The organism is Dietzia sp. NPDC055340 (genome assembly GCF_053645335.1).
On the sequence record NZ_JBSHML010000002.1, the window covers coordinates 172,820 to 230,490 of the forward strand.

Annotated in this window: 50 protein-coding genes, 3 tRNA genes and 1 pseudogene (2 of these 54 running past the window's edge); 20 read left to right on the forward strand and 34 right to left on the reverse strand. The window is 69.9% G+C overall.

Annotated features, from left to right (window positions below):
* Positions 1–551 carry the 5' portion of a Nif3-like dinuclear metal center hexameric protein gene (locus ACWIFB_RS01930; RefSeq protein WP_454057108.1) on the reverse strand. The gene continues 640 nt to the left of window position 1, outside the view, so the window shows 551 of its 1,191 coding nt (coding positions 1–551); its start codon is at positions 549–551; its stop codon lies off the left edge, out of view.
* A gap of 220 nt (positions 552–771) precedes the next feature.
* Between ACWIFB_RS01930 and ACWIFB_RS01935 the strand changes: the two genes are divergently transcribed.
* The 4 genes from ACWIFB_RS01935 (at position 772) to ACWIFB_RS01950 (ending at position 4,190) form a co-directional block, all read left to right on the forward strand.
* Complete coding sequence (locus ACWIFB_RS01935) at positions 772–1,440, forward strand: HAD hydrolase-like protein (protein WP_452099431.1); 669 nt, start codon at positions 772–774, stop codon at positions 1,438–1,440.
* A complete protein-coding gene (locus ACWIFB_RS01940; protein ID WP_452099430.1) occupies positions 1,430–1,903 on the forward strand; it encodes a low molecular weight protein-tyrosine-phosphatase in 474 nt (157 codons plus the stop codon). The genes ACWIFB_RS01935 and ACWIFB_RS01940 overlap by 11 nt, the downstream gene beginning before the upstream one ends.
* Before the next feature lie 30 nt (positions 1,904–1,933).
* On the forward strand, positions 1,934–2,953 hold the full coding sequence (locus ACWIFB_RS01945) for an SURF1 family cytochrome oxidase biogenesis protein (RefSeq protein ID WP_454057109.1): 1,020 nt from the start codon (positions 1,934–1,936) through the stop codon (positions 2,951–2,953).
* Between the two features lie 64 nt (positions 2,954–3,017).
* On the forward strand, positions 3,018–4,190 hold the full coding sequence (locus tag ACWIFB_RS01950; protein ID WP_454057110.1) for an RCC1 domain-containing protein: 1,173 nt from the start codon (positions 3,018–3,020) through the stop codon (positions 4,188–4,190).
* Positions 4,191–4,226: 36 nt separating this feature from the next.
* Here ACWIFB_RS01950 and ACWIFB_RS01955 read toward each other — a convergent pair whose 3' ends face one another.
* The 3 genes from ACWIFB_RS01955 to ACWIFB_RS01965 all read right to left on the reverse strand — a co-directional run bounded on the left by ACWIFB_RS01955 (position 4,227) and on the right by ACWIFB_RS01965 (position 5,797).
* Entirely contained in the window at positions 4,227–5,099 is an 873-nt protein-coding gene (locus ACWIFB_RS01955; RefSeq protein WP_454057111.1) for an MBL fold metallo-hydrolase, read from the reverse strand.
* 46 nt (positions 5,100–5,145) lie between these two features.
* A tRNA-Val gene (locus tag ACWIFB_RS01960) sits at positions 5,146–5,221 on the reverse strand.
* A gap of 141 nt (positions 5,222–5,362) precedes the next feature.
* Positions 5,363–5,797 (reverse strand): DUF3052 domain-containing protein, encoded by a 435-nt coding sequence (locus ACWIFB_RS01965; RefSeq protein WP_452099426.1) that lies wholly within the window; start codon positions 5,795–5,797, stop codon positions 5,363–5,365.
* A 303-nt stretch (positions 5,798–6,100) separates the two neighbouring features.
* Here ACWIFB_RS01965 and aceE point away from each other — a divergent pair, with 303 nt between their 5' ends.
* The 5 genes from aceE to ACWIFB_RS01990 all read left to right on the forward strand — a co-directional run bounded on the left by aceE (position 6,101) and on the right by ACWIFB_RS01990 (position 13,278).
* Positions 6,101–8,896 carry a pyruvate dehydrogenase (acetyl-transferring), homodimeric type gene (aceE, locus tag ACWIFB_RS01970; RefSeq protein WP_454057112.1) on the forward strand — a complete coding sequence of 932 codons (2,796 nt, stop codon included), beginning with the start codon at positions 6,101–6,103 and terminating at the stop codon, positions 8,894–8,896.
* Entirely contained in the window at positions 8,893–10,146 is a 1,254-nt protein-coding gene (locus ACWIFB_RS01975) for a PucR family transcriptional regulator (protein WP_454057113.1), read from the forward strand. The genes aceE and ACWIFB_RS01975 overlap by 4 nt, the downstream gene beginning before the upstream one ends.
* 155 nt (positions 10,147–10,301) lie before the next feature.
* Positions 10,302–11,228 (forward strand): ACP S-malonyltransferase, encoded by a 927-nt coding sequence (locus ACWIFB_RS01980; protein WP_454057114.1) that lies wholly within the window; start codon positions 10,302–10,304, stop codon positions 11,226–11,228.
* 102 nt (positions 11,229–11,330) lie between these two features.
* On the forward strand, positions 11,331–11,582 hold the full coding sequence (acpM, locus tag ACWIFB_RS01985) for a meromycolate extension acyl carrier protein AcpM (RefSeq protein WP_454057115.1): 252 nt from the start codon (positions 11,331–11,333) through the stop codon (positions 11,580–11,582).
* Between the two features lie 259 nt (positions 11,583–11,841).
* Positions 11,842–13,278, forward strand: coding sequence for an acyl-CoA carboxylase subunit beta (locus ACWIFB_RS01990; RefSeq protein WP_452099422.1), 1,437 nt, complete (start codon positions 11,842–11,844; stop codon positions 13,276–13,278).
* Between the two features lie 98 nt (positions 13,279–13,376).
* Here ACWIFB_RS01990 and ACWIFB_RS01995 read toward each other — a convergent pair whose 3' ends face one another.
* The 4 genes from ACWIFB_RS01995 to ACWIFB_RS02010 all read right to left on the reverse strand — a co-directional run bounded on the left by ACWIFB_RS01995 (position 13,377) and on the right by ACWIFB_RS02010 (position 17,555).
* Positions 13,377–13,886 (reverse strand): DUF3145 family protein, encoded by a 510-nt coding sequence (locus ACWIFB_RS01995; RefSeq protein ID WP_452099421.1) that lies wholly within the window; start codon positions 13,884–13,886, stop codon positions 13,377–13,379.
* Between the two features lie 251 nt (positions 13,887–14,137).
* The gene (locus tag ACWIFB_RS02000) at positions 14,138–15,001 is read right to left on the reverse strand and encodes a serine hydrolase domain-containing protein (protein ID WP_454057116.1); all 864 of its coding nucleotides are present in this window, start codon (positions 14,999–15,001) and stop codon (positions 14,138–14,140) included.
* Positions 15,002–15,048: 47 nt separating this feature from the next.
* Positions 15,049–16,629, reverse strand: coding sequence for an ABC transporter permease (locus tag ACWIFB_RS02005; RefSeq protein ID WP_454057117.1), 1,581 nt, complete (start codon positions 16,627–16,629; stop codon positions 15,049–15,051).
* Positions 16,626–17,555: an ABC transporter ATP-binding protein gene (locus tag ACWIFB_RS02010; protein ID WP_454057118.1), complete on the reverse strand. Its 930-nt coding sequence runs from the start codon at positions 17,553–17,555 to the stop codon at positions 16,626–16,628. Before ACWIFB_RS02010 ends, ACWIFB_RS02005 begins: the two co-directional genes overlap by 4 nt.
* Before the next feature lie 80 nt (positions 17,556–17,635).
* Between ACWIFB_RS02010 and ACWIFB_RS02015 the strand changes: the two genes are divergently transcribed.
* Complete coding sequence (locus ACWIFB_RS02015) at positions 17,636–18,730, forward strand: alpha/beta hydrolase (protein WP_454057119.1); 1,095 nt, start codon at positions 17,636–17,638, stop codon at positions 18,728–18,730.
* 43 nt (positions 18,731–18,773) lie between these two features.
* On the opposite strand, the gene ACWIFB_RS02020 is transcribed toward ACWIFB_RS02015, so the two are convergent.
* The 3 genes from ACWIFB_RS02020 to ACWIFB_RS02030 all read right to left on the reverse strand — a co-directional run bounded on the left by ACWIFB_RS02020 (position 18,774) and on the right by ACWIFB_RS02030 (position 21,349).
* A tRNA-Ile gene (locus tag ACWIFB_RS02020) sits at positions 18,774–18,847 on the reverse strand.
* 54 nt (positions 18,848–18,901) lie between these two features.
* Positions 18,902–20,290, reverse strand: coding sequence for a carboxylesterase/lipase family protein (locus ACWIFB_RS02025; protein WP_454057120.1), 1,389 nt, complete (start codon positions 20,288–20,290; stop codon positions 18,902–18,904).
* Positions 20,291–20,362: 72 nt separating this feature from the next.
* On the reverse strand, positions 20,363–21,349 hold the full coding sequence (locus tag ACWIFB_RS02030) for a diaminopimelate dehydrogenase (RefSeq protein ID WP_452099415.1): 987 nt from the start codon (positions 21,347–21,349) through the stop codon (positions 20,363–20,365).
* A gap of 143 nt (positions 21,350–21,492) precedes the next feature.
* Here ACWIFB_RS02030 and ACWIFB_RS02035 point away from each other — a divergent pair, with 143 nt between their 5' ends.
* Complete coding sequence (locus tag ACWIFB_RS02035; RefSeq protein WP_452099414.1) at positions 21,493–21,912, forward strand: nuclear transport factor 2 family protein; 420 nt, start codon at positions 21,493–21,495, stop codon at positions 21,910–21,912.
* A 92-nt stretch (positions 21,913–22,004) separates the two neighbouring features.
* Here the strand turns inward: ACWIFB_RS02035 and ACWIFB_RS02040 are convergent.
* A tRNA-Asn gene (locus tag ACWIFB_RS02040) sits at positions 22,005–22,077 on the reverse strand.
* A gap of 80 nt (positions 22,078–22,157) precedes the next feature.
* Positions 22,158–24,158 carry a DNA primase gene (dnaG, locus tag ACWIFB_RS02045; protein WP_452099413.1) on the reverse strand — a complete coding sequence of 667 codons (2,001 nt, stop codon included), beginning with the start codon at positions 24,156–24,158 and terminating at the stop codon, positions 22,158–22,160.
* 67 nt (positions 24,159–24,225) lie between these two features.
* On the opposite strand from dnaG, the gene ACWIFB_RS02050 reads away from it, so the two are divergent.
* The 3 genes from ACWIFB_RS02050 to ACWIFB_RS02060 all read left to right on the forward strand — a co-directional run bounded on the left by ACWIFB_RS02050 (position 24,226) and on the right by ACWIFB_RS02060 (position 29,890).
* Positions 24,226–26,274, forward strand: a complete 2,049-nt coding sequence (locus ACWIFB_RS02050) for a TPM domain-containing protein (RefSeq protein ID WP_454057121.1) — start codon at positions 24,226–24,228, stop codon at positions 26,272–26,274.
* 2 nt (positions 26,275–26,276) lie between these two features.
* The gene (locus tag ACWIFB_RS02055) at positions 26,277–27,614 is read left to right on the forward strand and encodes a serine hydrolase domain-containing protein (RefSeq protein ID WP_454057122.1); all 1,338 of its coding nucleotides are present in this window, start codon (positions 26,277–26,279) and stop codon (positions 27,612–27,614) included.
* 77 nt (positions 27,615–27,691) lie between these two features.
* Positions 27,692–29,890, forward strand: coding sequence for an FUSC family protein (locus ACWIFB_RS02060; RefSeq protein WP_454057123.1), 2,199 nt, complete (start codon positions 27,692–27,694; stop codon positions 29,888–29,890).
* A gap of 21 nt (positions 29,891–29,911) precedes the next feature.
* On the opposite strand, the gene ACWIFB_RS02065 is transcribed toward ACWIFB_RS02060, so the two are convergent.
* The 3 genes from ACWIFB_RS02065 to ACWIFB_RS02075 are packed head-to-tail and all read right to left on the reverse strand — an operon-like array spanning position 29,912 to position 33,252.
* The gene (locus ACWIFB_RS02065; RefSeq protein ID WP_454057124.1) at positions 29,912–31,174 is read right to left on the reverse strand and encodes a deoxyguanosinetriphosphate triphosphohydrolase; all 1,263 of its coding nucleotides are present in this window, start codon (positions 31,172–31,174) and stop codon (positions 29,912–29,914) included.
* Positions 31,175–31,184: 10 nt separating this feature from the next.
* Positions 31,185–31,802: a YdcF family protein gene (locus ACWIFB_RS02070; RefSeq protein ID WP_452099509.1), complete on the reverse strand. Its 618-nt coding sequence runs from the start codon at positions 31,800–31,802 to the stop codon at positions 31,185–31,187.
* Between the two features lie 55 nt (positions 31,803–31,857).
* The gene (locus ACWIFB_RS02075) at positions 31,858–33,252 is read right to left on the reverse strand and encodes a glycine--tRNA ligase (protein ID WP_454057125.1); all 1,395 of its coding nucleotides are present in this window, start codon (positions 33,250–33,252) and stop codon (positions 31,858–31,860) included.
* 189 nt (positions 33,253–33,441) lie between these two features.
* On the opposite strand from ACWIFB_RS02075, the gene ACWIFB_RS02080 reads away from it, so the two are divergent.
* Together ACWIFB_RS02080 and ACWIFB_RS02085 are read left to right on the forward strand one after the other, a co-directional pair.
* On the forward strand, positions 33,442–33,813 hold the full coding sequence (locus ACWIFB_RS02080; protein WP_454057126.1) for an ArsR/SmtB family transcription factor: 372 nt from the start codon (positions 33,442–33,444) through the stop codon (positions 33,811–33,813).
* Between the two features lie 5 nt (positions 33,814–33,818).
* Positions 33,819–34,232, forward strand: coding sequence for a Fur family transcriptional regulator (locus tag ACWIFB_RS02085; protein ID WP_452099406.1), 414 nt, complete (start codon positions 33,819–33,821; stop codon positions 34,230–34,232).
* Positions 34,233–34,300: 68 nt separating this feature from the next.
* Here ACWIFB_RS02085 and ACWIFB_RS02090 read toward each other — a convergent pair whose 3' ends face one another.
* The 14 genes and pseudogenes from ACWIFB_RS02090 to ACWIFB_RS02155 all read right to left on the reverse strand — a co-directional run bounded on the left by ACWIFB_RS02090 (position 34,301) and on the right by ACWIFB_RS02155 (position 49,630).
* The gene (locus tag ACWIFB_RS02090) at positions 34,301–35,140 is read right to left on the reverse strand and encodes an isoprenyl transferase (RefSeq protein ID WP_454057127.1); all 840 of its coding nucleotides are present in this window, start codon (positions 35,138–35,140) and stop codon (positions 34,301–34,303) included.
* Positions 35,115–35,930, reverse strand: a complete 816-nt coding sequence (gene recO, locus ACWIFB_RS02095) for a DNA repair protein RecO (RefSeq protein WP_454057128.1) — start codon at positions 35,928–35,930, stop codon at positions 35,115–35,117. The genes ACWIFB_RS02090 and recO overlap by 26 nt, the downstream gene beginning before the upstream one ends.
* An 80-nt stretch (positions 35,931–36,010) precedes the next feature.
* Positions 36,011–36,919: a GTPase Era gene (gene era, locus ACWIFB_RS02100; RefSeq protein WP_452099402.1), complete on the reverse strand. Its 909-nt coding sequence runs from the start codon at positions 36,917–36,919 to the stop codon at positions 36,011–36,013.
* Positions 36,916–38,232 carry a hemolysin family protein gene (locus ACWIFB_RS02105; protein ID WP_295651032.1) on the reverse strand — a complete coding sequence of 439 codons (1,317 nt, stop codon included), beginning with the start codon at positions 38,230–38,232 and terminating at the stop codon, positions 36,916–36,918. Before ACWIFB_RS02105 ends, era begins: the two co-directional genes overlap by 4 nt.
* A 3-nt stretch (positions 38,233–38,235) precedes the next feature.
* Positions 38,236–38,718 (reverse strand): rRNA maturation RNase YbeY, encoded by a 483-nt coding sequence (gene ybeY, locus ACWIFB_RS02110; RefSeq protein WP_230929556.1) that lies wholly within the window; start codon positions 38,716–38,718, stop codon positions 38,236–38,238.
* A complete protein-coding gene (locus ACWIFB_RS02115) occupies positions 38,715–39,698 on the reverse strand; it encodes a PhoH family protein (RefSeq protein WP_230929604.1) in 984 nt (327 codons plus the stop codon). The genes ybeY and ACWIFB_RS02115 overlap by 4 nt, the downstream gene beginning before the upstream one ends.
* 65 nt (positions 39,699–39,763) lie before the next feature.
* Entirely contained in the window at positions 39,764–40,576 is an 813-nt protein-coding gene (locus ACWIFB_RS02120; RefSeq protein ID WP_452099401.1) for a 16S rRNA (uracil(1498)-N(3))-methyltransferase, read from the reverse strand.
* A 6-nt stretch (positions 40,577–40,582) separates the two neighbouring features.
* The gene (dnaJ, locus tag ACWIFB_RS02125) at positions 40,583–41,743 is read right to left on the reverse strand and encodes a molecular chaperone DnaJ (RefSeq protein WP_454057129.1); all 1,161 of its coding nucleotides are present in this window, start codon (positions 41,741–41,743) and stop codon (positions 40,583–40,585) included.
* An 83-nt stretch (positions 41,744–41,826) separates the two neighbouring features.
* Entirely contained in the window at positions 41,827–42,867 is a 1,041-nt protein-coding gene (gene hrcA / locus ACWIFB_RS02130) for a heat-inducible transcriptional repressor HrcA (RefSeq protein ID WP_230929559.1), read from the reverse strand.
* A gap of 114 nt (positions 42,868–42,981) precedes the next feature.
* Positions 42,982–44,184, reverse strand: coding sequence for a radical SAM family heme chaperone HemW (gene hemW / locus ACWIFB_RS02135; RefSeq protein WP_454057147.1), 1,203 nt, complete (start codon positions 44,182–44,184; stop codon positions 42,982–42,984).
* A 731-nt stretch (positions 44,185–44,915) separates the two neighbouring features.
* A pseudogene (locus ACWIFB_RS02140) lies at positions 44,916–46,304 on the reverse strand (WS/DGAT/MGAT family O-acyltransferase); the annotation flags it as partial.
* A gap of 144 nt (positions 46,305–46,448) precedes the next feature.
* On the reverse strand, positions 46,449–46,658 hold the full coding sequence (locus tag ACWIFB_RS02145) for a hypothetical protein (protein WP_344989714.1): 210 nt from the start codon (positions 46,656–46,658) through the stop codon (positions 46,449–46,451).
* 9 nt (positions 46,659–46,667) lie between these two features.
* Entirely contained in the window at positions 46,668–48,776 is a 2,109-nt protein-coding gene (locus ACWIFB_RS02150) for a M3 family metallopeptidase (protein ID WP_454057130.1), read from the reverse strand.
* Positions 48,777–48,808: 32 nt separating this feature from the next.
* Complete coding sequence (locus ACWIFB_RS02155) at positions 48,809–49,630, reverse strand: TSUP family transporter (RefSeq protein WP_454057131.1); 822 nt, start codon at positions 49,628–49,630, stop codon at positions 48,809–48,811.
* Positions 49,631–49,656: 26 nt separating this feature from the next.
* On the opposite strand from ACWIFB_RS02155, the gene ACWIFB_RS02160 reads away from it, so the two are divergent.
* Complete coding sequence (locus tag ACWIFB_RS02160; RefSeq protein WP_454057132.1) at positions 49,657–50,169, forward strand: CGNR zinc finger domain-containing protein; 513 nt, start codon at positions 49,657–49,659, stop codon at positions 50,167–50,169.
* 79 nt (positions 50,170–50,248) lie between these two features.
* Here the strand turns inward: ACWIFB_RS02160 and lepA are convergent, their stop codons facing one another.
* Complete coding sequence (gene lepA, locus ACWIFB_RS02165; protein ID WP_452099396.1) at positions 50,249–52,108, reverse strand: translation elongation factor 4; 1,860 nt, start codon at positions 52,106–52,108, stop codon at positions 50,249–50,251.
* 186 nt (positions 52,109–52,294) lie between these two features.
* Here lepA and ACWIFB_RS02170 point away from each other — a divergent pair, with 186 nt between their 5' ends.
* Both ACWIFB_RS02170 and rpsT read left to right on the forward strand, forming a co-directional pair.
* Positions 52,295–52,843, forward strand: coding sequence for a type II toxin-antitoxin system PemK/MazF family toxin (locus ACWIFB_RS02170; protein WP_452099395.1), 549 nt, complete (start codon positions 52,295–52,297; stop codon positions 52,841–52,843).
* A 165-nt stretch (positions 52,844–53,008) separates the two neighbouring features.
* The gene (gene rpsT, locus ACWIFB_RS02175; protein ID WP_230929566.1) at positions 53,009–53,269 is read left to right on the forward strand and encodes a 30S ribosomal protein S20; all 261 of its coding nucleotides are present in this window, start codon (positions 53,009–53,011) and stop codon (positions 53,267–53,269) included.
* 147 nt (positions 53,270–53,416) lie between these two features.
* On the opposite strand, the gene ACWIFB_RS02180 is transcribed toward rpsT, so the two are convergent.
* From ACWIFB_RS02180 to ACWIFB_RS02190, 3 genes are all read right to left on the reverse strand, one after another.
* Positions 53,417–54,166, reverse strand: coding sequence for a hypothetical protein (locus ACWIFB_RS02180; RefSeq protein ID WP_452099394.1), 750 nt, complete (start codon positions 54,164–54,166; stop codon positions 53,417–53,419).
* Between the two features lie 461 nt (positions 54,167–54,627).
* On the reverse strand, positions 54,628–55,605 hold the full coding sequence (holA, locus tag ACWIFB_RS02185) for a DNA polymerase III subunit delta (protein WP_454057133.1): 978 nt from the start codon (positions 55,603–55,605) through the stop codon (positions 54,628–54,630).
* Between the two features lie 129 nt (positions 55,606–55,734).
* Positions 55,735–56,664 (reverse strand): SDR family NAD(P)-dependent oxidoreductase, encoded by a 930-nt coding sequence (locus tag ACWIFB_RS02190; protein ID WP_454057134.1) that lies wholly within the window; start codon positions 56,662–56,664, stop codon positions 55,735–55,737.
* 202 nt (positions 56,665–56,866) lie between these two features.
* Between ACWIFB_RS02190 and ACWIFB_RS02195 the strand changes: the two genes are divergently transcribed.
* Positions 56,867–57,671, forward strand: partial view of a RecQ family ATP-dependent DNA helicase gene (locus tag ACWIFB_RS02195; RefSeq protein WP_454057135.1) — the 5' portion only. Its footprint extends 851 nt past the window's final position; 805 of the gene's 1,656 nt are visible here — the first part of the coding sequence; the start codon lies at positions 56,867–56,869; its stop codon lies off the right edge, out of view.

Below are 57,671 nucleotides of genomic sequence, written 5' to 3' on the forward strand. Positions count from 1 at the left end.
GAGAAGGAACACTCCGCGTAACCACTCATCCGCCCCGCCCCGGCGGCGAACACCGACTGCATCAGCGTGTCGACGTCGCCCTCGGGCACCGTCACGACCCACCGGTCGACCGTTCCGTCACCGCTCGGTGCCAGCGGCCGGCCGGGGGTCAGCCCCAGCACCTCGGCGAGGGCGTCGTTGACACCCGGCCGGGCCGAGTCGGCGTTGGTGTGCGCCGAGAACAGGGCGCACCCACCTGCGATGAGCCGGTGCAGCAACCGCCCCTTGGGGGTATCGGCGGCGACCGAGTGCACACCCTTCATCAGCGGCGGGTGATGGACCAGCAGCAGGTCGGCGTCCTCGGCGAGCGCGTGATCGACGACCTCGTCCGTGGCGTCCACGGCCACCACGACCCGCCTCACCGGCGCCGAGCGATCCCCCGCCACCAGCCCGACCCGATCCCACGACTCGGCGAGTCGGGGCGGGTAGGCCTCCTCGAGAATCGCTATGACCTCGCCGAGGGTCGGGGCCCCGGGGGTCGCCGGCTCGGTTGCTGCAGATCCGGTGGTCACTGTGATTCCCCTATCCGTCCCGCGTCCGCCGCACGCGGACGACACCGCCCACCATCGTGCCCCGCCGCCCCCGCGACTGTCCGCGGCACCGGTGAAGTATGAGGGGGTGGGGGCGATGTTGCCGTCGTCGCTTCTCCCCGTCCCCCGGGCCACTCACCCACGCCACCCGCTCCCCCGGCCGGCCCGGCCCCGCGCCGGCGATCTCTGGGAGGATGGCGGCATGTCCGACCGACCGATCCTGCTCGTCGACCTCGACGGCACCATCACCGACTCCCTCGACGGCATCTCCCGCTCCCTCCAGCACGCCCTCGATGCCGTGGGCGGCCGCTGGGACTCCTCGCGCGACATCCGCTCCATCGCCGGGCCGCCCATGACGGAGACCCTCGCCTCACTCGGTCTGGCCGGCGCCGACCTGGACCGCGCGCTGGCCGCCTACCGCGAGCGCTACGACGAGGTGGGCTGGCAGGAGAACGCCGTGTTCACCGGCATGGACACCCTCCTGAACCGACTCGCCGTGGACGGCTACCGGATGGCCGTGGCGACCAGCAAGGACCAGGACGCCGCGCGGCGGATCCTCGCCCACTTCGACCTGGCCGCGCCGTTCGAGTTCATCGGCGGCGCCGACCTGTCCGTGGGCAGGCTGGCCAAGGCCGACGTGATCGCTCATTCCCTCGATGCGCTCGGGGTCGCGGCCGTGCCCGCTGCCGACGGCGGGACCCGGGGCGCGCTGATGATCGGCGACCGGGAGCACGACGTCGAGGGCGCGGCCCTGTACGGCATCGACACCGCGCTGGTGCGGTGGGGCTACGGGCGGCCTGAGGAGTGGAACGACGCGCGGTGGTCCGCGATCGACACGGCCGACTTGGAGGCGATCATCCGTGAGCAGTGATCGCGTGCGAGTGGTGTTCGTGTGCACCGGCAACATCTGCCGCTCCCCCATGGCCGAGTCCATGGCGCGGCAGGCGTTCGCCGACGCCGGGATCGGCGACCAGGTGGTCGTGTCGAGTGTGGGGACCGGCGGGTGGCACGTCGGTGACGGCATGGACCCGCGGGCGGCCGCCGAGCTCGAGGCGCACGGGTTCGGCAGCGTGCATGCCGCGGCCAAGCTCTCCGGCGCTGATCACGACGCCGACCTGGTGGTGGCACTCGACAGCGGCCACCGCGACCACCTGCTCGCCGAGGACGTGGCCGCCGAGCGGATCCGTCTGCTGCGCTCGTACGATCCGAGCGCCGACGGCACCGACGTCGCCGACCCCTACTACGGCGACCACAGCGGTTTCACCCGCACCCGCCTCCAGATCGCGGCCGCGCTGCCCGGCCTCGTCAGCGAGGTGCGTGGCCTGCTCGGGTAGCCCCGCCGGTCCGACGGATACCCTGGAGGCATGCGGAATCTGCGGCGTTTCCTGACCCCCGGCTGGGTTCTGGGTGTGTTGGCCGTGATCGTGTTCGCCTGGGCGTGCTTCGCGATCCTCGCCCCGTGGCAGCTCGGCAAGAGCGGCGACCTCGACGCGCGCAACGCGCGGCTCGCCGAGTCCGTGGAGGCGGCACCGGCGCCGTTGGCCGAGGTGGTCTCGAGCCCCGGGGACTACGCCGAGCGCGAGTGGCGTCTGGTCACCGTCGCCGGGCGGTGGCAACCGGAGGCGGAGGCGCTGCTGCGGCTGCGCTCGGTCGACGGCGAGCCCGTCTACCAGGTCCTCACCGCGTTCGCCGCCGATGACGGCCGGGAGTTCCTGGTCAACCGCGGCTACATTCCGGTCGGCGAGAACAACACCGTGCCGGAATACGAGGCCGCCCCCGGCGGGAACCTGGAGATCACCGCCCGGCTGCGCGCCGCGGAGGACGGGCAGGCCGAGCCGGTGACCGTGGACGGGCTCCCCGCGGTCCGGATCGTCGACCCCGTCGTCCTCGGTGAGACCCTCGGCCAGCCGGTGGAGACCGTCGGCTACCTGCAGTTGTCCGGCGGCCAGCCCGGCGCGCTCAACCCGGCGCCGATTCCGTCGATCGAGGCCGGCCCCTACCTCTCGTACGGCCTGCAGTGGCTCGCCTTCGGCATCCTCGCGCCCGCGGCGCTCGGCTACTTCGCGTGGTCCGAGGTCAAGGCCCGGCGTCGCGACGCCGAGGAGGCCGCGGTGTCCGACGTGGCGGCGCGAGACGCCGGTGGTGGCGAACCCCGCGATGATTCCGACGACGACACAGTCACCGGCGACACCCCCACCCGCGCGCGTGCCGGGACCGGTACCCCCGGCCCCGGCGCTGACGGGGCCGGCGCTGACGAGGCCGGCGCCGATCCGACCACCAACGTGGCGATAGCCCGGGAGCGGGCGATGCGGGCCCGCTACGGCCAGCGCGACGACGCGGAGAAGCGCCGGGCGCACCGACGCGCGGACCGCCTACGCTCCTGATATCCGGCCGCGCGATTCACCTGAACTCCCCCGCCGTCGCCGTCCATGCGGTGAGATCGCTGATATGACTCGACTGTTGCGCGCCCTGGGCGCCGCGACCTCGCTCGGCATGGCCCTGGCCGGACTGACGTCGTGCACCGCCGCCGACCGTGCCGTCACGACCGCGGATCAGTGCTCGGACTCCTCGGCCGCCCCCACCCCGGACCGGCACGAGCCCGGGCAGGCGATCCTGATGGCACCCGCCGTGCGCAGCTCACTTCCCGTCGGACCCGTTCGGGGCTGGGAGCAGGTCGTCTCCGTCGCCGACGGGCGCACCACCCTTGCGGCCGTGCACACGGACGGCACGGTCTCGGTCGTCGGCGTCGACTACCAGGGATCGCTCGCCGGCACCGGCGGCGGCGCCGGCGAAACCCTCGCCCCGCGGGTCGTGCCCGGGATCTCCGACGCGGTCTCGGTGGCCGCCGTGGGTTCGAGCTTCCTCGTCACGCACCGCGACGGCACGGTGACGGGATGGGGTGATCCCCTGATCGCCGACGGCGGACAACGCGATGACGAGCTCGACGGCATGGCGCCCACCCGGGTCGGCAAGGTCGAGGACATCGTCCACATCGCCGACGGCAGTCTCAACGTCCTCGCGCTGCGCGCCGACGGACGCGTCACCGGGTGGGGCACCAATCTGGTCCGGAGTCTGGGGGAACCGAACGGAACCCGCGTCCGCGACATCAAGGACGTCTCCGGAGCGGTCAGCATCGCCAACCCCGGGGACGTCGCCGTGATCGCCACCGGCGCCGGCGAGGTGTGCGCGTGGGGCAACAACCAGAACGGTCTGCTCGGCGTAGAGCCGCGAGGCGGTGAAACCGCGAGGCCGGTGCGGGTGGGCGACCTCGAGGGTGTGTCACACGTGGCCGGCGGCATAAATTATGCGCTGGCCCTGGATAGGGAAGGCCGGGTCTGGGCCTGGGGGCGCACGGTGTCAGGTGTCCTCGGCGACGGGAACACCGAGAACACCGCGATAGCCACCCCGCGCGAGGTCCCCGGTCTGCCCCCGCTCACGCGGATATTCGCCGCTGACTCCGCCTCGTACGGGATCGACGACGACGGCGGCCTGTGGGCGTGGGGAGGCAGCCGCCGGGAGGGACCGTACGAGAACACCGATCGTCTTCCCTACCTGCTCCCGCTCCCCGGGCCGGCCCAGGAGGTCTCGGGCAACGTGGTGCTGCTGGGACCCTCGTCCTGACCGGGATCCGACTCGGGGTCACCACATGATCCCCGCTCAGGCGAGCCGGAAGTCGCCACCCTCGTCGACGGCGAGACCGCGGGAGACCAGGTCTTCGAGGTGTTTGACGCACACCTCCCGCTCCATGTGGTCGGCGAACAACGGCCGGGGGCCGGGCCGGTAGAGGACACCCTCGCCCACCATCTCGTCGGCCCGCGACCTCCCCGCCCCGAGCAACTCGACTACCCGGGCTTCACGGACATCCATCATCGACGCGTATTTCGCGAGCGCGTCCCGGTACTCGGCTCGGTCGGAGAACGGACCCTTGTGGTGGAACGTCGCGTAGCAACGGGCCTCAACCTGCGCACAGATCGCCACGGTGCGACGCATGTCGCCCAGGCTCGCACTTCGATCGCTGTAGAGGGGGCCGAACGCGGACAGGTCGACGTCCGCGAGGAAGAGAACCCCGTCGGGCTCGATGAGAAAGCCACAGTGCCCCGCCGCGTGGCCGGGCATGGGGATCACCGTCGCCGTCACCCCACCACCGAGGTCGAAGACCTCGTCATCGGTGTAGATCGAGACGTCAGGGATCGGGGCCCAGTCGAAGGCGTCCCGCATCTCCGCCTCCCAGGCACCCCGGGCGAACCCCATCTCGTCGACGAACGCCTCCCAGTCCCTGACTGGGCCTGCGTCCTTCTCGTGGACCACGACCGGGCCCGTGCGGCGACCGGCGCCCACGACATAATCCTCGTGGAAGTGGCTGAGCAGCAGCAGGTCGGCCGCGGTGGGGTCCAGATGGGTGGCCGAGTCGAGCAGGATTACACTCTCGCCCGCCCGGATCTGCAGCGGGTTCCCGTCGGGGTAACGACCCCCCTGCGGTCCGACGAGCTGGTCGACATTCGGTCCCAGTGGGCGTCGCCGGGCATTCATGCGCGCTACCTCCGCTCACGAGGGGACGCACGGACTGCATCTTCCGTGGTGCGCGCGGAGGGAATCGAACCCCCGACCGCTGGTGTGTAAAACCAGAGCTCTAACCGCTGAGCTACGCGCGCGTGATCCGGTGCGTCGAGCGCACCGGTGCAGGTGAGACTAACGCACTCGCCTCGCGGACCGACTGCCGCCCCGCCCCCGGTTCGCCGGGGGCGGCGCTCACATTCGGCCCGGGCGAGAACGCGTTACCGACCCGGGAAGGACTACTTCCGGGGAGCGCTGTTCTTCCGGAGAGTGAGTCGGCTACCGGCCCAGTCGCCGAGGGCGGCCGTCCGGGTCTGCAGCATCCCCGCGGTCTGCGCCGATTCCGCGATGACCGCCGGCTCGACATGCCCGTCCAGCCCCGTCTTGGGGGTGAGGACCCACACGGATCCGTCGTCCGTCAGAGGAGTCACCGCATCCATCAGCCGATCGACGAGGTCGCCGTCACCGTCGCGCCACCAGAGCAGCACAGCGTCGACCACCTCATCGGTGTCTTCCTCCAGCAACTCTGATCCGACGGCGTCCTCGACAGCCTCGCTGATCGACTCGTCACAATCGGAATCCCATCCGACCTCCTGAACGAGCATGCCCTCCGCCAGTTCGAGCTGACCAGAAACCTGGTCCGCTTCGCCCTGCTGGTTCGCCGCGGCGACCACCGTGGTGTTCCTCCCTCTAATCCGGGTTGATGTTTCGGTTCTTCGCTGACTAGGAACAGTACCCGCGCACGGGCGCAGGCGAAACGACTACCGCCGATTTAACGGGTCCGGCACCGCCCACGTGTCGCCCGTCACGCTTTGGGGCACAATCGGGATCGTGGCCCGACTAACGGTCCATACCGGGCCCGCCGCCCTCCCGCCCACACCCGCGGCACACGCGGCGGCCCGGAAGCTGCACCACGACATGGGTGATGGCCCCACCTGGCCATCACGGTTTGAATCGCAGAAGTGAGGACGAGAGATATGACGCCCAGAGCAGGCTCCAAGGACGGTTCCGCACCCACCAATGTGCCGGTCCTCCGCGAGGGGGTCGCCTCGTACCTCAACGACTCCGACCCGGAGGAGACCCAGGAGTGGATGGACTCGCTCGACGGTCTCCTGGCCGAGGCCGGCCCCGAGCGTGCCCGCTACCTGATGCTCCGTCTGCTCGAGCGCGCGTCGAAGCAGCGTGTGCCGCTTCCCGCGCTCACCTCGACCGACTATGTCAACACGATCCCCACCAGTCTCGAACCGAACTTCCCCGGTGACGAGTCCGTAGAGCGCACCTACCGCCGCTGGATCCGCTGGAACGCCGCGATCATGGTGCACCGCGCCCAGCGCCCGGGCATCGGGGTCGGCGGCCACATCTCGACCTACGCCGGCGCCGCCCCGCTGTACGAGGTGGGTTACAACCATTTCTTCCGCGGCAAGGACCACCCCGGCGGCGGCGACCACATCTACTTCCAGGGCCACGCCTCTCCCGGCATGTACGCACGCGCCTACCTCGAGGGCCGGCTGCGTGAGCACGACCTGGACGGGTTCCGACAGGAGAAGAGCCACCCCGGACGGTCGCTGCCCTCTTACCCGCACCCCCGCTGCCTCCCCGAGTTCTGGGAGTTCCCCACGGTCTCGATGGGACTGGGTCCGCTCAACGCGATCTTCCAGGCGCGGTTCAACCGGTACCTGCACAACCGCGGGATCGCGGACACCTCTGAGCAGCACGTCTGGGCGTTCCTCGGCGACGGCGAGATGGACGAGGTCGAGTCGCGGGGCGCCCTCCAGGTCGCGGCGAACGACGGCCTGGACAACCTCACGTTCGTGATCAACTGCAACCTCCAGCGACTCGACGGGCCGGTGCGCGGAAACGGCCAGATCCTCCAGGAACTGGAGTCGTACTTCAGCGGTGCGGGCTGGAACGTCATCAAGGTCGTCTGGGGCCGCGAGTGGGACAAGCTGTTCGAGAAGGACACCGAGGGTGCACTGGTATCCCTGATGAACTCCGTCTCGGACGGCGACTACCAGACGTTCCGCGCCAATGACGGCGCCTGGATCCGCGAGCACTTCTTCGGCCGGGACCCCCGCACCGCGAAACTCGTCGAGGACATGACCGACGACGAGATCTGGGATCTCCGCCGCGGCGGCCACGACTACCGCAAGATCCACGCCGCGTACAAGGCCGCCCTGGAGCACACCGGACAGCCGACGGTGATCCTCGCGCACACCATCAAGGGTTTCGGCCTCGGCCAGAACTTCGAGGGCCGCAACGCGACCCACCAGATGAAGAAACTGACCCTGGACGACCTGAAGCTGTTCCGCGACACCCAGCGGATCCCCATCACCGATGAGGAACTCGAGGCGGATCCGACGCAGCCCCCGTACTACAACCCGGGCCCGAACTCCCCCGAGATCCGCTACATGCTCGAGCGGCGGTCAGCGCTCGGCGGCCACGTCCCGGAGCGCCGGCAGACGTTCACCCCGCTGTCCGTCCCGGGAATCGACTCCCTGCCCTCGCTCCGCAAGGGCTCGGGTAAGCAGTCCGTGGCCACCACGATGGCGCTGGTGCGCACGGTCAAGGAACTCATGCGCGACGAGGACCTGAAGGACCGCTTCGTGCCGATCATCCCCGACGAGGCCCGGACCTTCGGGATGGACTCCTGGTTCCCGACGCTGAAGATCTACAACCCGCACGGGCAGAACTACACCTCGGTCGACCACGACCTCATGCTCAGCTACAAGGAGGCCAAGGACGGCCAGATCATGCATGAGGGGATCAGCGAGGCCGGTTCGGTGGCGGAGTTCACCGCCGCCGGCACCGCGTACGCCACCCACGGCGAGCCGATGATCCCGCTGTACATCTTCTATTCGATGTTCGGCTTCCAGCGCACCGGCGACGGCATCTGGGCCGCCTCCGACCAGCTGGCCCGGGGTTTCCTGTTGGGCGCCACCGCCGGCCGCACGACGCTCACCGGCGAGGGTCTGCAGCACATGGACGGCCACTCCCCGCTCCTGGCCGCCACCAACCCGGGGATCATCTCCTACGACCCGGCGTGGGGCTACGAGGTCGCGCACATCATCCGCGCCGGCATCGAGCGGATGTACGGCCCCGGGGCCTCGCATGAGACCGAGACCGACGGGATCGACCGCAACGTCTCGTACTACATCACGCTGTACAACGAGCCCGTCCCCCAGCCGGCCGAGCCCGAGGACCTGGACGCCGACGCGCTGCTCCGCGGCCTCTACCGGTTCCGCAAGGCCGAGAGCGGGACCCACAAGGCCTCGATCCTCGCCTCGGGTGTGGCCATGTACGCGGCCGTCGAGGCGCAGAAGATCCTCGCCGAGACGTGGGACGTCGCAGCGGACCTGTGGTCGGCGACATCCTGGAACGAGCTCGCCAGGGACGGCTTCGAGTGCGAGCGGCACGAGCTGCGTCACCCCGATCAGCAGCCGCGCGTCCCGTTCGTGACGGCCGCGCTGGCCGACGCGAAGGGCCCGAAGGTCGCGGTGACCGACTTCCAGAAGGCTGTGCCGGACCAGATCCGCGCCTGGGTGCCCGGCGACTTCACCGTGCTGGGCTGCGACGGTTTCGGCTTCTCCGACACCCGGCCCGCCGCCCGTCGGTTCTTCAACACCGACACCGAGTCGATCATCGTGGCCGTGCTCGCGGGCCTGGTCCGCGAGGGCAGCATCGAGAAGCGCACCCTGCTGGAGGCGGCCCGCCAATATCAGATCGACGACGTGATGGCGGCTCCGGAGCCGACGACGGACCCCGGAGTGGCGTGACCGATACGACCGACCCCGAGCCCGGGGCACAGGAGAAGCAGTCGATCCGGCGGCGGTCCGCCACGCCGCCGGATCAACGGCCTGTGTCGGACGCGCTCCTCAAGCGCATCACCCGGTACTCGGGGACGTTGTCGACCGAGGCCGTCCGCGCCCTCGAGGTGGAACTGCCGTTCTTCGCGGAACTGTCAGCCGATCAACGCGCGGAGATCCAGCTCATCATCCAGAGTGCGGTGCGAGACTTCGTGACCTGGATGCGCAACCCGCAGGCGCAACACACGGACACCATCGCGGGATTCAAGCTGCTTCCCAAGGGACTCGGGCAGGGACTGACCCTGCAGCAGACCGTGCAGCTGGTCCGTTCCACCCTCGAGTACTTCGAGCTGGTGATGCCCCGAATCACCCACAACGAACGGCAACGCGGACTCATGATCGCCGCCGTCCTCAAGTTCGGTCGCGAACTGGGATTCACCGCGGCCTCCGTGTACGCGGCCGCGGCTGAGAACCGCGGCGCGTGGGACACCCGCATGGAGGCGATGATCGTCGACGCGGTCGTCCGTGGTGACCGCTACGCCGATCTCACCTCGGGGGCCTCCGCCCTCAACTGGGATCCGACCACGGCCGCCACCGTGATCATCGGTTCCCCCCGTGACGACCTCGGCCTGGCCTCGGTCACCGCGGTGCATCGGGCGGCCGTCGCTTCCGGCCGCCACGCCCTGGCGGTGGTGCAGGGGGCGCGGCTCGTCGTCATCCTCTCCGGAGAGATCGAGTCGACCGTAACCATCCCCCCGGCGGTTCTCGACGCCTTCTCCCCCGAGGCCCCCGTCGTCCACGGGCACACGGTGGGGTCGCTCGTGGAGGCGCCGGACAGCGCAGCCGAAGCACTGTCCGGCGCAGCGGCCGTGAGCGGATGGCCGGGTGCACCCCGGCCCGTGGCCGCGATGGACCTCCTCCCCGAGCGTGTCCTCGGCGGAGATCGCAGCGCGGCCTCCATGCTCGTCGAGCGCGTCGTCGCACCGCTCCGCGGTGCGGATTCCTCGGTCGAGGACACCCTGCGGGCCTATCTCGACTCCGGCGGACACGTCGAGAAGTGCGCCCGGGAGTTGTATGTCCATCCCAATACCGTGCGCTACCGCTTGAAAAGAGTGAGCCAGATCACTGCCTTCGACCCCCTTAACGCCAGGGATGCTTTTGTCCTCCGAATCGCCTTGGTTCTGGGGAAGTTCGACGAGCGCGGATCTCAGGAGGGCTAAATAATCACTCTCGTCCCAATGTGTAACGAAACGGACTCTCTGACAGATGGGCTGGCAGCCAACTCGCGTTTTGTGGGAACTCCACAAAATCTCGTTTCCGTTTCTGGCTTGCAGAACATCAGTGGAACCGACCCCGGACGTGTTGTCTGATACCCGTGCTTTGCCTTACTGCCCCCGGACAAGGGTCCCAGAAGGCCGGGATGCTCGCCCCCTGGCTCGAGCTACCCGGCGCCCAAAGCCGTATCGATGAGTGGACCGCCGCCAGCGGACTCGACCTCGAGCGGCTGGGAACCACTGCGACCCTTCAGGACATCACCGACACCGCGGTGACCCAGCCACTGGTCGTGGCCTCCGCGCTGCTCGGCGCGGCCGAGCTCCGTCGTCGCGGTCAGATCCCCGCCGACACTATCGTGGCGGGACACTCGATCGGCGAGGTCGCGGCGCTCGCGATCGCCGGGGTCATCTCCGAGTCCGACGCCCTGCGGCTCGCCTCCGTTCGGGGCCATGCCATGTCCCGGGCGTGCGCTGATCGCCCCACCGGGATGATCGCCGTGCTCGGCGGCGTCGAGGCCGATGTGCTGCTCGCGCTCGAGAACGCCGGTCTGACGCCCGCCAACCGCAACGGGGCGGGCCAGATCGTCGCCGCCGGGCCACTGGAGGCGTGCGACGCCCTGGAACAGAACCCGCCGAGCCGTGCGCGGCTGCGTCGACTCGAGGTCGCCGGCGCGTTCCACACCCAGTTCATGGCCTCGGCGGTCGACGGGGTCGGCGAGCTCGCCGCCTCGATCCGGGTGAGCGATCCCGAGCTGACGTTGCTGTCGAACGCAGACGGCATGGCCGTCACATCCGGCCGTGAGGCGCTCGATCGCGTGATCTCCCAGATCACCAGCCCCGTCCGCTGGGACCTGTGCACCCAGACGATGCTCAAGCGCGGCGTCGACACCTTCGTCGAGCTCCCGCCGTCCGGTGCGCTCGTCGGGCTCGCCAAGCGGATGATGCGCGATGTCCCCCGCTACGGGCTCAACACCCCCGAGGATCTCGAGCAGACGCTCGACTCGGTTCCCGCGCTCAGCGGCACCTAGACCACACCCATCCACCCGCGAGATCCGGCGCCCGCCGGAGATCGCCTACTGCCGTTCGTCATGCCCGCCGGGCACGGCGTAACCCAACCGAAAGGACACCACATGGCACGCACCGAGGCCGAGATCGTCTCAGGACTGGCGGAGATCATCGAGGAGGTCACCGGAATCGAGCCTTCCGAGGTGACCCCGGAGAAGTCCTTCGTCGATGATCTCGACATCGATTCGCTCTCCATGGTGGAGATCGCCGTGCAGACCGAAGATCGCTACGGCGTAGAGATCCCCGACGAGGACCTCGCGAAGTTGCGTACCGTGCAGGATGCGGTCGATTACATCAAGAAGATCGACCAGGCCTGATATCCCGCCTCGCATGACGGGCGGGGACGCGCTCATGGGCCGAAAGGTGCGGTCGGTGCACCACGTCGAGCCCGCGTCCCCTCCCGTCACCGCGGGGCACTCCATATCAACGACAACCCGCCCAGCGCGGGAGACCGGGTACGAGAACCGGATCGGGACGGGGGTCCCGATTCCGGCGCTCACCCACCAGCCAGTCCGGGGGTCCGTTAACGGCGCACTCTCCCTCACCGGGACATGCGCCAGGGAAAGGACTGCACTCATGACCATCACCAGCACTGTGGACCAGAACACCCAGATCGATCCGCGCGACCCCGTCGTCCGGCTCGAGAACCTCTTCGATCCCGCCTCTCTGGAGTTCATCACGGAGCCCGACGCCTCGGGTGCGCTCGCCGCACGCGGGCGCATCGACGGCATCGCCACCGTCGCGTACGCCACTGACGCGACCGTCATGGGCGGCGCAATGGGTCTCGACGGCTGCCGCCATATCGTCAAGGCGATCGACGTCGCCATCGACGAGGAGCTGCCCGTCATCGGCGTGTGGCATTCGGGCGGTGCCCGTCTCGCCGAGGGCGTCGAGGCGCTGCACGCCGTCGGCACCGTATTCGAGGCGATGGTCCGCGCATCGGGCCGCGTGCCGCAGATCTCCGTCGTGCTCGGCCCCGCCGCCGGCGGCGCCGCCTACGGCCCTGCGCTGACGGACGTCGTGATCATGGCCCCGGAGGGGAAGGTCTTCGTGACCGGACCCGCCGTGGTCCGCGACGTCACCGGCGAGCAGGTCGACATGGAGGGCCTGGGCGGCCAGGACGTGCACCACCGCAAGTCGGGTGTGTGCCATATCGCCGCGGATGACGAGCGTGACGCCCTGCACCGGGCTCGCCGCCTCGTGAACCTGCTGTCGGCGCAGGGCGAATTCGACCAGCGTGCTCTCGAGTCCGACCACACGGATCTCGCCGGGCTGCTGCCCGAGTCGCCCAAGCGCGCCTACGACGTGCGGCCACTGGTCCACGGCATCCTCGACTCCTCCGAGCTCGACGGCAACACGACGTTCGAGGAACTCCAGGCCAAGTGGGCCCCCAGCATCGTGGTGGGCTTCGGCCGGATCGCCGGCCGCTCGGTCGGCGTGATCGCCAACAACCCGCTCCGGCTGGGCGGCTGCCTGAACTCCGAGTCGGCCGAGAAGGCCTCCCGGTTTGTTCGCCTCTGCAACGCCTTCGGCGTCCCCCTCGTCGTGATCGTGGACGTGCCCGGCTACCTGCCGGGCGTCTCACAGGAGTGGGAGGGCGTCGTCCGTCGCGGCGCCAAACTCCTCCACGCCTTCGCCGAGGCCTCTGTCGCCCGGGTCACCCTGGTCACCCGCAAGATCTACGGCGGCGCCTACATCGCGATGAACTCCCGCGCTCTCGGCGCCTCGGCCGTGTTCGCCTGGCCGGACGCCGAGGTCGCCGTGATGGGAGCCAAGGCCGCAGTGGGGATCCTGCACAAGCGCACCCTGGCCGCCGCGCCCGAGGAGGAGCGCGAGGAACTCCACGAGCGTCTGGCGGAGGAGCACGCGGCGATCGCGGGCGGTGTGGGCCGTGCCATGTCGATCGGCGTGGTGGACGAGGTCATCGAGCCCACCGACACCCGTCGTCGTCTGGCCGAGGCACTGGGCTCCGCGTCGCACACCCGCGGCCAGCACAAGAACATCCCGCTGTGATCTGACCTGCCCTCCGGCCCGTTCCCGGAACACGAGAACGCCCGCTCCCCGATCGTCGGGAGCGGGCGTTCTCGTGGTGGACGAGGGAGCGTACGGCGTCAGCCGACGCGCGAGAGCCAGGTGACCTCGGCGGCGGCGGGATGGCCGCGCAGAGGCTCCAGCGCACGATCCCAGGCGGAGCCCAGCTCGGCCTCGACCGCGGCATAGAACGCCGCGGGACCGGCGGCCATGAGGTGCCGGAGCCTGTTTTCTCCGAGCACGACGTCGCCGCTCGCGCCTGTCTGCCCGCGCCACATGCCCAACTCGGGCGTGTGCGAGAAGCGTTCGCCGTCGACGAGGTCGCTCGGGTCCTCGGTGACCTCGAAGGCCAACATGGACCACTTTGCCAACGCGTCAGCGAGGCGCGCGCCGGTGCCGACCGGGCCGATCCAGTCCACGATGGCCTTACGGGCACCGGGCTGGGCCGGCTGGTCTTCCCAGCGCATGGCCGACGACGCGTCGAGAATGCTCGCGAGAGCCCACTCGACGTGAGGACACAACGCGGTCGGCGCGGCATGGATGAACACCACGCCGGTCGTCGTATCCGCGAAATGGTTAAGGTCAGACATCACTTCACTCCCGACTCACTGAGGGACGTCTTCCCCAACGACCTCATGAAATCGTGTGAATGATGTTGCGTGTGTTGTTGTTGTTGTTCACCACTGTGCCCCAAGTGATCGACTTACACCAGTGACACTTCTGGATTCTCAGCAAAGTTACAGCACCGTGATTCCGGTGATCCGACCACGCCGCGGTGTGTCGCGAACTCTCCACCAGAAACCGTGCGACGCCCGCGAGTCGCGTCAGATGCCCCGGCGCTTCAGCCCCGGAGCGCGTCCGTCTGACTCGCCCGCGCAGTGGCGGCGTCCACAACGCGATCGGACAACTCGGGCCACAGCGGCTTGGCCCAGTCCCCGAAGTCCCGGTCGGTGAGCACGACCAGCGCCGTGTCGATCTCCGGCTGGACCCACAGCAGCGTCCCGGACTGACCGAAGTGACCGAACGTCGCCGGCGAGTTGTGCTGCCCGGTCCAGTGCGGATGCTTGGCGCCGCGCAGCTCGAAGCCCAGCCCCCATTCGCACGGCTTGTGCATGCCGTACCCGGGCACGAGCCCGTCGAGTCCGCGGAACTGCTCACTCACCGCCTCCTCGAGGGTCGCTGCCGCGAGCAGCCGGGGCGCAACGAGCTCACGCGCGAACGCCACGAGATCGGCCAGACTGCCCGACGCGCCGTGCCCGGCCGAGCCCTCGAGGACCGTGGAGGTCATGCCGAGCGGCTGGCACACGGCCTCGTCCAGATACTCCGGAAACGCGATGCCCGTGGCCTCCGCGATGTGGTCGGCGAGCACCTCGAAACCCGCGGAGGAGTAGATGCGTCGCTCCCCCGGCGCGGTGCGGACCTTGTCGCGGTCGGCGAAGTCCAGGCCCGAGGCGTGGGCGAGCAGGTGCCGCACGGTCGAGCCCTCCGGCCCGGCCGGATCGTCCAGGGAGATGGCCTCTTCCTCGACGGCGAGGAGCGCCGCGAGGGCCACGATCGGTTTGGTCACCGACGCCAGCCGGTACACGCGGGACCGGTCGCCGTGGGTCGTCACCGCACCGTCGGGGCCGACGACCGCCGCCGAGACGTTATCCACCGGCCAGTCCTCGACGGTGGCGAGCGCCTTCTCGAGCAGGTCGTGCGACATCGGTTCCTCCGTGGTGCGTGTGTGGTTCGGTCCTGCCCGCCAGTCTGTCAGGTCCGGGGCACGTCCCGACGCCGGAAGCCCACGAGTCCCGCGGTCACGAGCACAGCCGTCACCGCGAGCAGCACCACGACCCCCGCCGTGTCGACGGGGCCGGCGGGCGGGGTGCCCACCGCCCCGAACGGGGAGAACCGCATCTGGGCGTCGGTGAGTCGGAGCGTGGGTCCCATGAAGGTGACGACGACGGCGACGACGAACACCACCCACGCCAGGGTCTGCAGTCGCGGTGCGAGGCCGAACAGTCCCACGGACAGTGCCGCGAACGCCAGCACGGCCGGCAGCTGCCACAGCCCCGCACCGACGATCGAGCCGAACGTCCCGGGGTCGTCGAGCGCGGCCGCAGTAGTCGCCGCGAAGGCGAGCGAGCCGGCCGCGACCACCACGGTCGCGCCCACGGCCGCCACCACCGCGTGCCCGGCCAGCCAGGACAGGCGCGTACGCTCGCCGGCCAGTTCCACCTCGAGTCGCGCGGACGTCTCCTCGCCGCGAAGTCCTCCGAGCGTCTGCAGCACGAACCCGGCCCCGAGGAAACCGGTGAACGCGACGAGCATCCGGACCACCGAATCCACCACCGCGCCCGAGCCTCCGAGAAAAACGGCGAGATCCGGGTTGGATTCGATCGCGTCGACCACCACGGCCATCAGGCTGCCGTACAGCCCCATCAGTGCCACCACGCCGAACGTCCAGCCGATCAGCGCGCCGAGGTGCTGGTGCACCGCCGCGCCCGTGCGGGACGCGCGCCACCGGCTCGCGTGGGCGGGGCCCGAACCGGTCGGGATCATGCCCTCGCCGACGTCCCGCCGACCGGCGAGCCACACCGCGAGCGCCCCAAGCGAGCCGGCCACCGCGACGGACAGCAGCAGCGGCCCCACGGAGGGGTCGCCGAAGGGCCGGACCAGGGTCTGCCAGCCGAGAGGGGAGGCCCAGCCGAGCGCGGTGCCCCGGGTTTCGCCGATCCCGCGCGTGACCAGCGTGAGCCCGGCGATGGCCAATCCCACCGCCCAGACGGTCCGACTGTGGGCGAACACCTGGGCCAGGACGGCGGCGCCGGCGGCGTAGACCCCTCCTGTGGCCGCGATGGAGGCGACGTAGAGCACCGCGCCGGTGCGGTCGATGTCGAGCGCGAATGTGGCCGCCCACAGTGCCAGCCCGAGGAGGAGGAAAATCCCGACGACGACGACGAGGGCGGCAGTGACCGGGGCGAGTCTGGCCACCCTGGCCGACAGCATCAGCTCGGAGCGTCCGGACTCCTCTTCCCTCCTCGTCACGCCGACGGTGAGAGCGATCGCCATGATCGGGATGCCGAACGAGACGAGCGACGCGAACTCGTTCATGACGATCCCACCGAGGGTGTCGAGTCCGGCTACGCGGCCGGTGAGCATCACCATCGTGTCGCCGAGCGAGGCCGAGTACGTGGCTCGCTTGGCCGGGGTGTCATACAGCGACGCGATCGACACGCCGGTGGCCAGGAACAGGACGGATAGTCCGATCACCCACGCGGCTGCGGGTCGCCAGCCCGTGCGCAGCGCGACCCGGGCGAGCAGTCCCGTGCCGGCCAGCGGCGAGGTCACGCCCGCGCTCCCGAATAGGCGTCCAGGAAGAGATCGTCGAGGCTCGGCGGGGTCGCGGTGAGGGTGTGGATCCCGGCGTCGTGCAGAACCCCTGTCACCTCTCCGAGCAGAGCGGCCGGCACGTGGCAGCGGACCTCGAACCGACCGTCGACCTCCGTGACCCGCAACCCGTCCACGCCACCGTCCACGACGTCGCCGATTCTGTCTAGCCCGTCGGGCCTCCTGTCGGTGATCGCGTGCACCTCGGTGGTGGTGTGCCGTCGCAGTTCCGCGAGTGTCCCCGAGCTGACCGTGCGGCCGTCGCGGATGATGCTGACGCGGTCGGCGAGCGCCTCGACCTCACCCATGATGTGGCTCGACAGCAATACCGTGGTGCCGCGGTCGACCGCGTCCCGCACGCACTCCTGGAACACCTGCTCCATCAGCGGGTCCAGCCCGGATGTCGGCTCGTCCAGTACGAGTAGCTCGGGATCAGAGGCGAACGCGGCGATCAGGCAGACCTTCTGCCGGTTGCCCTTGGAGTAGTCGCGGGTGCGCTTGGTCGGGTCCAGTCGGAACCGCTCGATCAGTCCGTCGCGACGCCCCTGCTCGAGGCCGCCCAGCGCCCTGCCGAGCAGGTCGATACTCTGCCCGCCGGTCAGCCGCGGCCAGAGCGTGACGTCGCCCGGGACGTAGGCCAGGCGGCTGTGGAGGTCGACCGCGTCGCGCCACGGGTCCGCGCCGAACAGAGTGACCCGTCCGGAGTCCGCACGCATGAGCCCGAGCACGATCCGGATGGTGGTGGACTTCCCCGACCCGTTGGGACCGAGGAATCCGTGGACCTCGCCGCGGCTCACGTCCAGGTCGAGCCCGTCGAGCGCCCGAGCCCTGCCGAACGCCTTGACCAGGCCCTCGATCCGGATGACGTCGTCGGTTTCTGGACGCATGACCAGCCCCTTCGTCGGCTACCGTCGTCCGGCCGTCGGATACCCACCACAGGCGGACGGTTACACGCCACAATATGGCAATGAACTCTCCGATGTCCGGCCACCGGGCCTTCGTTCCGACGCTCGCAGACCGGCTCGTGAAGGCCGCCATGACGACGGCGGGGCGCCTACCGGGTGGGCTGATCCGGGCGATCGCGGGCTCGCCGCGTCAGGTCGACGGCCAGACCCTGGACCCGCACTTCCAGGCCGGCCTCCGGGTGATCTCCCTGATGGCCGGGGGCGAGTACGAGGATCTCGCACTCGAGGAGGCGCGGGAGACGGTCGAACGCTCGGCGTTCACCGCGTCCGGCGGCCGGATCGACCTCGCCGTCGTCAAGGACATCATCCTTCCGCTCGCCGGTGACGATCCCGCACGCGCCGACCTGCCCGCCCGCCTCTACGCGCCCGTGGACACCGACGAGCCGCAGCCGGTGCTGATCTACTTCCACGGTGGCGGGTGGACGCTCGGGAGCGTCGACTCGCACGACGCCACGTGCCGCTACCTCGCCCGGGAGGGCGGCCTGAAGGTCCTCAGCGTGGACTACCGGCTCGCTCCCGAATTCCAGTTCCCGACGGCTGTAGAGGACACCCTCGCGGCGTTCCGGTACGTCCGCGACAACGCCGCAGAGCTCGGTGTGGACGCCTCCCGCATCGCGGTGGGCGGTGACAGCGCCGGCGGTAACCTCGCGGCGGTCGTGTGTCAACAGACCCGCGACGCCGGCGAGACGATGCCCGCCTTCCAGTTGTTGTTCGTCCCCGCCACCGACATGTCCACCCGGACCGCGTCGTACGAGACGTTCCGTGAGGGCTTCTACCTCACGAAGGCGACAATGGACTGGTACGAGAAGACCTACATCCGATCCGACGACGACCGCACCGACCCGCGTGCCTCCCCGCTGCTGGCGAGGGACTTCTCGAGGCTGCCCCCGGCGCACGTGGCCACCGGCGGCTTCGATCCGTTGCGCGATGAGGGCGAGGCGTATGCCCGCAGGATGTCCGACGCCGGCGTCGCGGTGTCGCTGCGGCGGCACGCCTCGCTGGTGCACCCGTTCGTCAACGGCGTGGGCGCCAGCCCGATCGCCCGTGAAGCACTGGCCCAGGCGGTCGGCGCGCTGCGCATGGGGCTGGCCTACTGAACGAGGCGACGCCCGCTCGACGTCCGCCGGCGGTGCCCTGAGGTGGGGCCAGCGGGGCTCGAACCCGCGACCAGCGGATTATGAGTCCGCGGCTCTAACCAACTGAGCTATAGCCCCCGATACGCGCGGCGAGGATCTGCCCGACGCGCGCCGGGCAATCCTAGCAAGCCGCTACCGTGCCTCCTCCGGCCACCAGACCTGCCGTACCGCGGAGAGTCCGTCCTCGACGACGGACTGCGGGGTGTCCCAGGACATGACCGCGCGCCGGGTCGCCTCATACGCGGCGAACCCGGGATCACCATCGGTGACGAAGCGGACCCACGATTGGTGCATGGCAGTGACCAGCGCCCCCGGGGCCGGGGCACCCAGATAGCGTTCGACGTTCTCCGCATCAGGCGAGCCCCAGAAGAACGGCAGGTCCGCGCAGTGCCGCGGGCCGTTGCCGTCCGCCCAGCAGAAGTCGTACACCCACGTGGGATCGCCGGCCGCGAGTCGTGTCTCGGCAGCGCGGGCGACCGTGGAGTGGATGGCGGCCGCATCGATCACCGCGCCGACGCTGCGCCGCAACGACCGCCCGTTGGACTGGCGGGCCAGCGCACGCAGCCCCGCCCTCGGGATCTGCTGGGACAGCGCGATGAGGGCGGCGCCCGGCACCAACGCGGGCCCGGGCAGCCTGTCGGCAATCGCTTCGAACTCGGTGGCGGTGGAACCGATCATCAGCGGGACCTCGCTCGCCCGCCCTCCGGCGACCGCCTCTAACGGCGGGGCCGGCAACAACTCGTCGCCGACCACCGGCCGGAACGGCAGCGTGAACTGATTCTCCTTGCGCATCCGGCGATGGAACTCATCGACCGCTCCCCTGCCCCCTGCGGCCAACGACGCCGCGGTGACACCCTCTGGCGCGGCAGTGGACGGTGCCCGGAGGACGGCCGGTGACGCCGCGATAGCGCGCTGGAACAGTCCGGCGGCGACCGGGGATCCGAGCAGACACAACACCGCTCCCCCGCCGGCGGACTGTCCGGCGACGGTGACGCGGTGGGGATCCCCGCCGAACGCGGAGATCTCGCTCCGGACCCACTCGAGGGCGGCGATCCAGTCGAGCATGCCCCGGTTGTCCGGCGCATCGGGGAACGAGGTGAACCCCTCGACCCCGAGGCGATATCCGACCGACACCACGACGACGCCGTGGCGCGCGAATGCCGCCCCGTCGAACCACGGCTGGTTCGAGGAACCCGACTCCCAGCCGCCGCCGTGGATCCACACCATCACCGGATGGCCCGCCCCCTCGGCGGGGGCCCAGACGTCGACGTGCAGCACGTCCGTGCCTGCGACTATCGGCTCGGGGATCGCCGGATCCGGGTCGAACCGCAGCCGCTGTGCGGTCGCGGCCGGTCGGGTCGCATCGCGCGTGTCCTGCCACGCCGAACGCGGAATCGGCGCGGCGAATCGCCGTTCGCCGACGGGGTCCTCGGCGTAGGGGATGCCGAGGAAGCGGGCGACCCCGTCCCGCACGATCCCTCGTACGCGTCCGGTGGACAACGAGATGTCGACATCTGTCATGGTCACAGCGTAGCCAGCGACCGGGCCGTCCCCCGCGTGTGAACCTGCGGCCCGCGGGCCACGCGCGCGCCGTTACAGGTCGTCTGCGCGCAGCTGCTCGGGGGTCTTGGGCGAGAGCAGGCCGGGGGCGATGTCGAACACGGTGACCGCGCCCACCTGGCCACCTCGGTGGAGCCGGTACACCGCCCGCGAGTAGGCCACCAGGACGCTGGCGGTGAACTCGGGGTTGCTGCCGAGGGTGAGCCGGTACTCGACGCCCTGGGTGTTGCCCTGCCCTGTCACCCCGGAGCGGAGGACGAACCCGCCGTGCGGCATGGCGCCGTGGTCGCGGGCGAGCTCCTCGGCGGTGATGAAGGTGACCGACGTGTCGTAGTCGGCGAAGTAGTTCGGCATCGTCACGATCGCCTCGCGGACCGCGGCGGCGTCCGCGCCGTCCTCGAGCACCACGAAGCACTCGCGAACGTGCTTGTCACGGGTGGCGAGCTCCGGACGCTCGCCGGCCCGCACAGAGGCGATCGCGGTCTCGCTGGGCAGGGTGTACTGCACACCGCCGGCGACCCCGGGTACGCGCCGGACGGCGTCCGAGTGGCCCTGACTCAGGCCGCGGCCCCAGAACGTGTACGTGTCGCCCTCGGGCAGCAGGGCCTCGCCGAGGATGCGGTTGATCGAGAGCATCCCGGGATCCCACCCGGCGGAGATCAACGCGGTGGTCCCGGCCGCGCGGGCGGACGCGTCCACCGCGGCGAAATGCTCGGGGATCCGGGCGTGCGTGTCGAAGCTGTCCACGATGTTGAACCGCGCCGCCAGCTCGGGGGACTGCACCGGCAGATCGTCCTTGGATCCTCCACAGAGGATGAGCACATCGATCTGTGCGGCGTCGGTCGACAGCGCGTCGTACGCGAACACCGGGGTCTCCGGGCTCAGCGTCGCCACGTCCTCCGGCGCGCGGCGGGTGAACACACCCACGAGCGACATGTCGGGGTTCTGTGCAAGCGCGGCCTCCACACCGCGGCCGAGGTTGCCGTAGCCGGCGATACCGATCCGAATCTGCGTGGTCATGCGCTGTCTGTCCTCCGTCGTTCGAGCCGGTGCTCAGCGTAGCGAACGGGACGAGTGCGGCCCCGCCGCCTCCGGCAGAGCTGTGTGGCCCGAATTGCGAGAAGCACAGAAACTTGCCGGGACCCTGCTGATACACATGGATGATGACCACTGACAGAGACCAGATCATCGAGCGCCTGTCGGACGTCGCCTCCGCGCTCGACACACGCGACTGGCACGCGCTCGGCGAGTTGTTCACCGAATCCGCGACCGGATACGGGTCGACCGGCCGGCAGGAAATCATCACGGGAGTGCGGCAGCACCTCGGAGGATGCGGTCCGTCACAACACCTCCTGGGCAACCACCGGGTTGAGCTCGCCGGCGACGACGAGGACCACGCGAGGAGCCGGACGTACGTCCGCGTCTACCATGCCGGGACAGGCGAGCAAGCCGGACTGTCGTACGAGTGCTTCGGCGAATACACAGACGAGTGGACCCGGACGTCCGAGGGGTGGCAGATCAATTCCCGGGTGCTCCGCGTGGACTTCACCCTCGGCGACCGCCGCACACTACAGCCCGGCTGACTCACACAGCCCGGGATCCTGCGGGAAGTACCGACCATCAATATCGAAATGCGGACCAGGCCAGGGCGGATCGCCTCTGGCCTGGTCTGGTGCTCCCCCAATTGGACTCGAACCAATAACCCTTCGATTAACAGTCGAATGCTCTGCCAATTGAGCTATGGGGGATTGTCTGCGGCTTCCGGCGCTCGTGCCGGATACCGAGAACTTACCTTAGTGCGCCCGCCGTGACGAACCAAATCGCCTGGTCAGGCAATGTCCGGAGTGGCCCCGACCGCCTGCTCCAGCAGGCCACGTCGGTATTCCTCCAGGGCCACCAGATCTCCGAACAGCGCGGAGTAACCCTCCGGGTCCTCGGCGGGGCTCATCCGCTGCACCCGGGACTTGAGATCCGCGATCTGCCCGGACACCCACACCTCCTGCAGCCGCGCCAGCACGCCCGAGATGTAACGGGGCATCGCCTCCTCGGATGCGCGCAGTGTCTCCACCGCCAGCGCGCCGACCAGACGACTCAGCCCCTCGTCCTTCAGTCCCCCGGAGACCTCGCTGACCCAGTTCGCGCCGCTCTTGCCGGCCACACACCCCCCGGCCCCGGCGAGCGCTCCGGCGATCGCAGAATACGCCGGATGCGTATAGCACTCCTGCGGCAACGAGTCGAACAACGGACCCGCCAGACCCGGGTACTGCAGGGCCGCCTTGATCGCCTCGCGTTGCGGCCAGAGCACCGGATCCGCAGGAGCGGGCAGCGGGACACCGGGCCGGGCCTCGGGTGACCGCTGCGCATCTGCCGCCGTCTCGTCGTCGTACCCCCGCTTCTCACCCCCCGCACGATCCCAGCCGGGCCGGGCGCCCCCACCGGGGCCACCCGGCGCGCGGCGGCGTCCGCCCGGGCCCGACGGACGGGAGCGCCCCTTCTTGCGCGACTCCTCGCGAACCCGCCGCACGACCAGCGACGGATCGTCCCATCCCACCCAGCCGGCGAGCTGGCGCGCGTACTCGTCCCGCAGCGACGAATCGCGGATGTCGGCCACCACCGGCACCGTGCGGCGCAACGCCTCCACGCGCCCCTCGGCGTGGTCGAGATCATGCTCCTCGAGCATCGAACGGATCGCGAACTCGAACATCGGCACCCGCGAGGAGACCAGGTCACGCACCGCCGCGTCCCCGCGGTTCTGGCGGATGTCGCACGGATCCTGGCCCGGCGGGGCCACCGCGACGAATGTGCGGCCCGAGAACTGCTGGTCGCCGGCGAACGCGCGCAGTGCCGCCTTCTTGCCGGCCTCGTCGCCGTCGAAGGTGTAGACGATCTCGCCGCGGAAGTAATTGTCGTCCAGCATCAGCCGTCGCAGCGTCGACAGATGATCCTCGCCGAACGCGGTGCCACACGCGGCCACCGCCGTGGTGACCCCGGCCGCGTGCATGGCCATGACATCCGTATAGCCCTCGACCACCACGGCCCGGCGCTGCGAGGCGATGTCACGCTTGGCCAGGTCCAGTCCGAACAGCACCTGCGACTTCTTGTACAGCATCGTCTCGGGCGTGTTCATGTACTTGCCCAGCTTGTCGTCCTCGAAGAGCTTGCGGGCACCGAAGCCGATCACCTCGCCAGCCAGGTTCCGAATCGGCCACAACAGCCGGCGATGGAAGCGGTCGATGAGCGTGCCACGCGAGCTGGTCTTGGACAGACCGGCCGCCTCGAGCTCGGAGGCCTCGAAGCCCTGGCGCATGAGGTGCTTGCTCATGGTGTCCCAGCCCGCCGGTGCGTACCCACACCCGAAATGCTCGGCCTGACCCATGTCGAAGCCGCGCTCGGTGAGGAAGTCCCGCGCGATCTGCGCCTCCGCGTCCTCCCGCAGGCGCTCGGCATAGAACTTCTGGGCCGCCGCGTTGGCCAGCGCGAGCCGGGAGCGCGTCCCGCGATCACGCTGGACCACCTGCCCGCCGCCCTCGTAGGTGATGCGGTAGCCGATCCTGTCCGCCAGCTGCTCGACGGCCTCGACGAACCCGATGTGCTCCATCTTCATGAGGAAGGCGAAGACATCCCCGCCCTCGCCGGTGGAGAAGCAGTGGAAGTAACCGTGCTGCGGGCGTACGTGGAACGACGGGGTCTTCTCGTCCTTGAACGGCGACAGGCCCTTCATCGAGTCCGCGCCGCCTGGTTTGAGCGCAACGTACTCGCCGACGATCTCCTCGATACGGGTGCGCTCGCGGATCGCGGCGATGTCCTGCTCCGGAATCCGCCCTGCCATGACGCCCAGAGTAGCGGCCCGTGCCGGACCGCGCCTGCCGCCGATGCCGGGCCGATACGCTGGGCCCATGATCGTCACCCTCCCCTCGCCGGCCGCCATCGGGACGCGCCGGACCCGGTTCACCGCGGCACTGGCGCTGGTCGTCGCGTTTCTCGCGACCTCGATGCTCTGGGCCGCGCCGGGCGCCATGGCCGACCAGCCATTGCGACTCCAGCAACGGGTCACTGATTCCGCAGGCGTCCTGGGTGCCCGTACAGGAGAGGTCGAGACCCGGATCTCGGAGCTGCAATCGACGGACTCCATCAAGCTCTGGGTGGCCTATGTGGACACCTTCGACGGCATGCGCCCGCAGACATGGGCCGAGCAGACCCACCGGCTCTCGCAGTTCGGAACGAGGGACGCGATGCTCGTGGTGGCGGTCGACGAACGCGCTTACTGGTTCGAGTACGGCGCTCTCGACGCCCGGGCCACCGACCAGATCGCTGCACAAGACATCGAACCGCACCTGGCGGTCCGGGACTGGGCCGGCGCGGCGATCGGCGCCGCCGACGGACTGGAGCGGCAGGGATCCGGGTCCGAGGTCTCCCCCGTGGCGATGCTGATCGGGATCGCCGTGATCATCGCGCTCGTGGTGGGACTGGTGCTGTTCAGCCGCCGACGCCGCGCCGCGAAGACCGCCAGGCAGATCGAGGACGCCCGCGACATCGCCGGCGACGACACGGCCAGGATGTCCGCCCTGCCCGTGGAGGTGCTCGACGCCCGCGCCCGCGCAGGCCTCGTCGACGCGGACCAGGCGGTGGAGGCGTCCGCGACGGCACTGAAGACGGCGGCCGGGGAGTTCGGCGAGCTGCGGACCCGGCCGTTCCGCTCGGCCCTGGACACCGCCCACGCCGAGGTCAACGCGGCGCACGCGTTGATCCAGCGCCTCGACGACGACATCCCCGAGACCCCCGACCAGCGCAGGAGCATGCTGCTCGAGGTGGCCGCCCGCGCCGAACGCGCGGAGCGAGGACTCGAGGGTCAGGCCAAGGCGTTCTCCGACATGCGTGACCTTCTCATCAACGGCGCCGCCTCGGTCGACGCCCTCACCCGACGGGCGATCAGCCTGCGTGCCCGGATCCCCGAGGCCGAGAAGTCGATGGAGAGCCTGCGGCAACAGTTCCCGCCGACGGTCCTGTCCTCGATCACCGACAACCTGTCGTTGGCCGAACAGATGCTCGACGCGGCCGATGCCGATACCGCCCGCGCCCGCGAGGCGCTGGCCCGCCCGGTGGGCGAGCAGGCCGAGGCAGTGGACGCCATCACCACCGCCGAGGGCGAGCTGACGCAAGCCGAGAAGCTCGTCGACGGCGTGGACCACGCGGCCGACGACATCGTCACCGCGCGCCGGGACCTGCCCGCACTGATCGCCGAGGTCGACGAGGAGCTGGCGATCGCCGGCCGTCTGCTGGCCTCCACCGATGTCAGCGATGCCACCAGCCGCACTCTCTCCACGGTCGCGACGACAGCACGGGCGGCGGCTGATCAGGCGCGCGCGCAGGGCCAGTCGGACCCGCTGGGCAACTTCTCCCGGCTCATCGACGTGGACCGGAACCTCGACGAGGCCCTGGCCGCCGCAGGCCACGAGGCCGAGGCCGCCGGTCGCGCCCGCGCCGCCCGCCAGGCCGCGCTCACCCGCGCCCGGGGCGCCGTCCGCGAGGCCGACGACTTCATCGGTAGCCGATCGGCCGTGATCGGACAGGCCGCACGCACCCGGCTCGCCGGGGCCAAGGACGCCCTGGCCACGGCCGAGGCGACCGCGGGCCCGGCCGCGTTCCCCGCCGCCGATCGCGCACTGTCACTGGCCCGGGAGGCACTCCGCCTGGCGCAGTCCGACGCCTCCCGCCCCCAGTACGGCAGCGGACCGTACGGCCGCGGCCCTCGAGGGGGTCGCGGCGGATCCAACACCGGCGCGATGGTAGGCGGGATGATCGCCGGCGCCCTGATCCAGGGCATGGCGCGCGGCGGCGGATCGAGCTTCGGCCGAAGCCGCGGTGGCTTCGGTGGCGGGTTCGGCGGCGGTGGGTTCGGTGGCGGCGGAGGCGGCGGCTTCGGTGGCGCGGGCGGGCGATTCTGACGATGACGCGCCCACGCATCGCTCTGCTTTCGCTTCTGGTCGTGATCGTGGTGGTCGCGGCTGCTCTCGTCGTCGTCGGATCCATCTACCGACCGATGCTGCGCACCGGCACCGGGTACGCCGCGCACAACGCGTGCGCCGTCACCTTCCTCACCGGGCGCGCCGACCCGGAGACGGACCTGCCTCCCAACCCGTTGGTGCCGTACCTGCGGACCGACGTCGACGAGGAGGAGGGCACGGCCGCCGTCTCGGTCCTGGGCGTGGCATTCCGGCAGACGGCGTACGTCTCGGAGTACGGATGCGCACTCGGTGACCGTGTCGCCGGATCGCAGCAGTCCGCACCTCCCCCAGAGCTCGTCGCACCGGGCCCCGAGGGCATCGATCTCCCCGTGGACGAGGAGTCCCGGGCCGACGTCGAGACCGCACTCGACGAGGCCGCCGCGCAGGAGGGAACGCGGGGTCTCGTCGTGGTCCACGATGGCCGGATCATCGGCGAGCGGTACGCGGACGGGTTCGACGCCGACACCCGGCAGCTCGGCTGGTCCATGGGCAAGAGTGTGGCCTCCACACTCGTCGGACGCGCCCGACTCGAGCACCCGGACGCCGACCTCGACCCGGACGGGACCGGGCTGCGCCCCGAATGGACCGACGAGCGCGCACAGATCTCGCTGGACGACCTGATGCGCATGACCTCGGGCCTGGAATGGGACGAGGAATACGACCTCGGCACCCCCATCACCCAGATGCTCTTCGACGCGCCCGACATGGCCGCGTTCGCCGCCTCACAGTCGCTCGCCCACGAACCGGGCACCTACCGCCAATACTCCTCCGGTACCACCAACCTGATCTGCGACCTCCTGCACGAACGCACGGGCATGGGTCCCGGGATGGCCGAGGAACTGCTCTTCCGGCCCCTGGGGATGCGCAGCGCCGTGCTCGAGGCCGACGCCTCCGGCCACTCCGTCTGCAGCTCATACCTGTGGGCCACGCCCAGGGATTTCGCCCGCTTCGGCCAGTTCGCGCTGGACGACGGCGTGGTGAACGGCGACAGGCTGCTGCCCGAGGGCTGGATGGAGTACTCGACGACCGTCGTCCCGGCCGAGGGTGAAACCGAGCCGTACGGCGCCCAGTGGTGGGTGAACGTCGCCGGAGACGGGACGCCACCGCGGATGGATATGCCAGAGGACGCGTACTGGGCCTCCGGGCATGACGGGCAGTACGTGGTGGTGGTCCCCTCGGCCGACCTCGTGGTCGTGCGAACCGGGTTCACCCCCGGCGCCACCATGGATTCGCTCGAGGTGGACCGTCTCGTCAGCGATCTGACCCGGGCGGTTGGATGACGGCGCCCTCCGGTGTGATCACCCGGGCCCTCCGCTCCCTCGGCGCTCGGGATCCCGCGCGGGAACGACTCCGAAAGATGCTCTCCGTCACCACCGGGGTCCTTCTGAGTGTGCTGTGGGGCTACGGCGTCATCCACGTTCTCGACGCCGACAGTGGTCTGCTGTCCATGTCGGTGTTCCTGTCCCTGATGTCCGGGCTCTTCGTCAAGGATTCGACCGCATCGGCCCGCGTACTGACCACCGGGCTACTAATACCCACCCTTATCCTCGTGCCACTTCTGGCCACGGCCCTGCACTCACAGCGCATCATCATGCTCACCGTGTTCGTCTTGATCTCCGGTATCACCGTGTGGATCAGGCGATTCGGGGCACGGGCCACCGCGGTGGGCACCCTCGCGTTCTTCGCATATTTTTTTACCCTGTTCATACACCCCAGCCCGAAGGACCTACCTGCGTTCTGCCTGATCGCGGCGGGCGCCGCGGGGATGCAGTTCGTCATGAAGCTGATCATGTGGCTCGGGCGGCACCCCGAGCGCGAACTCGGGGTGATGTTCCGCGAACTGCGCGTGGCCACCGCTGCTGCCCTCGAATCGGCCGTAGCGCCAGCGCACGCGCACGCGCTCGCGACCCGTCTCGACCGAGTCGACACGATTTGGCGGGCAATCACAGACTGGCAGAAGAACTTCCGTACCGATGCGTTCACGAACTGGGATGCCGACGCCCTCGCCCTACGTGTCCTGGACGCTTGCGTGCACGCCGAGGAGGCCTGTCACCAGCTGACTTTCGGCCACAGCGGCGGGCTCAGCCCCGTCGGGACGGGCGACCCCTACCAAGACCGCCAGCCGGATCGAAGCTCTGGCGCCGGAGACCTCGAGACGGCACTCGACAACGTGCTCGTCACCCTCGACGAGCGCACCCCCGCCACAAGGCTCGAACAGGCTCAGCGTTGGGCGCACTCTGTGGTCGACGGGGTCGATTCCCGTGAGCAGGCGAGCGCGAAACACGCCGACCTCCGCACCTACCGGCTCGCCGAGTGCGTACTCGCCCACGCGCGCCTGAAAGAAGTGGGGCTACACCCCAGGAGCGCCCCCCACGGGAACTCCGCAACGAGCCCGGTCTCGTCTGTCATAGCCACTCCGCTGGACGCCTTGTCGCCAGCCTCTACGACAGCACCCCGCTCCGGGCATGGTGTTCCACACCCACGGTGGACACGGTGGCGCGACTGGAACCCCACGAGCCGGCTCGCGATCCAGGCCATGACCGCCACCGCTCTCGCCTCCGTGGTGGGCGAGGCAATCTCCGCCACCAGGTGGTACTGGGCGGTATTGACCGCCTTCGTGGTATTCCTCAGCACGACGACCCGCAGTGGCATCCTCACCCGTGCCTACCGTCGGCTTCTGGGAACCGTGCTCGGACTGGCCTCGGGCATCGCCCTGACCTTCCTCGCCCACGACGTCAGCGGTGTCCTTCTCGCGATCTGCCTGCTGTGCGTCATGGGGATGATCTACTTCGCACCGCTCAACTACATGTTCGCCGCGTTCTTCGTCACAACCATGCTCGTGGCCGTGTACGACCTGCTCGGAGTACTGCACGGCCACCTTCTGGAAGTGCGACTCGAGGAGACCATTGCCGGCTGTGCCTGCGGGGTACTCTGCGCCTACATGCTGCTGTCCACGACCTCACGGCCAGCACTCGTCGCCAATATCAACGCGTACGTCAACGCGGTAGATGAACTGCTGCAGGAGGGGGCCGCGCTCGGCGAGTCACACACCGAATGCGGCACGTTGCTGGGCAAGGTCCACGCGGTGGAGTCGGCGCAGTCCGAGGTCGACCAGACCATCTCGGCGATGTCCGCGGCGTTCCTCGTCATCGGACACGAACGCGTCGAGTCCGCGCGCATCCTCATGGCCTACTCGTCGCGGTCGGCCGTGCGTTTCGCCCAGGTCGTCATGAGTACCGCCACCGCCCCGACTGGGGCTGCGGGGTTGGCACGGCACCACGACCTGATCCGGGATGCGGTCGACGGTGCACGGGAGGCCGCAGCGAAGGCGCGACGCCAGATCGACCATCCACCCGACGTCTCCGACCCGGGCACCGCACCGACGACTACATCCGCCGAGTCTGCGGAGGAGCTTTCACCCGACGTCGAGGATCCCACGGTCAGAGCCGCATTGATCGCACTCGCCCGTTTCACCTGGGTGATGCGCCGACTCAGCGAGGTCCTCGAACCGTCAGAGGACCGACGCTTCCGACGGGAACGCACACACGCCCAGTAGCTGGCGCATGCCGGATGACGGTCAGCCCCACGCCGCCTGAATGCCGGCGCTGGCCCGGTCGATCCGTTCGAGTCTGCTCTCGGTGTACAGCGCGATCTGGTCGACGATGACCCGCACCCGCGCGGCGTCGTCCCCGGCGGCATCCCACAGCGGTCGCAGCACGGGGTCGAGCGCCGCGTGACCGGAGTGGGCCAGGTACTCGGCCACCCGATGGATACGGTCGCGTTGGCGGTCCTGCCGGACCCGGTGGCCCGGGTCGCTCATCACGTAGCGCACGGCCATCGTCTTGAGCATCACCACCTCGGCCTCGACCTCCACCGGTACCTCCAGATCCGCGCTGTACCGGCCGTGCGGCACCGCGCCGTGCACCTCACGGGTGGTGTGGATGGCCGGCATGACGAAGCGTCCCACCAGCTCGCTGGTCAGCGCCTTGAGCGCCACCATGCCCCGGAAACTCTCGTCGAAGGGCTGGACGACCCGGACCACCTCCAGCGCGCCGAGCCGCTCGGCGGCCTGCTCCAACTGATCGGCGTCGGGGCCACGGAATTCCGTGGCCCCCATCTCCGCGAGCGCGGCGACCTCCGAGGCGTCGGACAGCGAACGCAGATCCAACCGTCCGGCGACGATCGCGTCCTCCACATCGTGGACCGAGTAGGCCACGTCGTCGGAGAAATCCATGATCTGGGCCTCCAGCGACCGGGTGTCACCGGGCGCTCCCTGCCGTATCCATTCCAGGATCTCGGCGTCCTCGGCGTAGGCCCCGAACTTGGTGGTGCCCTCGCGGGGCAACCACGGGTACTTGGTCGCCGCGTCCAGCGCCGCGCGGGTGAGGTTGAGCCCCACCCCGGTGCCGCGGTCGTCGACCACCTTGGGTTCCAGACGCGACAGGATCCGGATGGTCTGCGCGTTGCCCTCGTAGCCGCCACAACCGCGCGCCACCTCGTCCAGGGCCCGTTCGCCGTTGTGCCCGTACGGCGGATGACCGATGTCGTGGCTCAGCCCAGCTAGGTCCGCGAGGTCGGGATCGCAGCCCAGGCCAGCGGCGATGCTGCGGGAGATCTGCGCGACCTCGAGCGAATGGGTGAGGCGGGTCCGCGGGGTGTCCCCGTCGCCCGGCCCGACGACCTGCGTCTTGTCCGCCAGCCGCCGCAACGCGGCCGAATGCAGGACACGCGCGCGATCCCGTTCGAAGGGGCTGCGCTCACTGGCCGAGGGTCGGCCCCGGCCAGGGTGCTCGTCGACACGGCGTTCCGCGTCCGCCTCGCTGTAGGCGTATCCCGTCATGCCGTCACTCCTAGTCGGGGAAGTCCACGTTGCTCCCGGCGAGCCGCTGGTACTGATACCAGAGCACCGCCCCGGTCTCCCGGATGATGCTCATGATCTGGTTCTCCCTGGTCCACACCGCGGGACCGTGTCGCGTCGGCGAGGTCCAGGCATCGAGACCCACGTCGTGCGCCATCATCCGCGACCGATACGAGTGGGTGGGGTCACTGACCAGGACCACCGATTCGCCGCCCTGGTCCCGGACCGTCCGGGCGACGGCCTCCAGGCTTCCGACGGTGTTGGTCCCGGTCTCCACGGCGAGGATCGCCTCGGGTGGGACGCCCAGCTGGGTCAGGTAGGAGCGCCCCGATCCGGCCTCCGTGTACAGGTCACCCGGCTGACTACCGCCGACCGTGATGATCTGCGGCGCCACCCCCTCGTCGAAGAGCGTGGCCGCGTGCTCCAGCCTCGCCTGGAAGACAGGCGTGGGGATGCCGTTGTACTGCGCGGCACCCAGCACGACGATCGCATCGGCCGGCGTCCGGTCGTCTATGCGCGCCACATACCAGACGCGGAACGCGATGAAACCGGGAATGATCAGGCACGACAGCAGCGCGATGACCACGACCCATCCGAGGGCCCTGGTCACCGCGCTGCGTGGGGACCGGGTTCTACTCACCCGACCAGTGTGCCAGGAACCGGCATCAGCACCCGATGAGGCGCTCGGCGAGGTAGCCCTCCACCTGGTCGATCGCGACACGCTCCTGCGCCATGGTGTCCCGCTCGCGGATGGTCACGGCCTGGTCCTCGAGCGTGTCGAAGTCCACGGTGATACAGAACGGGGTGCCGATCTCGTCGTGGCGTCGGTAGCGGCGGCCGATGGCCTGCGCGTCGTCGAAGTCCACGTTCCAGTTCTTGCGCAGCTGCGCCGCCAGATCCCGCGCCTTGGGCGACAGGTCGGCGTTACGCGACAGCGGTAGCACCGCGGCCTTGAAGGGCGACAGGCGACGGTCGAGCTTGAGAACGGTCCGGGTGTCGACGCCGCCCTTGGCGTTGGGCGCCTCGTCCTCGGTGTAGGCGTCCACCAGGAACGCCATCAGCGAGCGGGTCAGGCCGAAGCTGGGCTCGATGACGTACGGGATGTACTTCTCGCCGGTCGCCTGGTCGAAGTACTGCAGGTCCTCGCCCGAGTGCTTCTGGTGCTGCGACAGGTCGTAGTCCGTGCGGTTGGCGATGCCCATGAGCTCGCCCCACTCGTTGCCCTGGAAGCCGAACTTGTACTCGAAGTCGATCGTGCGGGCCGAGTAATGGGCGCGCTCGTCCTGCGGCACGTCGAAGCGACGCAGGTTGTCCGGGTCGATCCCCAGATCCACGAACCAGCTCCAGCAGTCCTCGACCCAACGGTCGAACCACTCCGGGGCCTCGTCGGGCCTGGTGAAGAACTCGATTTCCATCTGCTCGAACTCGCGGGTGCGGAAGATGAAGTTGCCGGGGGTGATCTCGTTCCGGAACGCCTTGCCGATCTGGCCGATGCCGAACGGCGGCTTCCGGCGCGCCGTGGTCATGACGTTCTTGTAGTTGACGAAGATCCCCTGGGCGGTTTCCGGACGGAGGTAGTGCAGGCCCTCCTCGTTGTCCACCGGGCCGAGGTAGGTCTTGACCAGGCCGGAGAAGAGCTGCGGATCGGTCCACTTGCCCTTGGTGCCACAGTTCGGACACGCGATCTCGGACATCGGGGCATCTGCCGGGTCGTCCAGCTTCTTCTTGGCCGCGTAGGCCTCCTGCAGGTGGTCATGACGCAGGCGGGTGTGGCAGGACATGCACTCGACCAGCGGGTCGGTGAACGTCTCGACGTGACCGGAGGCCTCCCACACCCTGCGCGGCAGGATGATCGAGGAGTCCAGGCCCACCACGTCCTCGCGCGCGGTGACGAAGGTCCGCCACCACTGACGCTTGATGTTCTCCTTGAGCTCCGCACCGAGCGGACCGTAGTCCCAGGCCGAGCGGGTACCGCCGTAGATCTCGCCGCTCTGGTACACCAGTCCCCGGCGCTTGCAGAGGTTGACGACGGTGTCGATGACGGAAGCTGAGGCTGCCACGTCGGGGGTTCTCCCTTTGGTGAGTCGGTTGGCGGAGGTGTCGGGGTGGATCACCTCGGCACGGGCCGGCGCCCGGGCACTTGTCATCAGGGTATCCGGTACGGACTCCGGGTCTGGGATACTGGGGTCCCCTGCCCGAAACGACATCGGCTGCGACCTGCCGGTCGCCCAGTCCGGAAAGTGGAGACGATGGCCCCCGGATCACAGCGGACGGCCGGCGGAGAGCCGGTCACGGACGTGCACGAGTCCGGGCTCCACGCCGCCCCGGTGCCGCTCCCGCCCGCACCGGTGATGTCGGCGGCGGGGGATCTGCTCCGGGCCCTGTCCGCGCCACTGCGGATCGCGATCGTGCTCCAACTGAAGGACGGCCCCCGCTGCGTGCACGAACTCGTGGACGCGCTGGGGGTGACCCAACCGCTCGTGAGTCAGCACCTGAAGGTGCTCAAGTCCTCCGGGGTGGTCTCCTCGCACCGGCGGGGCCGCGAGATGCGCTACGAACTGCTCGACGAGCACCTGCTGAGTATCGTCGAGGCGGCGGTCGACCACGCCGGGGAAGGATGATCTCAGTGACCACCCCCGACAAGCCGATCGGTGTGCGTTCCACGAGGCAGCGCAGCGCGATCTCCGCCCTGCTCGATGAGTCCAAGGGCTTCCGGTCCGCCCAGGACCTGCATGCGGAGCTGCGCGACAAGGGCGACGCAATCGGCCTGACCACCGTGTACCGGACGTTGCAGTCGATGGCCGATGCCGGCGCCGTGGACGTGCTGCGCACCGACTCCGGCGAACTGATCTTCCGAAAGTGCTCGGACTCGCACCACCATCATCTGGTGTGCCGGGAATGCGGCTTCACTGTCGAGGTCGAGGAGCCCAAGGTCGAGATGTGGGCGCGCAGCGCAGGCCTCGCCCACGGGTTCACCGACGTCACCCACTCCGTGGAACTGTTCGGCCTCTGCGCCGAGTGCGCCGACCGGGCCGGTTGACCCGGTTCGGCCCGGGCCTGGCGTGATCGACCCGGGCCGACCACCGGGCGACGACGCCGGCCGGGGCCTCAGGGCGGGGTGACGCCCCCGAAGCGCCGGTCGCGCTCGGCGTACTCCAGGCACGCGGCCCACAGGTCACGCCGGTCGAAGTCCGGGAACAGGGTGTCCTGGAAGACGAACTCGGCGTACGCGCTCTGCCAGAGCAGGAAGTTCGACGTGCGCAGCTCGCCGGACGGCCGCAGGAACAGGTCCACGTCGGGCATGTCCGGCTCGTCCAGGTACTGCGCGAAGTCGTCCTCGGAGAGGTCGTCGGGCGAGATCTCACCGGCCGCCACCCGTCGGGCGAAGGCCTGCGCGGCATCGACGATCTCGGCGCGACCGCCGTAGTTGACGCACATCGCCAGCGTCATCACCGTGTTGTCCCGGGTCAGTTCCTCGGCCTCCTCGAGTTCCGAGATGACCGACTTCCACAGTCGGGGGCGTCGTCCCGCCCAGCGGACCCGCACCCCGAGCGCGTTCATCTCGTCGCGGCGCCGCCGGAGCACGTCCCGGTTGAAGCCCATGAGGAAGCGCACCTCCTCGGGACTGCGCTTCCAGTTCTCGGTGGAGAAGGCGTACGCGGACAGGTACGGGACCCCCATCTCGATGCATCCCTGGACCACGTCCATGAGGACGGCCTCGCCCCGCTTGTGCCCTTCGGTGCGCGGCAGTCCGCGCTCCTGGGCCCAGCGACCGTTCCCGTCCATGACCAGCGCGACGTGGCCGGGCACGAACTCCGCGGGGATCGCGGGAGGCGTGGCCCCGGACGGGTGCGGCGTCGGTGGCCGGACGGCCGCGCGCTCCCCCGCGACCGCCGCCGTGGTGCCCGCCGTGGCGGAGCGCTTACGAAATCTGGGCAGTCCGGGCACTGGACTCCTCCCTGTGGTCACGGGCGATCGCGTGCGGCGTGGGGTGTCCCACGCCGCGGTCGACGAGGGGCAGGCTGCGCAGGTCACGCTCCAGATGCCACTGGAGGTGGGCCGCGGCGATCCCCGAGGCCTGCCGGACGACGGCGGGCGAGGACACCGCGACGGCCTCCCACTGCCCGGCCATCAGCGCCGCGAGATGCTCGGCGACGCCGGGCGAGAGCATCGCACACCCCTGCGGCCGGCAGTGCACGCACACAGTGCCGCCGGAGGGCACGTGGAACGCCCGGTGCGGCCCCACCACGCCGCAGCGCACGCAGCAGTCCAGGACCGGCTCCCAGCCGGAGGCGGACATGGCACGCAGAAGGAAGGCGTCGGCGACCAGCCCCGGGGAACGTCGCTGCTCCGCGAGGGAGCGCAGGGCGCCGACGGCGAGGCCGAGCAGCCGCGGGGTCGGAGCCCCCTCCTCGCCTGCGAGTCGTTCCGCGGTCTCCAGGACCACGCATCCGGAGGTGTACGAGGGATAGTCGGCCACGAGCGGGCGGGCCAGGGACTCCCGGCTCGAGGCCTGGCGGACCGTCCCCAGCCCACTCCGGCCACGGCCGGGCGCGATCTGCACCTCCACCACGGCGAACGGCTCGAGGCTCGCGCCCATGCGTGAGCGGGTGCGGCGCACCGCCCGGGCGACCGCGCGGACCAGTCCGTGCTGCTCGGTCAGCAGCGTGACGATCCGGTCGGCCTCACCGAGGTCATAGGTACGCACGACGAGACCGGTGTCGGTGAAGGGATGCATCCCGGTCTCCTCTCGGCATCGGTGCGGCGGCGCTGGGCGTCCGCGCGAAGGTTCATCATCCCACTGGCGGCGGCCGGAGCCTAGAAGCCGAGCCGCCCCAACATCTTGGGATCGCGCTGCCACTCCTTGAGCACCTTGACGTGCAGATCCAGATAGACCCTGGTGCCCAGTAGCTTCTCGATCCCGGCGCGGGCCTGCGTGCCCACGTCGCGCATGCGGGCACCCTTCGGGCCCAGGACGATCGCCTTCTGGCTCTGGCGCTCGACGTACACGGTCGCGTGCACGTCCACCATGTCGTCGCGGCCCTCGTGCGGCAGGACCTCTTCGATGGTCACCGCGATCGAGTGTGGCAGTTCGTCACGCACGCCCTCGAGCGCCGCCTCACGGATGAGCTCGGCCATCCGGGACTCGTCGGATTCCTCGGTGATGATGTCGTCGGGATAGAACTGCGGCCCCTCCGGCAGCAATGAGGCGATGACCTCGGCCACTACGTCGACCTGCTCTCCCGAGACCGCCGACACGGGGACCACCTCGGCCTCCGGGCCCAGGAACTTCGACACGGCGACGAGCTGCTCCATGACCTTCTGCTTGGAGACCGAGTCGATCTTGGTCACCAGGCCCATCACCGGCGTCGTGGGGCACAGGGCGCGGACCTGCTCGAGGATCCACTTGTCGCCGGGGCCGATCCGCTCACCGGCGGGGAAGCACATCCCGATCAGGTCGACGTCGGAGAAGGTCTCCTCCACCAACGCGTTGAGTCGCTCGCCCAGCAGGGTGCGGGGCCGGTGCAGGCCGGGGGTGTCCACGAGGATGATCTGGGCGTTCTCCCGGTGCACGATGCCGCGGATCGCGTGACGGGTGGTCTGGGGGCGCGACGAGGTGATCGCGATCTTCTCCCCCACCAGCGCGTTGGTCAGCGTCGATTTACCGGTGTTGGGACGTCCGACGAAACTGACGAACCCACTGCGGAACCCCTCGGGCGTGCTCATCTGTTCTCCTCGTCGTCGTCACTACCGGTCTTCTCCACGGCGGCGCGCTCGGCCACCACGGTCACCACTTTCACGCGTCCCCGCCGGTCGTGCCCGCCCTCGGCGCGCAGGTCGAGTCCCGTGGAGACCACGCGTGCGCCCGGCAGCGGGACGCGCCCGAGCTCCAGGGCGAGCAACCCTCCGAGGGTCTCGACCTCCTCGGTGACCTCGCCCGGGAACTCGATGTCGAACAGGTCGGCCACCTCGTCCAGGCCCAGCCGCGCAGACAGCCGGTACCGGCCGGCCCCGATCTCCTCTACAGGAGGCACCTCGGTGGTGTCGTACTCGTCGACGATCTCGCCGACGATCTCCTCGAGGATGTCCTCGATGGACACCAGGCCGGCGGTCCCGCCGTACTCGTCGACGAGGATCGCCAGGTGGTTGTGGTCGCGCTGCATCTCCGAGAGCAGGTCGTCGATCCGCTTGGCGTCGGGCACGAACACCGCCGGCCGCATGACCTCGGCGACCGGTGCCGCCCGGCCGTCCGGGTCGTCGAGGCGCGCCACGATGTCGCGCAGGTACACCACGCCCACCACGTCGTCGGAATTCTCGGTGTCCACGACCGGGATCCGCGAGTAGCCGGACTTGACCGTCAGGCGCGCGGCCTGGCCGACGGTCTTGTCGGACTCGATCCACACCATCTCCGTGCGCGGCGTCATGACCTCCCGCGCCGTGGTGTCGCCGAGTTCGAAGACGGACTGGATCATGCGGGATTCGTCATCCGCGACTACCCCGCGCTCCCGCGCCATGTCCACGATCTCGAGCAGCTCGATCTCTGTGGCGAACGGGCCGTTGCGGAAGCCGCCACCCGGGGTGACGGCGTTACCCACGCCGACCAGCAACCGGGCGACCGGCCCGAGGACGATCCCCACCACCGTCATGGGTACGGCCGAGCCCAGTGCGATCGAGTAGGCGTGCTGACGGCCGAGCGTGCGCGGCCCGACCCCGGCCACCACATAGGCCGCGACCGTGGTCACGGCCGCGGCGGTCACCAGTGCCCACGCCGCCGAGTCGATGACGTCATTGAACACCACGGTGAACAGCACGGCGGTCGCCACCAGGCTCAGCACGTGGACCAGCACCGCCACGTTGATGTAGCGGGGCCGCTGCTTCAGCATCGTGGACAACCGCGCCGCCCCGTACCGGCCCTCCTTGGCCATCTCCTCCACGCGCGCCACCGACACGGTGCTCAGTGCGGCGTCGAGAGCGGAGAACAGACCGGCGGTGAGGATGAGCAGGACGGCGCCGACCGCCGCGAGGATCGTCTCGTCCACGACTCAGGCGTCCCCCGCCGGGCGTTCGTCCCGATGGTCGTACCACTCGGCCAGGAGCTCGTTCTGCAGCCCGAACATCTCCCGCTCCTCCGCGGGCTCCGCGTGGTCATAACCGAGCAGGTGCAGGCAGCCGTGGACCGTGAGCAGCGCCAGCTCGTGCGCGAGCGGATGCCCGGAGCTGGCGGCCTGGTCGGCGGCGAACGCCGGGCACAGCACGATGTCGCCGAGCATGGCGGGCCCCGGCTCGGGCAGGTCCGGGCGTCCGCCGGGGGTGAGCTCGTCCATCGGGAAGCTCATCACGTCGGTCGGCCCGGGCAGGTTCATCCACGTCACGTGGAGATCGGCCATGGTGTCCTTGTCGACGAGCGTGATGGACAACTCGGCGGCCGGGTGGACGTCCATCCGGGCGATCACGAACGCGGCCACGTCGACGAGCTCTGCCTCGTCGACCTCCACACCCGACTCGTTGGCGACCTCGATACTCATCGGCGGCGCTGCTCCCTGTTCCTGTGCGGCTCGGTGTTCCGGTGTGACCGGGTCTCGTTCTGGCCCCGTTCGAGGCGGGCTTCGTGCTTGGCATAGGCGTCCACGATCCGGCCCACCAACGCGTGCCGGACCACGTCCTTCGAGGTGAGCTCCGAGAAGTGGATGCCCTCGACCCCGGAGAGGATCTCGCGCACCACCTTCAGGCCGGAGCGCTGCCCGCCGGGCAGGTCGATCTGGGTGATGTCGCCCGTCACGACGATCTTGGACCCGAAGCCCAGGCGCGTGAGGAACATCTTCATCTGCTCGGGCGTGGTGTTCTGGGCCTCGTCCAGCACGATGAACGAGTCGTTGAGCGTGCGCCCGCGCATGTACGCCAGCGGCGCCACCTCGATCACGCCGGCCGCCATGAGCTTGGGGATTGTCTCGGGGTCCATCATGTCGTGCAGCGAGTCGAACAGCGGCCGCAGGTACGGGTCGATCTTCTCGTGCAGCGTGCCCGGCAGGTAGCCGAGCCGCTCCCCCGCCTCCACCGCGGGCCGCGTGAGGATGATGCGGCTGACCTCCTTGGCGCGCAACGCGGCGACGGCCTTGGCCATGGCGAGATAGGTCTTACCGGTGCCGGCGGGGCCGAGCCCGAAGGAGATGGTGTGCTCGTCGATCGCATCGACGTACCGCTTCTGGCCGAGCGTCTTGGGCCGGATCATCCCGCCGCGGCGCGAGAGCACGTCGGTGCCCAGCACTTCCTCGGCGGTCAGCGGACCGGACCCGGCGAGGATCTCGACCGATCGACGCACAGAGGCGGGGGTGATCTCCACGCCCTTGCGGGCCTGGCGCAGCAGGTCCGACACGACGCGGGAGGCGGTGTCGACCGCCTCCGGATGGCCGGAGACGGTCATGGTGCCGCCCCGGACGTGCAGGTCGGCGTCGAGAAGTTCCTCGAGGGTGCGGAGGTTGGTGTCGGCGGCGCCGAGCACCGCCATCGCCAGGTCGGGGTCGAGCTGGACCGCCGTGCGGACGGTATCGCTGTCTGGGGTGCTTACGTGGATCACTTCCCGTGGTGTGGTGCGGTTGCCCCGAGTGTAGTACCCGCACCGGCCCACCTCGGGGTGAGAACGCCGAGCGCCCCCAACGCGACGGCCGCGGCGGTGGAGGTGCGCAGGACCTCCGGTCCCAGTACGACGGGGCGTGCGCCGGCGCCGGTCAGTGCCTCCAGCTCGGCGTCGGAGACGCCGCCCTCGGGCCCGACGACGACGAGGACGTTCATCGGCCGCCCGTGGGCCCCGGGAGTCGGGGCGGTCACCGCGTCCGCGAACGGCACGGCCCCCTCCTCGTGCAGGATCAGCACGCGTGTTCCGGCGGCCGCCTCCTCGGCGACGAGCCGGGCCAGGGCTGCCGAGTCGAGCAGCTCACCGATCTCGGGCTCGTGGGCCCGCCGCGACTGCTTGGCGGCGGCCCGCGCGGCGTTCGCCCACTTGGTGCGGCCCTTACCCACCTTGGCGCCGGCCCAGCGACTCACGCAGCGCTCGGCCTGCCAGGGAACGATCCGGTCGGCGCCGGCCTCGGTCGCCAGCTCCACCGCCAGTTCGGAGCGTTCCGATTTGGGCAGGGCCTGGACAACCGTGACCTCCGGGACGGGGCGCGGGACGTCCGTCCGGGTGCCGACCTCGGCTTCGACGACGCCCGGGCTCGTCGTCGTCACCACACAGTCGGCCACGGCCCCACGGCCGTCACCGACGCGGATCGGTTCCCCCGGGCGGAGCCGCAGCGCGCTACCGGCGTGACGCCCCTCGGGGCCGTCGAGCACGACGGTCTCACCCACGGCCGGGACGGCCTCCACCCGGAACAGCGACGGGGTCACAGGGCGTCAGTGCCCGGCGACCGCGTCGCGCAGGCGGGAGAACAGACCGCCGCGGCGGGCGGTGTCCTCGCTGACGACCTCGGCCGAATCGCCGTCCAGGCGACGCAACTGCTCGACGAGGTCGCGGCGCTTGCGGTCGAGCTTCTCGGGCACCACGACCTCCATGTGCACGGTGAGGTCGCCTGCACCTCCACCTCGGACGCGCGGCATGCCGCGGTCGGTGAGGGTGACGGTGTGGCCGGGCTGGGTGCCGGCCGGGATCTCGATCTCGATCGGGTCACCGATGACGGTCTCGAGCTCGACGGTGCCGCCGAGCATCGCGTCGACCACCGGGACCCGCACGGTGCAGTGCAGGTCCTCGCCGTCGCGTACGAACACCGGGTGGGTGCGCTCGTTGACCTCGATGTACAGGTCCCCGGCGGGCCCGCCGCCGGGGCCCACCTCGCCCTGGCCGGACAGCCGGATCCGCATGCCGCCGCCGACACCGGCGGGGATCTTGGCGGACACGGTGCGACGCTTGCGGACGCGGCCCTGACCGGTGCAGTCACCACACGGATCGGTGATGATCTCGCCGGTCCCGGCGCACGTCGGGCAGGGGCGGCTGGTCATGATGTTGCCCAGCAGCGAGCGCTGCACGGACTGGATCTCGCCCTGGCCCTGGCACATGCCGCAGGTGGCGGGCGGCGCATCGGAGGCCGAGCCCTTGCCGTGACAGGTCTCGCACAGCACCGCCGTGTCGACCTTGATCTCCTTGGTGACGCCTGTCGCGCACTCGTCCAGGGTCAGGTTCACCCGGATGAGCGCGTCCGAACCGGGCTGGACCCGGCTGCGCGGGCCCCGGCCGCCGCCTCCGCCTCCGGCACCACCGAAGAAGGCCTCGAAAACGTCGCCGAGGCCGCCACCGAAGCCACCGCCGAATCCGCCGCCGTAACCGCCACCGCCGCCGCCGGAGTCGAGCGGATCCCCGCCCATGTCGACGATGCGTCGCTTCTCCGGGTCGGTGAGGACCTCGTAGATCGCGGTGATCTCGCTGAACCGCTCACGCGCCTCGTCCGACGGGTTGACGTCAGGGTGGAGCTCGCGGGCGAGCTTGCGGTAGGCGCGCTTGATCTCGGTCTCCGAGGCGCCCCTATCGACCCCGAGGGTCCCGTAGTAGTCGCGTGACACGTCTGACCTTTCGTTCAAGAAGACTGTTCGTGCTCGTGGTGCCGCCTGCTCGACGCCGCGGCTCCTGGAAGAGAGTACGGGGGTCAGCGCCCGCCGAGGATCTCGCCCACGTAGTGGGCAACAGCGGCGACCGAGGCGATTGTTCCCGGATAATCCATCCGGGTGGGTCCCAGCACCCCCATGCCGCCGAACGCGTGGCCCTCCGCGCCGTACTGCGAGGAGACCACCGACGCGCCGCGGATCTCGGCAGATTGGGTCTCGGCGCCGATCTGCACGGTGACGCCGCCCGGCCCGCCCGCGCCCACGGCCTGGGCGGCGGTGAGCAGACGCAGGATCACGACCTGCTCCTCCAGCGCCTCCAGCACCGATCGCAGGGAGCCGTCGAAGTCGGCGGCGCTCCGCGTGAGGTTGGCGGTGCCGCCCAGCACGATCCGGTCGTCCGGGTGCTCGACGAGCGTGTCCACGAGCACAGTGACGCAACGCTCCACCGCGTCGCGGTACGCCGGCCGGGCCTGCTCCCCCGTGGCCGTGAGTGCCGCGGAGGCGTCCGCGAGACGCTTGTCGGCCACGGCCTCGGAGAGCAGGGTCCGGATCTCGGCGAGGTGCTCCTCGGTATGCGGGGCCGCGAGCTCGACGGTTCGCTGGTCGACGCGGCCGGTGTCGGTGATGAGGACCAGCAGCAGCCGCGTGGGGGTCAGACTCACGACCTCGAGATGCCGCACGGTCGAGCGGTCGAGGACCGGGTACTGGACCACCGCGACCTGGCGGGTGAGCTGCGACAGCAGCCGAACCGCCCGCCGGAGCACGTCGTCCAGGTCGAGCGCGCCTTCGAGGAAGGCCCGGATGGCCTTGCGCTCGGCTCGCGAGAGCGGCGTGATCTCCTCGATCGAGTCGACGAAGTGGCGGTAGCCCTTCTCCGTGGGCACGCGCCCCGAGCTCGTGTGGGGCTGCACGATGAACCCCTCCGCCTCCAGCACCGCCATGTCGTTGCGGATGGTCGCGCTGGAAACTCCCAGTGCGTGCCGGTCGACGAGCGCCTTGGAGCCGACCGGTTCGTGGCAGGCGATGTAGTCCGAGACGATGGCCCGCAGAACGTCGGTCCTACGGTCTGATGCGCTCGACATGGACCGCCCTCCTTCCAGTTCTCCGGTGCTGCGTGTCTACGACCTCGCCCGCGGCACGGGCCCGATTAACCCGCTGCATGGGCCCGATTCTAGGCGAGCCCGGGCGTGTTCTCCTCAGAGGAGGATGTCGCGGACGACTCCGTCAGCCAACAGTCTGCCCGCCTCGGTGAGCGCGAAGCCGGGCCCGCCCGGGTGATCGGCCCCGCGCCGCCGCAGCAGGCCGGCCGCGACCTGCTCGCCCGCGCGTGCCCGCTCCTCGGCCGTGAACGCCTCGTCCCCGAGCCCCTCGGCCAGTCGGAGCGCGGTCATGATCAGTTCGATGTGACGGTCCTCGTCGGTGAGCCTCTCGCCGCCGTCGACGGGGAGATCGCCGGCATCGCAGGCGGCCGCGTACCGGGCGGGGTGCTTGAGGTTCCACCAGCGCGCGCCGGCCACGTGGGAGTGGGCTCCCGGCCCGACGCCCCACCAGTCGCCACCACGCCAGTAGCCCAGGTTGTGGCGGCAGTATCCGGATTCGCCCGTCGCGAAGTTGGAGACCTCGTACCAGCGGAAGCCGGCGCGCGACAGTCGCTCGCTCACCTGCTCGTACCGGTCGGCCAGGACGTCGTCGACCGTATTCGGCAGCTCGCCGCGACGGATTCGTCGTGCGAGGGCCGTACCGTCCTCGACGATGAGCGAGTAGGCGGAGACGTGGTCCACGCCGGCATTGACCACCGCATCGAGAGTGCGCGCCAGATCGTCCTCGCGTTCTCCGGGCGTCCCGTAGATGACGTCGAGGTTGACGTGCTCGAACCCCGCCCGGACGGCCTCGGCGACGGCCTCCTGTGGGCGCCCCGGGGTGTGCGCGCGGTCGAGGATCTGCAGCACGCGTGCAGAGGTCGATTGCATGCCCAGCGAGATGCGGGTGAATCCACCCTCGCGCAGTGTGGTGAAGAACTCTGGCGAGGTGGACTCGGGGTTGCTCTCCGTGGTGACCTCGGCGCCGGGGGCCAGGCCGAACGCGGAATCGATGCGGTCGAGCAGACCCACCAGGACGTCGGCCCCGACGAGGGAGGGGGTGCCACCGCCCACGAATACCGTGTCCACCTTCGGCGCGGTGCCCGAGCGGGCGAGCACGTCGGCTGCCCGTTCGATCTCGATGGCCGCGGCCCTCTCCCAGTCGACGGGCGAGGTGGCGGAGCCCAGTTCGCCCGCGGTGTAGGTGTTGAAATCGCAGTAGCCACACCGCGTCGAGCAGAACGGGACGTGAAGGTAGATCCCGAACGGCGAGGCGGGATCGCGTTCAGGTGGGGCGAGCGCGAGTCCCGCCGGGTCCACGCCGGCGGTCACGCCTGACCGGTGTCGGGGGTCGAGCCGGTCTCACCTCGAGCCTCGGGGCGGGCCGGCGTCGCGGAGGGCGCCACAGACGACGAGGCCGCGGCCGGTGCCGCGCCGGTCGGCTTGGAACCGGTCGGCTTCTGTGCGGGGGGAGTGGCGGGAGCAACCGACTTCGACGCGGACTCCGCGACCGCGGGTGCGGGCCGACCTGGTGTCTCGGCGGCGGGCTTGGTCCCGGCGGCGGGCTTCTGCGCGACAGGCGTGGCCGCGGGCGCGGGCTTCTGCGCCACCGGCTTGGACTCGGACACCTTCCTGGGCGTCCTCGTGGCGGCGGCCTTCTTCGCGGGGGTCTTCGAGGTGGCCGCCTTCTTCGCCGGGGCCTTCGTGGCGACGGCCTTCTTCGCAGGGGTCTTCGAGGTGGCGGCCTTCTTCGCCGGCGTCTTCGTGGCGACGGCCTTCTTCGCAGGGGTCGAGGCCGCCGGGGCCTCCGGTGAATCCGCCGTGGTATCCGCGGCCGGGGTCGTCTGCGCCGCTGCGGGCGAGGCCTTGCGGGGCGGGGCCTTCTTGGCGGGCGCCTTCTTGGCCGGTGCCTTCTTGGCCGGATTCTTCGGCGCGTGCTCCACCTTCGCCGAGTCCTTCGCCGACTGGCGAGCCGCCTTTCGCTGCGCACGACGGTCTGCCGCCAACTCTGTAGCCGTCTTCTTCTCCACGGCGGGTGCGCCGCTGCGCTCACGCTCGGCGGCGGCCTCGACGAACTCCGCCAACGCCTCCGTGACGGCGTCGGCGAGTGGCCACGGATCGGGTACGGAGCGCTTGCACGCGATGAATCCGAAGTGCAGCCTGCCGTCCATCGACATCACCGTGCAGTTCAGTCCCGCACCGTGGAAGACGGGACCCAGCGGCAGCATCTGCTCGATGCGGGCACCCAGGAAGTAGAGCGGGATGTTGGGCCCCGGCACGTTGGAGATGACCAGGTTGTGCACCACCGGGTGGCGCTCGGACAGCCGCAGCCGCGAGTACATCCGAACGGCCGACCCGAAGACCGAGGGGGCGGCGAACTGCGCCCAGTCGGTCAGCAGGTTGGCATCGAGTGCGTTGGTGTGGTCCTTGGCCACGACGTTGGCGTCGCGGATGGCCTCGAGGCGCTCGACCGGGTCGTCGATGTCGGTGGACAGCGACATGAACATCCCGGACACGCGGTTGGTGCCGGGGCGGGACTCCGCAGCGTGGACGGACATCGGGACCATCGCGATGAGCGGCTTCGCCGGCAGCGCGTTCTGCCCGTCGAGGTACTTGCGCAGGGCCGTGGACGTGATGGCGAGCACCACGTCGTTGACGGTGGTTCCGAACGCGTTCTTGACCCGCTTGATGTCGTCCAGGTCCACGCTCGTGAACGAAATGGTGCGGTGGCCGGTGATCGTCCGGTTGAACGGGGTCCGCGGGGCCGTGAACGGAGCCGGCATCGCCAACCCCTTGCGGGCGCGGCTGATCCAGGACGGCAGCACGCCGAGGGTCCCGGGCAGCAGGGAGGCGAGCCGCCACGGGGTGGCAAGACGCGAGAGTGCACCCCCCACCGCCAGCTCGAGCGCCCCCGAGCCCCCGGCGGTCTCCTTGACCAGGTCGGCGTCCAGCGCCGGATCGTCAGGGGTGAGCGTGCACAGCTGCGACATCATATTGGCGCCGGTGACGCCGTCGACCGTCGAATGGTGCATCTTGGCGAACACCGCGACCCGGCCGTCGGACAGACCTTCGATGACGTACATCTGCCACAGCGGCATCGAGCGATCGATCGGCTGACTGGCCAGGTGCGCGCACAGTTCGGCGAGCTCATGATCGTCCCCCGGCTCGGGCAATCCGATCCGCTGGAGATGATGATCGATGTCGAAGCTCTCGTCCTCGACCCACACCGGGTGGTCGACGTTGAGCATCGAATCGTGCAGCTTGCGCCGGAACGCCGGCATGCCGGTGACCCGGCGCGCGAGTTCGGTACGCAGCTTGTCGAAGGTGTAGCCGCCGGGAACCTCCGAGACGTCCAGAACGATCAACCCACACACGTGGAGAAGCTGAGACCGGGTCTCGAAATACAGGAAACTGGCGTCAAGTCCACTTAAACGCTGCATGACGGGAGTGTACTTCCGGAATCGACTCCACGGCGGTGGTCCGGCCGACCGCCGCGCGAGGTCAGAGAACCTCGATGAGGAACCAGGCGATGACGACGAAGACGATCAGCAGGATCAGAGCGAGGGTGACACGTGACCGGGGCATCAGCGGACCTCCTTCCCGGTCTCGGCGGGCCGGGACGCGACGAGCACCCGGAACCGGTGCACGAGAACGTCTGCGACCTTCTCGACCAGCACCGCGGTGGCCAGGAACAGCGGAATCCCCATCGCGAGCATGATCACCACCTGCAGCGGAAAGGGCAGGGTGACGAGCCAGAGCTCGACCCTGTCCCAGAACTGCAGAAACGCTGACACGTACCGATCCTACGATCGCCCTGCGGCGGCGGCCTCACGGCCACCGACCACGGAGGAGTCCAGTCCGCGACGACGCAGCAGCGCCGCCGGATCCGGGTCGCTCCCGCGTAGGCTCCGATAGGCGTCCAGGAAGTCGATGGCACCACCACGGGAGAGCACCTCGCGGCGCATCGCGTCACCGGAGGAACGCTGCAGTCCCCCGCTCTCGACAAACCACTCGGCGGCATCCGCGTCGAGGACCTCGGCCCAGAAGTAGGAGTAGTAGGCCGCCGAGTAACCGCCGGCGAACACATGCTGGAAATAGCGGGACCGGTAGCGCGGTTCGATCCCCGGCACGTCGAGGCCCGCATCAGCCAGGACCTTCGACTCGAACGCATCGACGTCGGTGACCTCGCGCGCCTGCTCGAGGGTCAACGAATGCCACGCCAGGTCGAGCAGCGCGGCCGCGAGGTACTCCACGGTCGCCTGCCCCTCACCGAAGCGCTCCGCCTCCCGCATCCGTTCGACCAGCTCCGCCGCGATGGGCTCGCCGGTCTCCCGGTGCCGGGCGTAATGGGCGAGCATCTCGGGACGACGAGCCCACATCTCGTTGACCTGGGAGGGGAACTCCACGAAGTCGCGGGGCACGGACGTGCCCGAGAACACGGGGTACTCCACGTCGGAGAGCAGCCCGTGCAGGGCGTGCCCGAACTCGTGGAACATCGTGGTGACCTCGTCCATCGTCAGCAGCGTCGGCTCCCCTTCCGCCGGACGGGACAGGTTCATGACGTTGACGATCACCGGGCGGGAGTCGAGGAGCCTCGACTGGTCCCGGAACGAGGTCATCCAGGCTCCGCCACGCTTGGTGGGTCGCGCGTAGTAGTCCAGTAGCAGCAGGCCGATGCCGGCGTCCCGCTCGGACCGCTCGTCGTCGAACACCTCGACCACCCGGACGTCGGGCAGGTAGCCGGCCAGGTCGGGCCGCTCGGCGAAACGCAGGCCGTACAGCTGCTCGGCGGAGTACATCACAGCGTCCCGCAGCACGGTCTCCAGCTCGAAGTAGGGGCGCACCGTCGCGTCGTCGACGCTGTAGCGCTCGGAACGAAGACGCTCCGACTCCCAGGCCCAGTCCGCCGGGTCGAGAGAACGGTCCTCGCCGCCGAGCAGGTCCTTGGCCTCGTTGCGGGCGTTGGTCACCGCGGCGTCCACCACGTCCATCAGCAGCCCGCGGGCGGCCTCGGGTGTCTCGGCGGTCTCCACCGCGAGCACGTGGTCGGCGTGGCAGCGCAGGCCCAGCAGCTCGGCCCGCTCGGCACGCAGCCGGACGATCTCGAGGACGATCGGGGTGTTGTCGTGTCCCGCGGTCGAGCCCCGCTTCATCGATGCCTCCATGACGCGTCCGCGCAGTCCGGCGTCGTCGAGCCAGGCGCTGATCGGCTGCACCGTGGGCAGACCCAGCGGGATCAGCCAGCCCTCGAGACCGGCCTGCTCTGCGGAGGCGGCCAGCGACGCGCGCATGGATTCCGGAAGCCCCGCGAGCTCGGACTCGTCGGCGACCGGTACTGCCAGTTCCGTAGTGGAGGCCAGGAGGTTCTCGCCGAACTCCGTCGTCAGTTCGGCCAACCGGGTGTCGATCGCGGTCAGGCGGGCGCGGGCCCCGTCCTCGAGGGCCGCGCCGGCACGGAGCAGGTCCCGGTGGTGGCGCCGGATGAGGCGGGCGGTCTCGTCGTCGACATCCAGCTCTCCCGCCTCGAGCGCTGCGGCGACCGCGTCTACACGGGCGTAGAGGACCGGGTCCGTCATGACCGCCGAGTGATGCGCGGCCAGCAGCGGGGACACCACGCGGTCCACATCGAGCCGGGCGGGCGTCGCGTCGGGCCCGAGCAGCCCGTAGAACACCGACAGCACGCGGTGCAGCGCCTGCCCCGAGCGTTCCAGCGCGATCACCGTGTTCTCGACGGTCGACGCCTCCGGGCTCGAGGAGATGGCGGCGACCTCGGCCGCGTGGTCGTCGATCGCGGCCCGGATCGCCGGCTCCAGGTCCTCGTCCCGGACGGCGGCGAAGTCCGGCAGCCCGTACGGCAGTGACGACTCGTCGAGCAGCGGGTGGAGCGGGGCATCGGGGCTCGGGGTGGTCATGACCGCGAGTCTACGGACGGCGCGACACGGGCTCACACCCACGTGGACACGGTGTCCCAGGCGAGCCTGGCCCCGAGGATCACGATGACCAGCAGGAACACCCTCCGGATGAACTCGTTGCCATGGCGCATGGCCATCCGCGCCCCGAGGAAGCCGCCGGCGAGATTCGCCACCGCCATGCAACCGCCGATCACCCACAGCAGCTCTCCGTGCAGCCCGAACACCAGGATGGACGCGATGTTGGTGGTGAGGTTGGCGAGCTTGGCCGCGACGGTCCCCTGCAGGAAGCCGAAACCCAGGAACGCCACGATCGCGATCACGAAGAACGAGCCCGTCCCCGGCCCCAACACGCCGTCGTAGAACCCGATCACCAGCCCGATCACCGCGGACCGCCACGCCCTGGCCCAGCCGCTGAAGCGCTCGGCATGGGTGCGGCCCAGGTTCGGCTTGAGCCACGTGTAGGTGCCCACCACGATCACCGCGACCAGCACGATCGGCGTGAGCAGCTCCTTGGGGATGAAGCGTGCGACCGAGGATCCTGCGGCCGAGCCCGCGAACGCCGCGGCCACGAGTGGCGCCACCATGGCCACCGGAACCCGGATCTTGCGCAGGTAGGTCAGGGTGGCGACGAGCGTGCCCGCCACCGAGGACAGTTTGTTGGTCCCCAGCACCTCGGGCGTCGAGACGTCAGCGGGTAGCGCGATGACCAGCGCGGGCAGCTGGATCAGCCCACCCCCGCCGACCACCGAGTCGACCCACCCGGCGACGAAGGCCGCCAGCACGAGCGCGAGCAGCACCCAGACCGGGATGCCGAGCGCCGGAGAGGCGGCGAGCTGCGCGAAGGTCTGGGGCATGCCGACAACTGTGCTGTAATCGGTTTGTGTATATCAACCCTTACGGCGCCGATCCGGTCACCCTGGCCGCCGACCTGGCCAACCGCCGCCCCCGCAGCGCCCGCGAACTCGTGGACCGCTGCCGGGAAGCCGGCGTGACCATCGACCGTGAAGCCCGGGAGGAAGAACTCGCGGAGGTCGACGAGTTCCTGGACGGATGGCTCGTCGTCGTCGACACCACCGATCCCCGTGCCCGCGCCGAGGCGCTCAACACCCTCCTCGCCGAGCACGCCGGGCCGCCCCGCCTGACCGACCACGACGGTCACTGGCACGTCCACTACCGCGCCGACGACGTCAGCTTCGCCCGCCTGCTCACCGCCATGTTCTCCGTCGGCACGGCGCTGCACCTCACCGAGCGCGGCATCGACCGGCTGTCCCGGTGCGCTGCGGACGACTGCGAGGCCGTCTTCGCCGACACCACCCGCAACGGACGCAAAACCTACTGCTCGCCGCGGTGCAACAACCGGTCGGCAGTACGACGCCACCGCGCCCGCGCCTAGGTGGACTGCCCGGGGAGGTCGGGCGACGACACCGAAGGGCGGCCGGTGTGACCGACCGCCCCGGGGCAGGAAAGTGCCCCTACTTCTTGTCCGAGCTCGTGTCCGAGGACAGGGCTGCCACGAAGGCCTCCTGCGGCACGTCCACCCGGCCGATGGACTTCATGCGCTTCTTGCCCTCCTTCTGCTTCTCGAGCAGCTTGCGCTTACGGCTGATGTCGCCGCCGTAGCACTTGGAGAGCACGTCCTTGCGGATCGCGCGGATGTTCTCGCGGGCGATGATCTTGGAGCCGATCGCGGCCTGCACCGGCACCTCGTACTGCTGGCGCGGGATGAGCTCCTTGAGCTTCACGGTCATCTTGTTTCCGTAGCCCTGCGCGTAGTCGCGGTGCACGATCGCGCTGAACGCGTCCACGGCCTCGCCCTGCAGCAGGATGTCGACCTTGACCAGATCCGCCAGCTGCTCGCCGGCCTCCTCGTAGTCCATCGACGCGTAGCCCTTGGTGCGGGACTTGAGCGAGTCGAAGAAGTCGAAGATGATCTCGCCCATCGGCAGGATGTATCGCAGCTCGACGCGCGTCTCGGACAGGTAGTCCATGCCCTTCATCTCGCCGCGCTTGGACTGGCACAGTTCCATGGTGGTGCCCACGAACTCGCTCGGCACGATGATCGTGCACTTGACGATCGGCTCATAGATCTCGCGGTGCTTACCCTCGGGCCAGTACGACGGGTTGGTCACCTGGTGCTCCGAGCCGTCCTCGGCGATCACCCGGTACACCACGTTCGGTGCGGTCGAGATGAGGTCGAGGTTGAACTCGCGCTCGAGCCGGTCGCGGGTGATCTCCATGTGCAGCAGGCCGAGGAAGCCACAGCGGAAGCCGAAGCCCAGGGCCACCGACGTCTCCGGCTCGTAGTCGAGAGACGCGTCGTTGAGCCGCAGCTTGTCCAGCGCGTCCCGCAGAACCGGGTAGTCGGAGCCGTCGATCGGGTACAGGCCCGAGAACACCATCGGGTTGGGCTCGGCGTAACCGGGCAGCGGCTCGGTCGCGCCGCCGCGGGCGCTGGTCACCGTGTCGCCGACCTTGGACTGGCGGACGTCCTTCACCCCGGTGATGAGGTATCCCACCTCGCCCGGCCCGAGTCCCTTGGTCGCCTTGGGCTCCGGCGAGATGACGCCGATCTCCAGCAGCTCGTGGTTGGTGCCCGTCGACATCATGGTCAGCTTCTCGCGCGGGGTGAGCGATCCGTCGACCACACGCACGTAGGTCACGACGCCGCGGTAGGTGTCGTAGACGGAGTCGAAGATCATCGCGCGGGCCGGGGCGTCAGGATCCCCCACCGGGGCCGGGATGGTCTCGCAGAGCTTGTCCAGGAGCGCCTCGACACCCTCGCCGGTCTTGCCCGACACGCGCAGGACATCGCCGGGCTCGCAACCGATGATGTGGGAGATCTCCTCGGCGAACCGCTCCGGGTCGGCGGCCGGCAGATCGATCTTGTTGAGCACGGGGATGATCTCGAGATCGTTCTCCATGGCCAGGTAGAGGTTGGCCAGGGTCTGCGCCTCGATCCCCTGCGCGGCGTCCACCAGCAGGATCGCGCCCTCACACGCCTCCAGCGCGCGGGAGACCTCGTAGGTGAAGTCCACGTGGCCGGGGGTGTCGATCATGTGCAGGACGATCTCCTCGCCCTCGTGCGCACCGGAGCGTGGCACCCACGGAAGGCGGACGTTCTGCGCCTTGATGGTGATGCCGCGTTCGCGCTCGATGTCCATCCGGTCGAGGTACTGGGCGCGCATGAGGCGCTCCTCGACCACACCGGTCAGCTGCAGCATGCGGTCGGCCAGGGTCGACTTGCCGTGGTCGATGTGCGCGATGATGCAGAAGTTCCTGATCCTGGCCGGATCGGTGAACGTCGTCTCTGCGAAGTTGGGAATCTCGATCACTCCTGGAGGCGGGCCCGGGTGCGGCTGGATTGCGGTACGTCCGGACGATCACCCCATTGTCACACGACCGCGCCCGGAACACTCATCACGTATCGGCCCGTGCGCACCGCATCGACGGCGCCGTCGCCCGGGAAGCGAGCGGTCGAGGCCGTCATGGCGCGGGCGTCGGCCGTTACCCTTGGCCGCATGGCTATCGACTGGGCCCGCGTGGGTCGCAAGGCAGTCCACATGGGACGCAAGTACGGGCCGACGGTCGCCCAAGCGGTACGGAAGCAGCTCGACGAGCGCGGAGGATCCCCCGCGTTGGGGTCGCGGAACGCCGAGGCGGGCCGGCCCGCGACCACCACCACCGCGCCCACCTCCAGCCGCGCCCGCACCCTGGCCTACGCCCCCGACCTGGACGGTCACGCCGACCCCGGCGAGATCGTGTGGACGTGGGTGGCGTTCGAGGAGAACGACGGTCGCGGCAAGGACCGTCCGGTCCTGGTGGTGGGTCGGGACGGGGATCGTCTGCTCGGCCTCCAGCTGTCGTCCCGGTCCAAGCGCGACGACGACAACGGCTGGCTCGGGCTCGGCAGCGGGCCCTGGGACTCGGAGGGACGCCCCAGCTGGGTGCGTCTCGACCGCGTGCTGGATGTGCCCGAACAGGGCATCCGGCGCGAGGGCGCGATCTGCCCCAGGGACGCGTTCGACCGCGTGGCGGACCGGCTCCGTCGCGACTACGGCTGGCGCTGACGCCGCGCCGGTCGCGTTTTGGCCGGTGACGCGCCCGCTGGTAAAGTGGGCCGTCGGTGTCCACCGGACGGCGTTCAGCGCGTCCACAAGGACAAAGACGACAAGACATCCGATCGGCGGGATCCCCTCGTGGAGCCGTCGACACACGACAAAAAGGTGTGACGAGTGGCCAACATCAAGTCCCAGATCAAGCGGAACCGCACCAACGAGCGCAGCCGTCTCCGCAACCAGTCGACCAAGTCGGCTCTGCGTACCGCCATCCGCAGCCTCCGCGCCGCCACCGAGGCCGGCGACAAGGAGAAGGCTGGCGCCCTGCTGGTCGCGACCTCGCGTCAGCTCGACAAGGCGGCCAGCAAGGGTGTCATCCACCAGAACCAGGCCGCCAACAAGAAGTCGGCGCTCGCCAAGGCTGTCGACCAGCTCTGAGGCACCCCGGCCCTCTCCGGATGAGAGGGCCCCAGCCCCGCGTCGGCCAACGCTGACGCGACGCGGCTCCGAGGGCCCACCAGCATCGTCACTGATGCGCGGTGGGCCCTCGTCGTGTGTCAGGACCCTGCTGCTACGAGGACGCTCCTACGCGCCCCCTGCGCCACTCGACTCTGTATAGCGTTCGACATTCGGATCGAACGCGATGACATGGGTGGGGTCCGGTTCGATGAGAAGGGCCTCGGGCGCGGTGGTCGCGTGTCTGCGTGATCGTGCGCGAGCCGGGCGCGGCTGGATGTCGGCCGCCGTCGGAGGGCTGACGATGACCACCACCTTCGTACCCGGCAACGGCACCCGGGTGGGCGACGTGGCCATCTGCGCCGCCACATCCCGCACACCGTCGCCGTCCCCGAATCGAACCGTCACGTCGAACTGGCACAGGCCGGCGACTCGCTGGTGGCAGTGTCCTACCCGGCCGAGCGTGCCGACGTGGTGCGCACCTGTGGCACGGATACTTGCGATGCGACGCTGTTCACGGACCGCCCCGGACACGGCGAACGGAACCACGAGCACAGAGAACACGATGAACGCGGCGACGACCAGTACGACGATCGACATGATCGTCATATCGACCTGCTGCGCATGTCGTTCACCCAGCGGGATCATCTCGACGTAATCGTTCAGCAGCCGTCGGTGAACTTCCGCGGCGATACCCACCCCGAGGGCGATCGCCGCGCCCGCGGTGATCGTCGACGCGAATGCCTGCCCATAACGATCGAGCAGCCGTGTATACAGCCCGAACGTGCCCCCAAAGGCGGCGACGGACAGAAAGAAGATCGCGAGCACAGCCCAGAACCACCAGCTCCCGCTCATCGCCACCGTCAGTGGAGTGGTCACCCCGGGCAGAATGCGAGGAAGGACCAGATAACCGGCGCCGGCCCAGAGAAGTACGGTGAGAGCTGCGCGCACCCACGCGTCGGCCGGCATCCGGCCAGGTTCGGCCCCCGGCTTGTGGGTGGTGATGAGAGAACCGCGTGCCCGGGTCGAGAAGACCGGGCCATCGATCCACCAATTCTCCGGCCAGTACCCGGCAGCACTCCCCCGGGGTTCCGGTTTCGCGATGGGTACGTCCATTGCAGCCTCCCGGTTCAGGCACCCGCCGGGTACCGACGTGCGCACTCGCACCGGCGGTGTGCGGCTGCATCGGTCGGGCGACGGCGCGTGCCGGGCAGGAGACCATTATTCATCCCCCGCACGGCGAATGGGGGCGTTTATGACGTCGCCGGTCCGTGTGCCGGGCGCCGGAGTGAGCCGCCGGCCCGCGTGCTGGCAGCCGGCCGGACGACATACCCGGGCCGTCAGGCGGAGCCGGCCAGCGTGCCGACCTGACGCACCGCCCGTTCCAGGGCGTACGAGGTGTCCTCGGCCATGCCCTTGACCTCGCCGTTGAGCCGCGAGACCACCTGCAGTGCGGTGCCCAGGGTGTCGATGGACCAGAACCGGGTCTGCGCCTGGACCTTCTTGACCTTCCACGGGGGCAGGCCCTGCCGCGCGAGATCCCCTGGGGCGACCCCCCGCTGGGTGCCGACCAGAGCGATGGAGTTCACCGCATCGGCCAGCGCGTCGGCCAGCACGACGTGCGGGACCCCGGTGTGCATCGCCCACTCCAGTGCTTCGATGGCCCCCGCCACGTCGCCGACCACGGCCCGCTCGGCCACGGTGAAGCCGCTGACCCCTACTACGCCGGAGTGGTACCGGCGAACGGCCTCGACGTCCACCTTGCCGCCGGTGTCGGCCACCAACTGGTCACATGCGGAGGCGAGCGAGCGCAGGTCCGTGCCGACCGCCTCGACGAGCGCCTCACACGCCTCCGGGGCCACGCGCACATTCAATCCGCGGAACTCCGACCGGACGAAACCCATCACCTCGGTGTGCCGGGTGATCTTGCCCGCCGCGTGTTCCTCGGCACCGGCCTTGCGCAGGTCCGCCGCCAGGGTCTTGGCCCTGCCCCCACCGGTGTGCTGCACGATCAGCACTGTCTCCGCCGGCAGGTCCCGGGCCGCGTCCAGCACCGCGGCGACGGCGTCCTTACCCAGCTCCGCGGCCCCGGTGATCACCACGATCCGGGCCTCACCGAACAGCGACGGGGAGAGCAGTTCGAACAACTGGGCCGCCGTGACCTCCGGGCCACCGAGCCGGGAGACCACGGGCGGGTCCTCCCCCGCAGGTGTAGCTGCCCGGACCACCGAGACGACCCCCATCGTGGCGCGCTCGGTGAGGAACTCATCCTCGCCGAGCACGAGATGAAGTGGAGCCGGTGCGGGGCCTGCCGCCATGGGGAGAACTCCTCGTCGTCGTCGTGATCGTTGTCGTCGTCGCCGACATCACCAGTGCCGTCGTCGTCCCCGACATCGTGCCACGTCGCACCGACAGGCCCGCGGCCCCGTCGCACGCGAGCCGGCACCTCACGGCCGGCGCTCGGCGTCCTCCATCACCATCCGCTCGCGGGTGTCACCGTGGAGGGTGGTGCCCCCGGCGACCGGCTCGTGGAGGGCTCCGGAGGTGTCCGGAACCGCGGAGCCCTTCTCGATCTCTGACTCGGAGAGCGTGCCGGAGAACATCTCGGTCAGTTCGCGGAACAGCCGGTGCGAGGCCTTCGCTGAGCGCGCTTTGGGGCCGACCGGCCGCTCCTGCTGCGGGTCGGTGCAGGCGTCGACGATCGCCTCCACCACGATGTCGGGGTCGTCCAACGCGGCCAACCGTGGCGCGTGTCCGGTGTAGTTGCCGACGTGCTCCCACCACGGCGTGTCGGCGGCCCACGGCAGGATCGTGCTGACCTTGATCGACTCACCCAGCCCGGCCAACCGCAACTCCTCGTTGAGCGAACGGCCCAGGCTGGAGATCCCCGCCTTCACGGCGGCGTAGCTGGCCTGATAGGCCAGCGGCACCTCCCCGGCGACCGACCCGACGTTGATGAGCACCCCCTCGCCACGCGCACAGAAGCGGCGCAGGGCCACGTGCGACCCGGACAGCATGCCCTTGAAGGTCACGTCGACGAGCCGGGTGTGGTCGGCGAGCGGAACCTCCCAGAACAGGCCCATGACGCCGACGCCGGCGTTGTTGATCCACACGTCGATGTGGCCGGTGAGTTCCTCGGCGCGCACGGCGAGCCGCTCGACGGCGTCCGCATCGCTGACGTCCGTGGGCACGGCCAGTGCGCTACCGCCGACCTCGGTGATCTGCGCGACCACCTCGTCGAGCAACGCGGAACGTCGGGCGGCGACGACGACGTGGGCGCCCCGCGCACCGAGCGCCAGTGACGCGCCGCGGCCGAATCCGCTCGATGCGCCCGTGATGACGATGGTCCGTCCCGCCAGGCTTCCCCGAGTGCCCACGACGCCCCCTCCCTGTCGGACCCCCGCGGGCCCGGATGTGCGCATCATGGTCCACCGCGGACGTCGACCGTGCATCCGGTACGCCCACACCCCGAGCGGCCGGGGTGTGCGCGGTGGGAGCCCCGGGGCTGTGCGCCTACGCTCGGCGGTCCGGGACCATCCCACTGCGGGTCGCCCGGCCGCGAACCGAGAGGACAGACACGTGACGACGACCCAGGGCGAGGCCACCGATCCCGGTGAGATGGCACGCCGCGTCTTCGGGTGGGACGGGTTGCGCCCGCCGCAGGCCGAGGCGATCGAGGCGGCGATCGCCGGCCGGGACGTGCTGGCGGTCTTGCCCACCGGGTACGGGAAATCGGCGATCTATCAACTCGCCGGGATGATGGCAGAGGGGCCCTGTGTGGTGGTCTCGCCTCTCATCGCGTTGCAGACCGACCAGTGCGAAGGCCTGAACTCGCTCGCGGACCGCGCGCCCACCCGGTCGATGGCGATCAACTCCTCGCTCGGGGCCCGCCAGCAGGCTGATGCGTGGGACGAGGTCGTGGCCGGTCGCGTCGACTTCCTCTTCCTCACCCCCGAACAGCTGGCCAAACGGGAGGTCCTCGACCGGGTCCGTGAGGCCGGGCCGAGTTTTCTCGCGGTCGACGAGGCCCACTGCGTCTCCGCCTGGGGACACGATTTCCGGCCTGACTACCTGCGGCTGGGCGCCGCGCGGCACCGTATGGGGTCGCCGACCGTCATCGCCCTCACGGCGACCGCGTCGACGCCGGTGCGCGAGGAGATCGTCGACAGGCTCGCCATACCCGACGCCCTGGTGCTGGCCGGCGGGTTCGACCGGTCCGAGCTCCACCTGGCGGTGCGGCGTCATGTCGAAGGCGACGACAAACAGGACGCGGTCGTGGAGCGGGCAGTCGAGTTGGCCGGCCCCGGCCTGGTCTACGCCGCGACGCGCCGGTCCACCGAGGAGTACGCCGAGCGGATCGCCGCACTCTCGACCGAGGCGGGCC

What these genes read in the sequence shown, in the direction of transcription:
- ACWIFB_RS01935 (WP_452099431.1), top strand. Translation starts at nt 772, where the DNA reads ATGTCCGACCGACCGATCCTGCTCGTCGACCTCGACGGCACCATCACC.
- ACWIFB_RS01945 (WP_454057109.1), top strand. Translation starts at nt 1,934, where the DNA reads ATGCGGAATCTGCGGCGTTTCCTGACCCCCGGCTGGGTTCTGGGTGTG.
- ACWIFB_RS01950 (WP_454057110.1), top strand. Translation starts at nt 3,018, where the DNA reads ATGACTCGACTGTTGCGCGCCCTGGGCGCCGCGACCTCGCTCGGCATG.
- ACWIFB_RS01955 (WP_454057111.1), bottom strand. Translation starts at nt 5,099, where the DNA reads ATGAATGCCCGGCGACGCCCACTGGGACCGAATGTCGACCAGCTCGTC.
- aceE (WP_454057112.1), top strand. Translation starts at nt 6,101, where the DNA reads ATGACGCCCAGAGCAGGCTCCAAGGACGGTTCCGCACCCACCAATGTG.
- acpM (WP_454057115.1), top strand. Translation starts at nt 11,331, where the DNA reads ATGGCACGCACCGAGGCCGAGATCGTCTCAGGACTGGCGGAGATCATC.
- ACWIFB_RS01990 (WP_452099422.1), top strand. Translation starts at nt 11,842, where the DNA reads ATGACCATCACCAGCACTGTGGACCAGAACACCCAGATCGATCCGCGC.
- ACWIFB_RS01995 (WP_452099421.1), bottom strand. Translation starts at nt 13,886, where the DNA reads ATGTCTGACCTTAACCATTTCGCGGATACGACGACCGGCGTGGTGTTC.
- ACWIFB_RS02000 (WP_454057116.1), bottom strand. Translation starts at nt 15,001, where the DNA reads ATGTCGCACGACCTGCTCGAGAAGGCGCTCGCCACCGTCGAGGACTGG.
- ACWIFB_RS02010 (WP_454057118.1), bottom strand. Translation starts at nt 17,555, where the DNA reads ATGCGTCCAGAAACCGACGACGTCATCCGGATCGAGGGCCTGGTCAAG.
- ACWIFB_RS02015 (WP_454057119.1), top strand. Translation starts at nt 17,636, where the DNA reads ATGAACTCTCCGATGTCCGGCCACCGGGCCTTCGTTCCGACGCTCGCA.
- ACWIFB_RS02025 (WP_454057120.1), bottom strand. Translation starts at nt 20,290, where the DNA reads ATGACAGATGTCGACATCTCGTTGTCCACCGGACGCGTACGAGGGATC.
- ACWIFB_RS02030 (WP_452099415.1), bottom strand. Translation starts at nt 21,349, where the DNA reads ATGACCACGCAGATTCGGATCGGTATCGCCGGCTACGGCAACCTCGGC.
- ACWIFB_RS02035 (WP_452099414.1), top strand. Translation starts at nt 21,493, where the DNA reads ATGACCACTGACAGAGACCAGATCATCGAGCGCCTGTCGGACGTCGCC.
- dnaG (WP_452099413.1), bottom strand. Translation starts at nt 24,158, where the DNA reads ATGGCAGGGCGGATTCCGGAGCAGGACATCGCCGCGATCCGCGAGCGC.
- ACWIFB_RS02050 (WP_454057121.1), top strand. Translation starts at nt 24,226, where the DNA reads ATGATCGTCACCCTCCCCTCGCCGGCCGCCATCGGGACGCGCCGGACC.
- ACWIFB_RS02055 (WP_454057122.1), top strand. Translation starts at nt 26,277, where the DNA reads ATGACGCGCCCACGCATCGCTCTGCTTTCGCTTCTGGTCGTGATCGTG.
- ACWIFB_RS02060 (WP_454057123.1), top strand. Translation starts at nt 27,692, where the DNA reads ATGCTCTCCGTCACCACCGGGGTCCTTCTGAGTGTGCTGTGGGGCTAC.
- ACWIFB_RS02065 (WP_454057124.1), bottom strand. Translation starts at nt 31,174, where the DNA reads ATGACGGGATACGCCTACAGCGAGGCGGACGCGGAACGCCGTGTCGAC.
- ACWIFB_RS02080 (WP_454057126.1), top strand. Translation starts at nt 33,442, where the DNA reads ATGGCCCCCGGATCACAGCGGACGGCCGGCGGAGAGCCGGTCACGGAC.
- recO (WP_454057128.1), bottom strand. Translation starts at nt 35,930, where the DNA reads ATGCATCCCTTCACCGACACCGGTCTCGTCGTGCGTACCTATGACCTC.
- era (WP_452099402.1), bottom strand. Translation starts at nt 36,919, where the DNA reads ATGAGCACGCCCGAGGGGTTCCGCAGTGGGTTCGTCAGTTTCGTCGGA.
- ybeY (WP_230929556.1), bottom strand. Translation starts at nt 38,718, where the DNA reads ATGAGTATCGAGGTCGCCAACGAGTCGGGTGTGGAGGTCGACGAGGCA.
- ACWIFB_RS02115 (WP_230929604.1), bottom strand. Translation starts at nt 39,698, where the DNA reads ATGGCGGTGCTCGGCGCCGCCGACACCAACCTCCGCACCCTCGAGGAA.
- hrcA (WP_230929559.1), bottom strand. Translation starts at nt 42,867, where the DNA reads ATGTCGAGCGCATCAGACCGTAGGACCGACGTTCTGCGGGCCATCGTC.
- ACWIFB_RS02150 (WP_454057130.1), bottom strand. Translation starts at nt 48,776, where the DNA reads ATGACCACCCCGAGCCCCGATGCCCCGCTCCACCCGCTGCTCGACGAG.
- ACWIFB_RS02155 (WP_454057131.1), bottom strand. Translation starts at nt 49,630, where the DNA reads ATGCCCCAGACCTTCGCGCAGCTCGCCGCCTCTCCGGCGCTCGGCATC.
- ACWIFB_RS02170 (WP_452099395.1), top strand. Translation starts at nt 52,295, where the DNA reads ATGGCTATCGACTGGGCCCGCGTGGGTCGCAAGGCAGTCCACATGGGA.
- holA (WP_454057133.1), bottom strand. Translation starts at nt 55,605, where the DNA reads ATGGCGGCAGGCCCCGCACCGGCTCCACTTCATCTCGTGCTCGGCGAG.